50 protein-coding genes, 4 tRNA genes and 3 pseudogenes (2 of these 57 running past the window's edge) are annotated in these 57,671 nt (G+C 53.7%); 33 read left to right on the top strand and 24 right to left on the bottom strand.

Annotation, left to right across the window (positions count from 1 at the left end; all coding sequences use genetic code 11):
* The 3 genes in view from RVY89_RS17175 to fimA are tightly spaced (at most 52 nt apart) and all read right to left on the bottom strand, a layout consistent with a single transcriptional unit that may run on beyond the window.
* Positions 1 to 674, bottom strand: the 5' portion of a protein-coding gene (locus tag RVY89_RS17175) for a fimbria/pilus periplasmic chaperone (protein WP_484825974.1). Its footprint begins 34 nt before the window's first position; 674 of the gene's 708 nt are visible here — the first part of the coding sequence; it begins with the start codon at positions 672 to 674; its stop codon lies off the left edge, out of view.
* Between the two features lie 17 nt (positions 675 to 691).
* On the bottom strand, positions 692 to 1,267 hold the full coding sequence (locus RVY89_RS17170; protein ID WP_484825973.1) for a fimbrial protein: 576 nt from the start codon (positions 1,265 to 1,267) through the stop codon (positions 692 to 694).
* Between the two features lie 52 nt (positions 1,268 to 1,319).
* A complete protein-coding gene (gene fimA / locus RVY89_RS17165; protein WP_484827951.1) occupies positions 1,320 to 1,883 on the bottom strand; it encodes a type 1 fimbrial major subunit FimA in 564 nt (187 codons plus the stop codon).
* 342 nt (positions 1,884 to 2,225) lie between these two features.
* On the opposite strand from fimA, the pseudogene RVY89_RS17160 reads away from it, so the two are divergent.
* The 4 genes and pseudogenes from RVY89_RS17160 to RVY89_RS17145 form a co-directional block, all read left to right on the top strand.
* A pseudogene (locus RVY89_RS17160) lies at positions 2,226 to 3,416 on the top strand (reverse transcriptase domain-containing protein); the annotation flags it as partial.
* A 68-nt stretch (positions 3,417 to 3,484) separates the two neighbouring features.
* A pseudogene (locus tag RVY89_RS17155) lies at positions 3,485 to 3,733 on the top strand (DDE-type integrase/transposase/recombinase); the annotation flags it as partial.
* A 224-nt stretch (positions 3,734 to 3,957) separates the two neighbouring features.
* On the top strand, positions 3,958 to 5,034 hold the full coding sequence (locus RVY89_RS17150) for an IS110 family RNA-guided transposase (protein ID WP_484825972.1): 1,077 nt from the start codon (positions 3,958 to 3,960) through the stop codon (positions 5,032 to 5,034).
* 16 nt (positions 5,035 to 5,050) lie between these two features.
* A pseudogene (locus RVY89_RS17145) lies at positions 5,051 to 5,329 on the top strand (IS3 family transposase); the annotation flags it as partial.
* A gap of 164 nt (positions 5,330 to 5,493) precedes the next feature.
* Here the strand turns inward: RVY89_RS17145 and RVY89_RS17140 are convergent.
* From RVY89_RS17140 to RVY89_RS17130, 3 genes are all read right to left on the bottom strand, one after another.
* A complete protein-coding gene (locus tag RVY89_RS17140; RefSeq protein WP_484825971.1) occupies positions 5,494 to 7,011 on the bottom strand; it encodes an autotransporter outer membrane beta-barrel domain-containing protein in 1,518 nt (505 codons plus the stop codon).
* Positions 7,012 to 10,645: 3,634 nt separating this feature from the next.
* On the bottom strand, positions 10,646 to 11,902 hold the full coding sequence (locus tag RVY89_RS17135) for a tyrosine-type recombinase/integrase (RefSeq protein WP_484825970.1): 1,257 nt from the start codon (positions 11,900 to 11,902) through the stop codon (positions 10,646 to 10,648).
* A 195-nt stretch (positions 11,903 to 12,097) separates the two neighbouring features.
* Positions 12,098 to 12,173: transfer RNA gene (locus RVY89_RS17130), tRNA-Phe, on the bottom strand.
* Positions 12,174 to 12,342: 169 nt separating this feature from the next.
* Here RVY89_RS17130 and RVY89_RS17125 point away from each other — a divergent pair.
* Positions 12,343 to 13,188, top strand: coding sequence for an AraC family ligand binding domain-containing protein (locus RVY89_RS17125; protein ID WP_484825969.1), 846 nt, complete (start codon positions 12,343 to 12,345; stop codon positions 13,186 to 13,188).
* Positions 13,189 to 13,224: 36 nt separating this feature from the next.
* Complete coding sequence (locus tag RVY89_RS17120) at positions 13,225 to 13,815, top strand: LysE family translocator (protein ID WP_484825968.1); 591 nt, start codon at positions 13,225 to 13,227, stop codon at positions 13,813 to 13,815.
* Here RVY89_RS17120 and RVY89_RS17115 read toward each other — a convergent pair.
* The 5 genes from RVY89_RS17115 to aspA all read right to left on the bottom strand — a co-directional run bounded on the left by RVY89_RS17115 (position 13,812) and on the right by aspA (position 19,394).
* Positions 13,812 to 14,387 (bottom strand): transcriptional regulator, encoded by a 576-nt coding sequence (locus RVY89_RS17115; RefSeq protein ID WP_032641387.1) that lies wholly within the window; start codon positions 14,385 to 14,387, stop codon positions 13,812 to 13,814. The two genes, RVY89_RS17120 and RVY89_RS17115, sit on opposite strands and share 4 nt — an antisense overlap.
* Positions 14,388 to 14,436: 49 nt before the next feature.
* Complete coding sequence (locus tag RVY89_RS17110; protein ID WP_484825967.1) at positions 14,437 to 16,128, bottom strand: protein-disulfide reductase DsbD; 1,692 nt, start codon at positions 16,126 to 16,128, stop codon at positions 14,437 to 14,439.
* The gene (gene cutA / locus RVY89_RS17105; protein WP_484825966.1) at positions 16,104 to 16,427 is read right to left on the bottom strand and encodes a divalent cation tolerance protein CutA; all 324 of its coding nucleotides are present in this window, start codon (positions 16,425 to 16,427) and stop codon (positions 16,104 to 16,106) included. The genes RVY89_RS17110 and cutA overlap by 25 nt, the downstream gene beginning before the upstream one ends.
* Positions 16,428 to 16,540: 113 nt before the next feature.
* Entirely contained in the window at positions 16,541 to 17,842 is a 1,302-nt protein-coding gene (locus RVY89_RS17100; RefSeq protein WP_024907357.1) for an anaerobic C4-dicarboxylate transporter, read from the bottom strand.
* A gap of 115 nt (positions 17,843 to 17,957) precedes the next feature.
* The gene (gene aspA / locus RVY89_RS17095) at positions 17,958 to 19,394 is read right to left on the bottom strand and encodes an aspartate ammonia-lyase (protein ID WP_003855923.1); all 1,437 of its coding nucleotides are present in this window, start codon (positions 19,392 to 19,394) and stop codon (positions 17,958 to 17,960) included.
* A gap of 335 nt (positions 19,395 to 19,729) precedes the next feature.
* On the opposite strand from aspA, the gene RVY89_RS17090 reads away from it, so the two are divergent.
* Positions 19,730 to 20,194, top strand: coding sequence for an FxsA family protein (locus RVY89_RS17090; protein ID WP_484825965.1), 465 nt, complete (start codon positions 19,730 to 19,732; stop codon positions 20,192 to 20,194).
* Positions 20,195 to 20,228: 34 nt separating this feature from the next.
* Here the strand turns inward: RVY89_RS17090 and yjeH are convergent, their stop codons facing one another.
* On the bottom strand, positions 20,229 to 21,470 hold the full coding sequence (gene yjeH / locus RVY89_RS17085; protein WP_484825964.1) for an L-methionine/branched-chain amino acid transporter: 1,242 nt from the start codon (positions 21,468 to 21,470) through the stop codon (positions 20,229 to 20,231).
* A gap of 179 nt (positions 21,471 to 21,649) precedes the next feature.
* Between yjeH and RVY89_RS17080 the strand changes: the two genes are divergently transcribed.
* From RVY89_RS17080 to RVY89_RS17070, 3 genes are all read left to right on the top strand, one after another.
* A complete protein-coding gene (locus tag RVY89_RS17080) occupies positions 21,650 to 21,943 on the top strand; it encodes a co-chaperone GroES (RefSeq protein ID WP_003855929.1) in 294 nt (97 codons plus the stop codon).
* A gap of 31 nt (positions 21,944 to 21,974) precedes the next feature.
* A complete protein-coding gene (gene groL / locus RVY89_RS17075) occupies positions 21,975 to 23,618 on the top strand; it encodes a chaperonin GroEL (protein WP_014882201.1) in 1,644 nt (547 codons plus the stop codon).
* Positions 23,619 to 23,752: 134 nt separating this feature from the next.
* Positions 23,753 to 24,106 (top strand): DUF4156 domain-containing protein, encoded by a 354-nt coding sequence (locus RVY89_RS17070; RefSeq protein ID WP_023310115.1) that lies wholly within the window; start codon positions 23,753 to 23,755, stop codon positions 24,104 to 24,106.
* A 65-nt stretch (positions 24,107 to 24,171) separates the two neighbouring features.
* On the opposite strand, the gene epmB is transcribed toward RVY89_RS17070, so the two are convergent.
* Positions 24,172 to 25,200: an EF-P beta-lysylation protein EpmB gene (gene epmB, locus RVY89_RS17065; RefSeq protein WP_484825963.1), complete on the bottom strand. Its 1,029-nt coding sequence runs from the start codon at positions 25,198 to 25,200 to the stop codon at positions 24,172 to 24,174.
* 40 nt (positions 25,201 to 25,240) lie between these two features.
* Between epmB and efp the strand changes: the two genes are divergently transcribed.
* The 3 genes from efp (at position 25,241) to ecnB (ending at position 26,252) form a co-directional block, all read left to right on the top strand.
* A complete protein-coding gene (gene efp / locus RVY89_RS17060) occupies positions 25,241 to 25,807 on the top strand; it encodes an elongation factor P (RefSeq protein ID WP_010427766.1) in 567 nt (188 codons plus the stop codon).
* A 58-nt stretch (positions 25,808 to 25,865) separates the two neighbouring features.
* A complete protein-coding gene (locus RVY89_RS17055) occupies positions 25,866 to 25,997 on the top strand; it encodes an entericidin A/B family lipoprotein (protein WP_464283399.1) in 132 nt (43 codons plus the stop codon).
* A 108-nt stretch (positions 25,998 to 26,105) separates the two neighbouring features.
* Entirely contained in the window at positions 26,106 to 26,252 is a 147-nt protein-coding gene (ecnB, locus tag RVY89_RS17050; protein WP_003025482.1) for a lipoprotein toxin entericidin B, read from the top strand.
* Positions 26,253 to 26,289: 37 nt separating this feature from the next.
* Here ecnB and RVY89_RS17045 read toward each other — a convergent pair whose 3' ends face one another.
* Complete coding sequence (locus RVY89_RS17045) at positions 26,290 to 26,889, bottom strand: helix-turn-helix transcriptional regulator (RefSeq protein ID WP_371899623.1); 600 nt, start codon at positions 26,887 to 26,889, stop codon at positions 26,290 to 26,292.
* 261 nt (positions 26,890 to 27,150) lie between these two features.
* Here RVY89_RS17045 and sugE point away from each other — a divergent pair, with 261 nt between their 5' ends.
* Entirely contained in the window at positions 27,151 to 27,468 is a 318-nt protein-coding gene (gene sugE, locus RVY89_RS17040; protein WP_006178944.1) for a quaternary ammonium compound efflux SMR transporter SugE, read from the top strand.
* Here sugE and RVY89_RS17035 read toward each other — a convergent pair.
* Both RVY89_RS17035 and blaACT read right to left on the bottom strand, forming a co-directional pair.
* Entirely contained in the window at positions 27,465 to 27,995 is a 531-nt protein-coding gene (locus tag RVY89_RS17035; RefSeq protein WP_484825962.1) for a lipocalin family protein, read from the bottom strand. The two genes, sugE and RVY89_RS17035, sit on opposite strands and share 4 nt — an antisense overlap.
* A 137-nt stretch (positions 27,996 to 28,132) precedes the next feature.
* Positions 28,133 to 29,275: an ACT family cephalosporin-hydrolyzing class C beta-lactamase gene (gene blaACT / locus RVY89_RS17030; protein ID WP_484825961.1), complete on the bottom strand. Its 1,143-nt coding sequence runs from the start codon at positions 29,273 to 29,275 to the stop codon at positions 28,133 to 28,135.
* A 132-nt stretch (positions 29,276 to 29,407) separates the two neighbouring features.
* On the opposite strand from blaACT, the gene ampR reads away from it, so the two are divergent.
* Positions 29,408 to 30,283, top strand: a complete 876-nt coding sequence (ampR, locus tag RVY89_RS17025; RefSeq protein ID WP_484825960.1) for a LysR family transcriptional regulator AmpR — start codon at positions 29,408 to 29,410, stop codon at positions 30,281 to 30,283.
* A 29-nt stretch (positions 30,284 to 30,312) separates the two neighbouring features.
* On the opposite strand, the gene frdD is transcribed toward ampR, so the two are convergent.
* The 4 genes from frdD to frdA are packed head-to-tail and all read right to left on the bottom strand — an operon-like array spanning position 30,313 to position 33,606.
* Positions 30,313 to 30,672 (bottom strand): fumarate reductase subunit FrdD, encoded by a 360-nt coding sequence (gene frdD / locus RVY89_RS17020; protein ID WP_013095272.1) that lies wholly within the window; start codon positions 30,670 to 30,672, stop codon positions 30,313 to 30,315.
* Positions 30,673 to 30,682: 10 nt separating this feature from the next.
* A complete protein-coding gene (gene frdC / locus RVY89_RS17015; RefSeq protein WP_484827950.1) occupies positions 30,683 to 31,078 on the bottom strand; it encodes a fumarate reductase subunit FrdC in 396 nt (131 codons plus the stop codon).
* A gap of 10 nt (positions 31,079 to 31,088) precedes the next feature.
* Positions 31,089 to 31,823: a succinate dehydrogenase/fumarate reductase iron-sulfur subunit gene (locus tag RVY89_RS17010; RefSeq protein WP_023310124.1), complete on the bottom strand. Its 735-nt coding sequence runs from the start codon at positions 31,821 to 31,823 to the stop codon at positions 31,089 to 31,091.
* Complete coding sequence (gene frdA / locus RVY89_RS17005; protein ID WP_484825959.1) at positions 31,816 to 33,606, bottom strand: fumarate reductase (quinol) flavoprotein subunit; 1,791 nt, start codon at positions 33,604 to 33,606, stop codon at positions 31,816 to 31,818. Before frdA ends, RVY89_RS17010 begins: the two co-directional genes overlap by 8 nt.
* A 310-nt stretch (positions 33,607 to 33,916) precedes the next feature.
* On the opposite strand from frdA, the gene epmA reads away from it, so the two are divergent.
* Positions 33,917 to 34,894, top strand: a complete 978-nt coding sequence (gene epmA / locus RVY89_RS17000; protein WP_484825958.1) for an elongation factor P--(R)-beta-lysine ligase — start codon at positions 33,917 to 33,919, stop codon at positions 34,892 to 34,894.
* 44 nt (positions 34,895 to 34,938) lie between these two features.
* Here the strand turns inward: epmA and mscM are convergent, their stop codons facing one another.
* The 3 genes from mscM to rsgA form a co-directional block, all read right to left on the bottom strand.
* Positions 34,939 to 38,262 carry a miniconductance mechanosensitive channel MscM gene (gene mscM, locus RVY89_RS16995; RefSeq protein WP_484827949.1) on the bottom strand — a complete coding sequence of 1,108 codons (3,324 nt, stop codon included), beginning with the start codon at positions 38,260 to 38,262 and terminating at the stop codon, positions 34,939 to 34,941.
* Between the two features lie 19 nt (positions 38,263 to 38,281).
* The gene (gene asd, locus RVY89_RS16990; protein WP_484825957.1) at positions 38,282 to 39,250 is read right to left on the bottom strand and encodes an archaetidylserine decarboxylase; all 969 of its coding nucleotides are present in this window, start codon (positions 39,248 to 39,250) and stop codon (positions 38,282 to 38,284) included.
* Positions 39,251 to 39,347: 97 nt separating this feature from the next.
* Positions 39,348 to 40,400: a small ribosomal subunit biogenesis GTPase RsgA gene (gene rsgA, locus RVY89_RS16985; protein ID WP_023334242.1), complete on the bottom strand. Its 1,053-nt coding sequence runs from the start codon at positions 40,398 to 40,400 to the stop codon at positions 39,348 to 39,350.
* 107 nt (positions 40,401 to 40,507) lie between these two features.
* Here rsgA and orn point away from each other — a divergent pair, with 107 nt between their 5' ends.
* From orn to RVY89_RS16965, 4 genes are all read left to right on the top strand, one after another.
* A complete protein-coding gene (orn, locus tag RVY89_RS16980; RefSeq protein WP_484825956.1) occupies positions 40,508 to 41,053 on the top strand; it encodes an oligoribonuclease in 546 nt (181 codons plus the stop codon).
* Between the two features lie 196 nt (positions 41,054 to 41,249).
* A tRNA-Gly gene (locus RVY89_RS16975) sits at positions 41,250 to 41,325 on the top strand.
* Between the two features lie 37 nt (positions 41,326 to 41,362).
* Positions 41,363 to 41,438: transfer RNA gene (locus tag RVY89_RS16970), tRNA-Gly, on the top strand.
* A 36-nt stretch (positions 41,439 to 41,474) separates the two neighbouring features.
* A tRNA-Gly gene (locus RVY89_RS16965) sits at positions 41,475 to 41,550 on the top strand.
* Between the two features lie 270 nt (positions 41,551 to 41,820).
* Here the strand turns inward: RVY89_RS16965 and queG are convergent.
* The gene (queG, locus tag RVY89_RS16960) at positions 41,821 to 42,960 is read right to left on the bottom strand and encodes a tRNA epoxyqueuosine(34) reductase QueG (protein ID WP_484825955.1); all 1,140 of its coding nucleotides are present in this window, start codon (positions 42,958 to 42,960) and stop codon (positions 41,821 to 41,823) included.
* Here queG and nnr point away from each other — a divergent pair.
* From nnr to rnr, 13 genes are all read left to right on the top strand, one after another.
* Complete coding sequence (gene nnr / locus RVY89_RS16955; RefSeq protein ID WP_484825954.1) at positions 42,959 to 44,482, top strand: bifunctional ADP-dependent NAD(P)H-hydrate dehydratase/NAD(P)H-hydrate epimerase; 1,524 nt, start codon at positions 42,959 to 42,961, stop codon at positions 44,480 to 44,482. The genes queG and nnr overlap by 2 nt on opposite strands.
* Positions 44,475 to 44,936 (top strand): tRNA (adenosine(37)-N6)-threonylcarbamoyltransferase complex ATPase subunit type 1 TsaE, encoded by a 462-nt coding sequence (gene tsaE, locus RVY89_RS16950; RefSeq protein WP_013095283.1) that lies wholly within the window; start codon positions 44,475 to 44,477, stop codon positions 44,934 to 44,936. Before nnr ends, tsaE begins: the two co-directional genes overlap by 8 nt.
* A 16-nt stretch (positions 44,937 to 44,952) precedes the next feature.
* The gene (gene amiB, locus RVY89_RS16945; protein ID WP_484825953.1) at positions 44,953 to 46,293 is read left to right on the top strand and encodes an N-acetylmuramoyl-L-alanine amidase AmiB; all 1,341 of its coding nucleotides are present in this window, start codon (positions 44,953 to 44,955) and stop codon (positions 46,291 to 46,293) included.
* Between the two features lie 9 nt (positions 46,294 to 46,302).
* Complete coding sequence (gene mutL, locus RVY89_RS16940) at positions 46,303 to 48,147, top strand: DNA mismatch repair endonuclease MutL (protein ID WP_484825952.1); 1,845 nt, start codon at positions 46,303 to 46,305, stop codon at positions 48,145 to 48,147.
* Positions 48,140 to 49,090, top strand: a complete 951-nt coding sequence (gene miaA / locus RVY89_RS16935; RefSeq protein ID WP_371899611.1) for a tRNA (adenosine(37)-N6)-dimethylallyltransferase MiaA — start codon at positions 48,140 to 48,142, stop codon at positions 49,088 to 49,090. The genes mutL and miaA overlap by 8 nt, the downstream gene beginning before the upstream one ends.
* Positions 49,091 to 49,175: 85 nt before the next feature.
* Entirely contained in the window at positions 49,176 to 49,487 is a 312-nt protein-coding gene (hfq, locus tag RVY89_RS16930; protein WP_008502919.1) for an RNA chaperone Hfq, read from the top strand.
* Positions 49,488 to 49,561: 74 nt separating this feature from the next.
* A complete protein-coding gene (gene hflX / locus RVY89_RS16925) occupies positions 49,562 to 50,842 on the top strand; it encodes a ribosome rescue GTPase HflX (RefSeq protein WP_023310136.1) in 1,281 nt (426 codons plus the stop codon).
* Between the two features lie 56 nt (positions 50,843 to 50,898).
* On the top strand, positions 50,899 to 52,158 hold the full coding sequence (hflK, locus tag RVY89_RS16920) for an FtsH protease activity modulator HflK (protein ID WP_484825951.1): 1,260 nt from the start codon (positions 50,899 to 50,901) through the stop codon (positions 52,156 to 52,158).
* 2 nt (positions 52,159 to 52,160) lie between these two features.
* A complete protein-coding gene (gene hflC, locus RVY89_RS16915) occupies positions 52,161 to 53,165 on the top strand; it encodes a protease modulator HflC (RefSeq protein WP_023334250.1) in 1,005 nt (334 codons plus the stop codon).
* Between the two features lie 71 nt (positions 53,166 to 53,236).
* Positions 53,237 to 53,434: a DUF2065 domain-containing protein gene (locus tag RVY89_RS16910; RefSeq protein ID WP_003855996.1), complete on the top strand. Its 198-nt coding sequence runs from the start codon at positions 53,237 to 53,239 to the stop codon at positions 53,432 to 53,434.
* Positions 53,435 to 53,538: 104 nt separating this feature from the next.
* The gene (locus RVY89_RS16905; protein ID WP_006178975.1) at positions 53,539 to 54,837 is read left to right on the top strand and encodes an adenylosuccinate synthase; all 1,299 of its coding nucleotides are present in this window, start codon (positions 53,539 to 53,541) and stop codon (positions 54,835 to 54,837) included.
* A gap of 192 nt (positions 54,838 to 55,029) precedes the next feature.
* Positions 55,030 to 55,455, top strand: a complete 426-nt coding sequence (nsrR, locus tag RVY89_RS16900) for a nitric oxide-sensing transcriptional repressor NsrR (protein WP_014068620.1) — start codon at positions 55,030 to 55,032, stop codon at positions 55,453 to 55,455.
* 38 nt (positions 55,456 to 55,493) lie between these two features.
* On the top strand, positions 55,494 to 57,671 hold the 5' portion of the coding sequence (gene rnr, locus RVY89_RS16895; protein ID WP_484825950.1) for a ribonuclease R. Its footprint extends 267 nt past the window's final position; the window shows 2,178 of its 2,445 coding nt (coding positions 1–2,178); it begins with the start codon at positions 55,494 to 55,496; the stop codon falls past the right edge of the window.

Raw genomic sequence — 57,671 nt, 5'->3', positions numbered from 1 at the left:
GTACGTACTGTTGACAATGCTCCGTAATCATTAATTGTCTGAAATTTAACATCTCCATTGCCACTATGTAGTTCAATATTGGTTTCACTCATTGGTGAAACCATCGTGTTTGCTATTTTTTCTTTGTCAATGGATATATTCACTAAAGTTTGGTAGTATGGTGTCGGATTAATAATAGTTAATTTTTTATTCTTTATCTTGAAATCAAGGTGATTGATTGCATCTACTTCACTAATACTTAAATCCTGAGGTCTCATAAATAATTTAATACGAGATAAAATAGCTAGCTGAAGAGTGTTTTTGTTTTTTAACGCAACTGGGTCGATTGAAGGTATAGCTTTGACGTTAACCCAAAATACTTTTTCTCTGTCTTTTGGTAAAACTGGCCCCATATACAAAATTCTCAGTGTGTTTTCACTCAGTGGAGCTGATAAAAATAATGGTGGGGTAATGACAAAATCTTTTGTTTTTTTTCCTGAGTTGTCTTCAACCCATGCCTGAATAAGAAATTTTTCATGTGCATTAGTGTTTGTGATAGGTAGGGTTGCCTGTGAGGTTGACTCATCGTAAATAACACGAGTTGCATTTAATCCAATTCCACCTGCAATCGCAGAAATAGGGTTTATCGTATAGAAGGTAATAAGAGTAAATATAAGTTGTGTATGTGGTTTCATGTGTGTTTTTAATTAACTCAAACATATGCCATACGAAATAATACTTCAGTGTATAATGAGGTATTATTACCAGATTCAGAGTAAGTACGGTAAAATGCAGAAAACGAACAAGCAATGCTATTCTCGTGGGGAATAAGTATTGTGGTTAATGAGTTATTAGGTGAAACAAGTCTATTATTGTCATCAAATATGATTAAGCCGACGTTACTGATTGTACCGATGTTTTTACTTTCTAATTTCATGTGTTTTCTTGATGTTACCAAGAATGCTTCGGGATCTCTTGGATCAGAATGTCCATTGATATATATTTGCATATTTTTAGCAACAACTGCAGTGCAGTCTGTCAAATAAATTGAAAAAGGAATATGTAATGATGAAGTACTATCTTTATTCTTAAAAGTTTGCGTTATAGTTTTCTCCATATTAACGTGCATATCATCACTTCTGGATGAAACAATGCATCCATTTTCAGTTAAAGAACCTATGAATTTAATTTTCCCACTTGTAAATGAGTCTGGGCTGTTATTTGCCATTCCGTCAAAAACCATAAGATTAAAGCTAGCGGTATAAGCACGCAATAGCAGATGTGGCATCTCATGGCTAATCCTTAAGAAAGCGCCCGATAGGGCACTTTCTCGAATAATGTCATTGATATTGCATAATGAAAATAGCATCAGCATTTGCTTGACCAGCTGTTGGATTAGCCACTGTTGATACATATTGGGATTTGAAATTAAGTATATTTTCACCATTAATCAATGAATGCGGAGTAGAGAAGGTATTCCCATCTGGTGGTACTACAGAAGATTTTTCATCTAGAATCTGAATACCTACACCTGTTGCACTTTGGCCATTCCCACCGGCAGAGTCGACAGCCAGAAGTGATGGTTGTGTCTTATCAGCAACACCCGAGAATGCAACTGCAGCAGTACTGGCAGTTTCTGTGTCACAATCTTCAAGCTTAATGGTGAATGGATGAGCTTCAGATTTATCACCAACAGCTTTAAATAGATGTAAAGGGTGCTGACCCAAGTCGACAATTTGATCCGCACTATCTGTACTAACAGAGCAGGCCGCATCGACAAGACTTCCCTTAAAGTGGATAACCCCTCCATTGACTGTTACTGTAGAAGAAGGAGTCGTTTCCGCGCCATATGAATAACCGGCTGTAACTGCGATCATTGTAATTAAAAATTTATTGATTTTCATTTTAAAACCTATTGTATTAGATACAAAAAATCCAGCCATTTAATGTCAAAGCCGGAACTTGCCACTTTTAATAGCCAGCAGCAAAGACAAACATTACGAGTGCTTTCTTAGTATATTCATTTGTTGTCTGTTAACCAGATTATAATTGTAATAATGGATTCTACGAACACACAGTATATGAAAGTGGTACGAATAAAAATGCAATGCATCAGAGTGTAGTTTTGCGATAAAATCACAGTGCTAGCAATATCCAAAATGCGTATTTTGCTATTTGTCTAAAATATTGCAATTTGTGAAGCTGTTAAATTGCCAATTAAGTAGTAGAAATGTTAATTTGATTTTATGCCAGCCAGACGGGTTTATATTCCTAAAAGCAACTGCAAACTGCGACCTCTGGGTATCCCCACGTTGCGGGATCGTATTGTTCAGCGGGCCACGCTGATGGCAATGGAGCCCATCTGGGAGAGTGATTTTCATGCGCTCTCGTATGGCTTCCGGCCTGAACGCAGTGTCCATCATGCGATCCGCACGGTGAAGTTACAGCTCACCGACTGCTGATGAAAGCCCTCCGCCGCAGGGTCAGTGACGCCCGCTTTATGAGCCTGTTGTGGAAAACCATCAAGGCCGGGCATGTTGATGTCGGTCTCTTTCGGGCGGCCAGTGAAGGCGTGCCACAGGGCGGGGTGATCTCGCTGTTGCTATCGAACATCATGCTGAATGAGCTCGATCAGTATCTGCATAAACGCTACCTGAGTGGAAAAGCCCGAAAGGATCGCTGGTACTGAAATCACAGTATCCGGCGGGGCCGAAGTACTGCGGCCAGAGAAAACTGGCAATGGAAACCCGCGGTAGCGTACTGTCGGTATGCCGATGACTTCCTGCTTATCGTCAAAGGCACTAAAGCGCAGGCGGAAACCCTCAGAGAAGAATGCCGAAGCGTGCTCGAAGGCAGTCTGAAACTCAGGCTGAACATGGATAAGACTAAAATCACCCATGTTAATGACGGCTTCATCTTTTTGGGTCAACGGATCATCCGTAAACGCAGTCGTTACGGCGATATGCGGGTGGTATCGACGATCCCGAAGGAGAAAGCCAGAAACTTCGCCGCGTCACTAACGGCACTGTTATCAGGCAATTACAGTGAAAGCAAAATCGATATGGTTGAGATGCTCAACCGAAAATTGAAAGGCTGGGCTGCGTTCTGTCAGTTCGTTGATTTTAAGGCCAGCGTGTTCAGTTATATCGACCGTGTGGTGTTCTGGAAGCTGGCTCACTGGCTGGCCCGAAAATACCGTAAAGGTATCGCATACCTGATGAGGTGTTGGTGTAAACCACCGAAACCGGGTCAGAGTAAAACGTGGTTTATATTTCCACGGTAAGCTCAACGGTGAAATCCTGTACCGGCTGGTAGGGCAAGGCAAGAAGCTGTTCCGCTGGCGTCTGCCTGAAGGTAACCCTTACCTGAGGACCGAAGCCAGAAACACCTATACATCGCGCTACACTGAAGTGGCAATGGCGTTCGCCAGTGTTTAAATGGAGAGCCAGATGCACAGAAAGGCGCACGTCCGGTTCGGAGAGGAGAGGCAGGGAAATAGTCCGACTACGTCCTGCCTCTTACTCTACTCCGCACCTGGCAGGGCTGGCTGTATCTGGCGGTGGTCATCGATCTCTTTGCCCGTAATGTGGTGGGCTGGTCGATGAAACCAACACTGTCACGCGAGCTGGCACTGGATGCGTTGCTGATGGCGGTCTGGCGGCGTAAGCCTTCAGAAAACGTCATTGTGCACAGCGATAGTAATAATGCCGGTGTCAGTCTTTACCACCACTCAGTTTGCCGTTTAACCCGATTGGTGTGATTACTGATGCAGTGAAGACCTTCCCGTATCCTGACTCACACAGCGATCGACCTTTTGTGTCCTGCCCTGGACCCGTCGGTTGCCGGAAGCGCCTTCATGCAAGGCATCTCCTCACCGGTGCGCGTGACTCAAGAAGGGCCTGACGGCTTGTCTCGTTACTGTCCTGTCCGGGTTATCTGTCTGGAGATTCAACTCTGTTTCCTCACAGGAGCTCTGTCATGGCTGATAAAGTTACCGAAGCCGCCGTTGTGGGTGGCATGGATACACATAAAGATCTGCACGTTGCCGCTGTCGTTGATCAGAACAATAAAGTCCTGGGGACCCAGTATTTCGCCACAACACGACAAGGTTACCGGCAGATGCTGGCATGGATGACCTCATTTGGGGCATTAAAGCGAATTGGTGTTGAGTGTACAGGCACCTATGGGTCAGGTCTGCTTCGCTATTTGCAGAATGCTGGGTTAGAAGTCCTTGAAGTGACCGCACCTGACCGGATGGAACGACGCAAACGGGGTAAAAGTGACACGATTGATGCTGAGTGTGCTGCTCATGCCGCATTCTCCGGAATAAGAACCGTCACACCCAAAACGCGTAATGGCATGATTGAGTCTCTTCGGGTGTTAAAAACTTGCCGCAAAACAGCGATATCGGCCCGAAGAGTCGCTCTCCAGATTATCCATTCCAATATTATCTCTGCCCCGGATGAATTACGTGAACAGCTCAGAAATATGACGTGCATGCAGCTCATCAGGACTCTGGGATTCTGGAGACCAGATGCCAGTGAATACCGCAATGTTACCAACGGTTATCGCATTTCATTGAAGTCCCTCGCCCGACGCTATCTCGAATTACATGACGAAATCGCTGATCTGGATGTCATGATGGCGGCTATTGTCGATGAGCTGGCACCTGAACTGATTAAACGTAATGATATTGGATACGAAAGCGCTTCGCAGTTGCTGATCACTGCCGGAGACAATCCCCAACGGTTAAGATCCGAATCAGGTTTTGCGGCACTTTGTGGTGTCAGCCCGGTTCCTGTCTCTTCTGGAAAAACGAACCGTTATCGACTTAATCGGGGTGGAGATCGTGCTGCAAATAGTGCACTTCACATCATCGCTATCGGACGTTTACGAACTGATGCAAAAACAAAGGAATATGTTGCCAGACGAGTAGCCGAGGGGCATACAAAAATGGAAGCAATCCGATGCCTGAAGCGCTATATCTCACGTGAAGTATATTCGCTACTGCGTAATCAAAACAGGCTGGTCAACAGTATCCCGATAACGGCTTGACTCTTAGAAGGGCGTCCAGGGTAGTCAGTACGGCAGCGACGACTGGCAGCGCTTCTGCCGGGCCAATAACCTGGCCCCGAGCATGAGCCGGCGTGGCAACTGCTGGGATAATGTGGTGGCCGAATCGTTCTTCACTTCACTGAAAAAAGAACGCATCAGGAAGCGGATATATAAAACCCGGGACATGGCCCGGGCGGATATCTTCGATTATATTGAAGTGTTCTACAACCGTAACCGACGCCACAGCCATCTCGGTGGCGTCAGCCCGGAGGCCTTTGAACAGGCCTCGTCGTGAGGACAGAATTTGTCTACGGGCGTGGGGTCAGTCCAATCTTTACCTCCTGTTTCTTCTCCATTAGCTCACCGGAGCATACGGCCACAGCCGAACTTTATTTCCAGCAAAAAGGGCCCATGATAACCATGAGCCCGGATTTCACTTCACTGCAGCTAGGTCAGCGCTTACCAGGTATAGCTCAGCCCGGCATTCAGCTGCCACGGGTCTTCCTGATTGTGACCCTTCGCATAGTTCGCGCCCGCGTACACACCCAGCGACTTCGTCAGCTTCGCATCCACACCCGCCCCGACAATCCCGCGGGCACCACCCACGCTGTCATCAATACGCACACCGTTGATGTCCATGCTGTTGCTGTCCTTCAGCTCCTTCTCCGCAGCCAGATGGATGTACGGTTTCACCTGAGTGCCGTTGTTAAAGCTGAATGCGGTACCCACGTTCACGCCACCTTCAGCCCGAAGAGAGCTGTAGCCGCTGTCCTTTGCGTGCAGGCCATTAGACAGAGCGTAGTCCACCCCACTGTAGTGCTGGTAGGAGACTTTCGCATACGGCTCCACATACAGATGTTCGCTCTGTGCCCAGTGATAGCCCGCCTTCACTGAGCCGCCCACAGCATTCGTACGATAGTGGCCATTTGAGCGTCCACCGTCCACAGAGGTGACGTCCACGCTGTTCTTCAGACGGGAGGCCTTCACTGTGGTATCCACAAAGAGGCCGTTGTTCATGCGATATGACGCATAGGCAGAGGCCCCGTAGCTGTCGAGTCTGCCGCCCACATCACCGACATCATGCACGTTCATGTCAGAGGTACCGCGCATCAGGGCACCGCCGAAGAGCCAGTTACCGCTGTCAGTGGTGATACGGGTGTCGGCACCCAGCATAGCCCCGTGGGTGGTCTGGTCATAGGCAGAGCTTGCACCGTCCATCAGCTGGCGGTGGCTGCCGCCGTAGTAACTGCCCCAGACACCGGCGATGTCCTGTGCGATGCCGGTGCGGCGTTCGTTGTCCATACGCAGGTTAAGGGCATCATCCTCATCGCGCCACAGGTTGGTGGCCGCGGCACGGGAATCCACAACGGCCTGGGCGCCGGTAGAAAGGGTTGGATGAGATGGCTTGCCCGGGTTACCCGGGTTGTCAGGATTGCCCGGAGTCACCGGGTCCTTGCCGTGTCCCGGGTCGGTCGGGTCAGCAGGAACGTTCGGGTTATCAGGGTTGTCAGGATTACCCGGAGTCACCGGGTCTTTATCGTGCCCCGGGCTGTCCGGGTCAGTAACCATGGCATCAGCATCACCAAGGATAACATCGGTGGAGCCGTCATCATTTTTAACTTCAGTGGCCCGATAGCGGTAGACACCGACATCAGACAGAAGACCATGGAAGGTTGCACCGGTACCGTTATCCACATGAATAATGGTATTACCGTGCATGTCACCGGCCTCACCACTGGTGGAGGAGGCCAGACCGGCATTAAAGCTGCCTGTTGCTGTTTTGGCGGTCAGGATATAGGCCTTACCGGCATCCGCATTCCAGTTAGAGAGAATGGTGCCGTCGAGGTCTGCGATGCCGGAGCCGGCATTACGGCTGCTGCCGTCAGTGGAAGGGATGGAGTCATACAGGGTATCCGTGGAGATATCCCCACCCGTCATGTTGATGGTGCTGCCACCCGCGAGGCCCAGGTCGCCCACAAAAGAGGAACCTGTATTATCCCAGACACTGAAATGGTCTAAGTTTACTGCTAATGATGATATACCTTGATATGGGTTATTAATACTGCCAGTCACACTTGAGTCATCAATAATGATTTCATTATTACGGCCTTGAGTTATATCGCCTAAAATAATATCACCAAAAATCTGTGAGTGATTATTGATGCTTATATTGATATCGTGATTAGTGGCGCTAATAGCAGTACCTGGTGAGTCGACAATAGAACCATCAATGATGATTGATTTGTCGCCATCAGTGCCCTCTATCGTAGATGGATCGCCATCAAGGCTTATGCACGCACTGTTTAGATCTCCATTCGCACACGTGATTCTAGAGTTATTTTCAATAATTAGTTTGTTGTTTATTCCGAAGAGCAAAACTGCCTGCAAACTGCTGCTGATAGTTGAATCATCAATAGTCATTTGAGCATTGTCACCAACAATTTTTATTCCATAGATTTTATTTGTATTAGAAAAGCTGGAAACTTTACTGTCTTTGATTAGAACTTGAGAGTCTATCCCATCAACGTAAATTGCGTAGCTGTTTGAAGATATTGTTGAGTTGCTGATAGATAATTTACTATTATCGCCATTAATTTTTATAGCTGTAGAAGGGAAATCATCGGAGAAACTATTGCCACCATTACCATCAGCAGTAATAGTACTCCCATCCTTAATATCAATGCTGCTATTGTCACCCTCCAAATAAAGACCTCCTCTTCCTGAAACTGAAGAGTGCTCAATATATATTTTTGAATCGGTGCCGTTAATATCAATGGTTTTTCCTTTATTATAAACCGCATTCTCCCTACCATTGATATTACTATTATTAGTAATAACTAGTGAAGTGTTATTACCGGATACGGTAATGGCTGAGCCATCATCATTGTTGCCTGCATTGATGGTGGAGCCATCGATAGTCAGTGAATCATCACCTGACAGGGTGATTCCATTGTCAACTGTCTGGCCTGAGATGGTATCAAGTACAGTCAGTGGATTAACGGGTGTTGCTGACACCGACGAAAGGGCATAGCCGGGATAAATCACACCGCAGACAAGGACTGAAATCGCGCTTTTTTTAAGGTAGTGCATGAAATAACTCTCGGAGATAAAAAGAAAGATAGGCAGGAATGTAATATTCGTTGCCATTGTGGGCGAATTATAATCAGAAGCGTAGAGTGGTCGAAGTATGTGGATTGGTGATTTTAGTTATTTAACTCAACATCATGCGCTCGGGAAGGGGGGCGTAAGTGGCAGGGGGGGGGGGAAGAGGCTGAATTTATTGTGCTATTTTTTTTAATTTTCATTTTCACGCAAGTGAAAAAAATGGATTTGTAGAAAATGATTCAATTTGTGTTTATTTACATTTTTATTTCATTTTAATAAAAATTAATCACAAAATGGATTCGGATGCATCATTTGCTGAAAATATTGCCGATGATATTTGTCGTTTTTGCCGCGTCAGTACGTGGCTTTCAGGTGTATTTCTGCGGGCTAATAAGCAGCGTTAAGCTGCCAACGTAGCTGGCGCTTTCCGTGCTACTATGTAATGCATACGACCCAAATCGAACATTGATTCCGATTTGTTCTGGCCAAATCTAGCCATCTGTCGGAGTCCATGATCCTATCGTCGGAATTCCGCGCAAAACAGGGATGATACTTTCTCGTGATAACCCATCCTCCGGAGACGTATCGCCATGGCAAGACAGAGAACGTGGATGAGTAAAATTAAAGAACTGCTGCGCCTTAAACTTCGACTGTCACCTGACCAACAGGGGCTGAAACGTTAAGGTATGACCAAAACTCTGCTCTGGCATCAACAGGATGCCGGAGAAAACAGACCTGCATGGGACAGCTTAATCTCAGCCGGAAATATGACGATGTACGATTTTTCGATATCCAAACTGACCCATGCTCACTGAGGTATACTAAAAAAGCCCCGAAGGGCTTTTAGAAAATAATCCCTAAATGAGCCTATTTTTCACGGAAGTGATGATTGTTTTTGCTTGGTGGGAATTTATCATCCTTGCTCACGTGGCGATCATACTCAGAACCGGCGTATGTGTTGTCGGTATCATGATATTGACCATATGTGCCCGCTTTGGGGCATTCTTGGGCAGACCAATATTTTGCAATCTGTCTTTCCTTTTATTCATTCGAGGGGGGGATTCCCAGCAGCACGGAATTGTACCGCTTGCCATAAATATAAGCGCTTAAATCGAAGTTTTAATATATCGCGAATTATTTTTAAGGTTATATGCTTATTTTCAGATATCTATCAAACAAAACAACTCAGCTCGCTGAAGGCACTGGATAAATCTACGTAGGGTCCGCTTAGAAAGCGGGAAATATCGTTCCTGCACCAGCGAGTTGTCTGTTTTTGCTGCCATTTTCTGAAAAGTTAGTTTGTCGCCTGTAACCCCTGACTTTATGAGGTCTGCTATCAGCTCGTTGTTGCTAATATCAAACGGAAACTATTGATATTAAAGATATGATAATACAATGTGAGGGTTATACCAATAAATATGATTGTAAATGTGTAACGTGGGGGCGTGGTTCTTTTATTCCTATTCCAGTCATATTGTTTGAAGATGAACGATGGCATTTTGTGCATAAGAATGCATGTATAACCCGCAATAAATCACTGGTGGCCATTAGTATGATTGGCGGATTGGTCAGAATGTGTGGCCAGTGGCGCGATTATGGTCACGATTGGCGCAGTCACTTTGCTGGTGGTGGAGAGGGTGCTACCGATTCGTAAATATCGGGAACTAATAAGCGCATTCTTCTCGGGTGTGTTTGAGGAACTTAAAGTGATCTTTGAGCCATCGCCGAAATATTTTCCCCGCTCGCACCGAGGTTTACTTCAATCGTCGAGATATTACGAGGGGTCTGGTAATGGTTCACAACCTGATTGCACCGGTTAAAGCAATGCAGGAAGCCTTCGACCGCTGCAAAATTTGGCAAAGCGCTGGCTGATGTGCTTAAGGTTATCGAGTTAATGGTCGACGAGGGGAGAAGATAGCCGCTTTTTACGCTTTGGAGTATGCGTAGCAAGATCACCTCATGGCTGAAGTTCCTTGTGCCACTTTGCTTAAAAATAATCGTCAGGCTTCAGGAACGATTGTCGGCCCGGGTTGATTATTCTCCTGTGTGAATTGCGCTGGTAGTATATGTTGATGAAGTTTTTTCTTGGCTGTGTAGAGAAAACAAAAGTTCTGAAGGCATTTAAACCATACATTCATCTTCGATGACCAATATGTGCATTTGGTTACTGCCGCAAAGGTTGTTCCTCCTGGTAAAGTATCTTATGCCAGCAATTCAGCGCATTTTGAAAAACAAAGCATCATGAACCTTAAAAATAGCAATCCTCACTGTTGGATGGCTATTTTTTTGATTTATACCGTATTCCTTAATGCCCCCTCTATCACACCTCCACCGTTCACCTGCACGCCAATATAACCCGAATACCACTACATCATGTCCCTCCTCCCATCCAGATACTGAGCGTGGTTATATGCCCTACTAATACTTTTTTATCCACATGAGCCAGATGCCTTCGAACCATGTATTTTGAATCCCGTATTTTCTTGGTTGGTTTTGATGCGGGTTGCTATCGAGACTGAAGTTTTGCAAAGTCAAATGGGCTAACTGATCTCTTTTTATTTGCATCCAGAAAATCAGCCCACCATTGCAGCATTAACCTGCGTTCATCCAGAAACTCCGCTTTATGGATATAAGCCGCACGTACGCCATTTCGCTCCTGATGGCTCATCTGGCGCTCCACAGCATCTCTTGACCATAATCCTGACTCAATCAATGAACTACAGGCCATTGCCCGGAAACCGTGACCACAGACATCGACCTTTGTATCGTAGCCCATCAGGCGTAATGCGTTATTCACCGTATTTTCACTCATGGGTTTCCACGGATTGTGATCGCCAGTGAAAATCAGTTCATGTTCTCCGCTGATGGTGTGGATCTGCTGCAGTATATTCAGCGCCTGAGTAGAGAGTGGCACAAGATGCTCTGTTCGCATTTTTGAGCCACGATGGGAATACTTGACCCCTTCAATAGGTTTTCGCTCAGGAGGAATGGTCCACATGGCTTTCTTAAAGTCGATCTCAGACCACCTGGCAAAGCGTAGTTCACTGGAACGGATGAAGATAAGCAGGGTGAGTTTAGTTGCCAGCCGGGTGAGAGGTTGACCTCTGTATTCATCCAGTCGTTCAAGAAGCTCTGAAATACGATTTAAGGCGAGGGCAGGGCGGTGCTGGCGTTTCACCGTGGTTAACGCGCCAGCCATATCCACGGCAGGGTTATAGGTGATAATACCTGACTGGGCAGCATAACGCATGATTGCAGTGATACGCTGCTGAAGGCGCGCTGCAATTTCATAGATCTCTTTGGCTTCGGCTGCCTTTACTGGAACAAGTAAATCGGGAGTTCTGAGGGTGGTAATGTCACGTGAGCCAATAAAGGGAAACACATGAGTTTCGAGGCTTTTCAGTATCTTCTCACTGTGTGAGGCTGACCATTTTTTGTTGCTCTTATGCCACTGTCTTGCGATGCCTTCAAATGTCTGAGCTGTTTCGGGTACCGATTTTTTGATCCGTTTTTGTTCGCACGGGTCAGTGCCCTCAGCTATCAGCTTCCTCGCCGTATCGCGCTTTTCCCTTGCTTCTGATAACGAGACTTCAGGATAGACACCCAAGGCTAGCATTTTCTCTTTGCCCAGAAACCGGTAGCGGAGCCGCCAGTAGCGCGAGCCATTAGGGTGAACGAGCAAAAACATGTTGCCGCTGTCGGCAAGTTTATAAGGTTTTTCATCCGGTTTAGCTGCACGGATTTTAGCGTCAGTGAGCGCCATTGGCGGTATCTCCTGATAGTAAAAGGGGTATAAATTTTATCGAATCAGACTATACCCTCAGTTGTACCCTCGCAAGGGACTTGATGCGGGTTGAAGTTGATTGAGTTGGGTGGAGTTAAGGGATTGTAGAAATGTTGATTTTTGCGGGCTCAGAATGCAAAAACGGACCTCTGTGGAGGTCCGTTGATATGAATTTGGTGCCCGGACTCGGAATCGAACCAAGGACACGGGGATTTTCAATCCCCTGCTCTACCGACTGAGCTATCCGGGCAACGGAGCGCATTAAACCGCAATCACGCTCGATCGTCAACATTATTTCGGGAAAAGCTGTTCAACTGCTTAAGTTTGCGGCAATCTGTCCGCTTTCGCCGTGAAAATGCACAAATCTTCCAGACAGTACCTGTGTGATACGGCAATGCTGAGAGTAATAGGAGGGCAGTATGACGAATGACTGGCTCGAACTGCGTCAGCATGCAGATACGGGTATTGAGACGATTAAAGCGCATTTCGAAGGGCATGCCTTTGATCCGCACTGGCATGATAGCTATCTGGTAGGGATAACCCTCTCCGGCACGCAGCAGTTTCACTGTCGCCGTGAGCGTCATCGTAGCCAGCCGGGCGACGCATTTCTCCTCGAGCCTGGAGAAATTCACGACGGAGATGCGCCTGTAGAGGGCGGTTTTACCTATCTGACCTTCTATCTTGATGAGCGCTGGCTTACCGGTGCGCTACAGGGGCTTTACGAATCGACTCCCGGGAGTTATTCACTCCACTTTGCCCAAACGCTGACGCGGGAGCCGCAGCTGGTGCGTGCTATCGGTGAGACATTCTCTACCCTGCATAATGACGAGATGAAAATCGTTCAGCAGAGCACAATGGACAATCTGCTCTCCCGGATCACCGCCCATTGTCACTGGCGTAAGAAACTGCCGTCGCAGTTACAAAGCGCTGCCGTGGCGCATCGTGCGCGGGACTATCTCTATGCCCATATCGGCGAGAACGTGGGGCTGTCAGACCTTGCGCGCGAGACGGGCACGGATCGCTTTACCCTGACGCGCTGTTTCAAGCGCGAGTTCAACCTGGCGCCCCACGCATGGCTTATTCAGCTGCGTCTGGCAAAGGCCCGACAGCTGCTGGCGCGCGGTGACCAGCCCGTTGATGTGGCTGCCGCAGTGGGTTTTGCCGATCAAAGCCATCTGGGGCGATGGTTTCAGCGTGCTTACCGTATCTCTCCTGCACACTACCGCCGGTTGTGCACAAACCTTCCAGACGTTTCCAAAAAATAACGGCACATTCATGGCTCTAATAAAAAGGAGCTACCTGTGAGTTTGATACCCTTTCTGTTGTTCGCATTTGTCGCCTCCATTACGCCGGGGCCAACCAATATTCTGGTGCTGACGAACAGCCAGCACTTTGGCGTAAAAAATACCGTACCTGCGATTCTGGGCGGGTGTATAGCGGCCAGTGCGATCGTGCTGGTATCAGGCGCGGGCGCAGGAGAAGTGCTGCGTCAGTATCCTCTGATACGTCAGATAATGAGCTGGGCAGGCGTGCTGTGGCTAAGCTGGATGAGCTGGCAGCTGTTTCGCGCCCCGGCCACACGTCTTTCCGCCGAGAACCGTATCCGATTCACCGCTCAGGCGGCGGCGCTGCTGCAGATCGTGAATCCCAAAACCTGGATGATGGCGCTGGCAGTCGTCAGTCTGTTTACCCCTGCTGGCGACCATGCATTGCGGGATATTGCGTTAATGGCGCTATGGTTTCTGCTTATCTCAATAGCCTGTTTGATGTGCTGGGCGTGGCTGGGTAAAGCGGTGAACCGAATTTTTCGCACCACCGTGGCGATGGTGCGGTTTCAGCGCCTGATGGCGCTGTGTCTGCTCGTCTCCGCCTGGGCGGGCATGCTGGCTTAGGTCAGTGCTCCGCCCATACGGCACTGGGCAAAGCGCAGAATATCTTCCGCCAGGCGGTGCGCCGTATCCACATCGGCCTGGCTACGGTTCACCAGCATGCGGCTGAGGCAACCTTCCAGCACCAGCTCCATCTGTTTAGCCACCATCGCAGGGTCATCGACTTCCAGCGTGGTCAGCAGTTCGTGGGTGAAGTCATGCGCTGCCCGTTTTTGCTGATCCGCAAGCTGATGGATAGGATGCCCAGGGTCAGGAAAATAGGTGCAGGCGGCGATGAACAGACAACCCGGATAGCGGTTGTTGCTGACACATTCCGTCAGGGCGGTATAGCGCGCCAGCAGCTTTTGCTCCGCGGTCAGTTCTTCATTCAGCATCAGTTGTCTACGCCAGACATCAACCTGCTGGCTGAGATAGCGCAGGGCATCATAGAGTAGCGCCTCTTTATCTGGCCAGAAGCGCTTAAGTTCATCCAGGGGGTAATCGATACGGTCGGCTACCATCTCAAGCGTGGTGCTGGCGATCCCTTGAATCTCAAGTAATTGCAGGGCTTGTCCCAGTACGTCTTCACGTTGCACGGTTATCTCCTCCGCTATTCCCAACGGTTTGTCCCGTTTAAAGTGTTGTTTACGGTTGGCGATTGCGCAAATGCGCGCTAAATGCCGCTGCATCCATAAACCCTGTTACACGCTGCCCTGGCTGCTCCTGGCCCTGCTTATCGAAGAACAGAATGGTGGGCAGCCCGAGCACGTTAAGCTGTTTCAGCAGAGCCTTATCCTGCGCATTATTGGCTGTTACGTTCGCCTGGAGCAGAACAGTCTCTTTCAGGACGTTTTGCACCTGTGGATCGCTAAAGGTGTATTTTTCAAATTCTTTGCAGGCGACGCACCAGTCAGCATAAAGATCGAGCATCACCGGTTTGCCTTTTGCCTGTGCGAGCGCGCTGTTGAGCTCATCAACGTTCTTAATCTGGATGAAGTTCAAATGCGCCTGCGTCTGGCCTACCGGCGAGCCGAACGCCCAGTCCTGAAGAGGACGCACGCTCACCAGCGCGGCGGCGAGCAGGAGGATTTGCACCAGGCGCATCCACGCTTTTTTTGCCCCCAGACTGACGATAAACGCCCAGGAGAAGAATGCTACGCCGAGCATCGCCCAGAGGCGAGTGCCCCACACGTCACCCGTAATGCGTTCCAGCAGGAACACAGGCAGCGCGAGAATCACAAAGCCAAACGCGGTTTTCACCGTCTCCATCCACGGGCCGCTCTTCGGAAGAAGTCGATTACCGAAAACTGTGACCAGAATCAGCGGCAGGCCCATGCCCAGCGCGTAGAGGTACAGCGTACCCCCGCCAAGCCACAAATTGCCGCTCTGGGCAATATAGAGCAGGATGGCGCTCAACGGTGCGGTGGTGCAAGGGGAGCAAATCAGTCCGGCGATGGCCCCCATTACAAACACGCCGCCTGCCGAGCCTCCCTGCTGACGGTTACTCATCAGCGTTAAGCGAGTCTGCAAAACCGACGGTAACTGCAGGGTAAACAGGCCGAACATTGACAGTGCCAGCAGGATGAAGACCAACGACAAGCCAATAAGGACGTAAGGATGCTGCAGTGCCGCCTGGAACTGTAACCCGGCAGCGGCGACCACAAGGCCGAGTGCCGTGTAGGTCAGGGCCATACCCTGCACGTAAAAAAAGGCCAACAGCAGGGCGCGTGCGGTGGAAAGCCGTTGCTTACCGCCCAGCACGATGCCAGAGATGAGCGGATACATCGGCAGCACGCAGGGGGTAAAGGCAATGCCAATGCCAATCAGTAAGGCCCACAGCGCGGAGAACGGAAGGTCAGCGGGAGCTTCACGCTTCTCGCCCGAAGGAAGAGGAAGAACCGTGGCTGACGCTTTCACTTCACTAAGCGGAACCACCTTTGTTTCAGGTGGATAGCAGAATCCGGCATCCGCGCACCCTTGATAGGTGACGGTCAGCGTCGCGCCTTTATCCGCCTGATTCACCGTGACCGGGACGCTTAAGCGCTGGCGGTAGATTTCACTCTTGCCGTAGAACTCGTCCTCGTGCCATTCGCCAGCGGGCAGCAGTAATGCGTCCACGTTTGCCTGGGCAGGGGTAATGCTCACCTGCTTGCGATAGAGGTAATAGCCCTCTTTCACCTGCCAGGTAAGATTAAGATCATGCTGGTTTTGCTGAAAGTCGAAAACGAACGCCTGGTCGGCAGGAATAAAGTTCGAGCGGCCGGGCGCGTCAAACAACCCGGCAAAAGCTGACGTGCTGCACAGCAGCAGGATCAGCGTAAAGAAGCGTTGAGCCATGAGAGATAGTCGTTATTGCCATGAACTACTGGCAGGACCAGCAGCTCCGGGGTTTGGTAAGGATGATGAGATTTGAGGCAGTCCAGGAGAGCCTGCTGATTCGCCAGATTAGTTTTGAGCAACATCTGAACTTCGTACTCTTGCTCCAGCTTGCCTTCCCAGTAATAAAGGGAGGTTGCGCCGGGTAAAAGCGTGACGCAGGCAGCCAGTTTTTCGGCCAGCACTTTGGCGGCGAGGTCCTGGGCAGAGGCTTCATCAGGGGCGGTACACAGTACGACAACGGCATCAGGCGTGTTCACAAGTCGACCTCCTCATCACGAAAGTCTTCACTATATCACGCAAGGCGATTGCTCATTAATGAAACGGGCCGCAGAGCGGCCCGATTTTAACTATTTTTACAACCACTCACCGTTTACAGCACCACACCGCCGATGATAAAGCCGAGGATCACGCAAAGTGAAATGGCGACCACGCCCGGGATCAGGAACGCGTGGTTAAACACGTACTTGCCGATACGGGTTGAGCCGGTATCGTCCATCTCCACCGCCGCCAGCAGCGTTGGGTAGGTTGGCAGAACGAACAGTGCAGAAACGGCAGCAAACGAGGCGATAGCGGTTAACGGGGTCACGCCCAGCATCAGAGCCGCAGGCATCAGCGCTTTGGTGGTCGCGGCCTGAGAGTAAAGCAGGGTCGCCGCAAAGAACAGCACGACCGCCAGCAGCCACGGGTAGTTATGCAGCAGGTCGCCAGCTACGGTCTGGATGTCGCTAATGTGTGCTTTCACGAAGGTATCACCGAGCCACGCCACGCCCAGCACGCACACGCAGGCGCTCATACCGGATTTGAAGGTGCTGGCGTTCAGCACTTCGCTGGTATCAATTTTACAGGTGATGCTAATCAGCGTTGCGATGGTCAGCATGAACACCACAATCGCTTCGTTACGCGGCAGGACAGGGTTTTGGATCAGCCCCACGGTATCGCTGATGGCTGTCGCATAGAACATGACGGCGACAATCCCAATCAGGAACAGCAGCACGGAGCGTTTCGCATGTGGCTTCAGTTCGAAGACCTGGCTGCCGCGCAGGCTCACTTCACCTTTTGCCAGACGCTCCTGATAAACCGGATCGTCCTTCAGTTCAGCGCCGAGGAAGTTGCACAGCACGGCGGTAATCATCACCGCAATCAGCGTCACCGGGATACAGATCGCCAGCAGCGTCAGGTAGCTCACGCCCATCGGCTCCAGAATACCGGCGAAGAAGACCACCGCAGCGGAAATCGGCGAGGCGGTAATGGCGATCTGGGACGCGACGACGGCAATAGAGAGCGGACGCGACGGACGGATACCCTGTTCTTTCGCCACTTCGGTAATCACCGGCAGCGTAGAGAAGGCGGTGTGGCCAGTACCGGCGAGAATGGTCATAAACCAGGTCACCAGCGGAGCAAGGAAGGTAATGTATTTTGGATGGCGGCGCAGCATACGCTCCGCCAGGCTCACCAGGTAGTCCATACCGCCTGCCACCTGCATGGCGGCGATAGCGGCAATAACTGCCATGATGATTTCGATAACGTCGAACGGGATAGCGCCGGGTTTAATCTGAAAGATAAGGGTAAGAACGAGCACCCCGAGACCACCAGCAAAACCGATGCCGATACCCCCGAGTCTTGCTCCCAAATAAATCGCCAACAAGACGATGACGAGTTCTGCTCCAAACATAAGGACCTTCCTTGCTTATTAACAAGTTGATATTGAATTGTTGTATTTCGGTAACGCCTAAAAAGAAAAAAGGCACGTCACAAGTGACGTGCCTTAAGAAGCCTAGCCTGAACGGTTACTGTTCGCTTTCATCGGTATATCGTTTTGCTTTATATGCCGGGTGCATCAGGTTCTGGGCCGAGAAGATATCGTCCAGCTCAGCTTCGGTCAACAGCCCGCGCTCCAGCACCACTTCACGCACGCTCTTACCGGTTTCGGCGCAAATCTTACCGACGATATCGCCGTTGTGGTGACCGATGAACGGGTTGAGGTAGGTAACGATCCCGATGGAGTTATAGACATAACCTTCACAGACTTCTTTATTCGCTGTGATGCCGTTAATGCATTTTTCCAGCAGGTTGTAGCAGGCGTTGGTCAGGATGTGGATAGATTCAAACATCGCCTGGCCAATCACTGGCTCCATCACGTTCAGCTGCAGCTGACCCGCTTCAGAGGCCATGGTCACGGTTGTATCGTTACCGATGACTTTGAAGCAAACCTGATTCACCACTTCTGGCACAACCGGGTTCACCTTGGCCGGCATGATGGATGAACCCGCCTGCAGTTCTGGCAGGTTGATTTCGTTCAGACCAGCGCGCGGACCGGAAGAGAGCAGGCGCAGGTCGTTACAGATTTTGGACAGTTTCACTGCCAGACGTTTCAGGGCGCTGTGTACCATGACGTAAGCGCCGCAGTCGGAGGTCGCTTCAATGAGGTCTTCTGCAGGCACAACCGGCAGGTTGGACACTTCAGCCAGCTTCTGTACCGCCAGCTGCTGATAGCCATCCGGGGTGTTCAGACGCGTACCGATGGCGGTGGCGCCCAGGTTCACTTCCAGCAGCAGCTCGGAGGTGCGCAGCAGGTTTTTGGTCTCTTCGTTCAGCAGAACGTTAAACGCGTGGAATTCCTGTCCGAGAGTCATCGGCACCGCATCCTGCAGCTGGGTACGACCCATTTTCAGGATGTCCTGGAACTCAACCGCTTTACGCTGGAAGCCGTCACCAAGCTGGTTGATTGCATCCACCAGTTTCACCACGGAAGCATACACCGCGATACGGAAGCCGGTTGGGTAGGCGTCGTTGGTGGACTGGCATTTGTTAACGTGGTCGTTCGGGTTCAGGTACTGGTATTCACCTTTCTGGTGACCCATCAGCTCCAGGCCAATGTTTGCCAGTACTTCGTTAGTATTCATGTTGACGGAGGTGCCCGCGCCGCCCTGATAGACGTCAACCGGGAACTGGTCCATGCATTTGCCGTTGTTCAGCACTTCATCGCAGGCCGCGATAATCGCATTTGCCGCGCTTTTAGGAATGGTTTGCAGCTCTTTGTTGGCCAGTGCTGCGGCTTTCTTCACCATCACCATGCCACGAACAAACTCAGGGATGTCGCTGATTTTGCTGTTGCTGATGTAGAAGTTTTCAATCGCTCTCAGAGTGTGAACACCGTAGTAGGCATCCGCTGGAACTTCCCTGGTACCCAACAAGTCTTCTTCGATACGAATGTTGTTTAACATGTGAACCTTCTTTTCAAGCTGCCGATGGATTGTACTAAACACACAGTATATATGTGGTTTTGAATATTTTCTGGCCGACGATTATTCCCTCAATCAGCCAGATGCTCGAGATCATATGCTGATGATAGCGAATTGCCGTAAGCTGGATCACTTATTATCGAGCCGATTCCATGATAATTATTAATCTGTGAAATGGGTCACCGCTTTAATATTTCCAAAAAAAATATCCGTGCAAACTGATTGAATTTTCGCTAACCGTCACCATCTCATACAAACGCGCGTCGCGAACACATTCAGACAGGGGCCCGATGGCCTCTGCCACACAGGAGATGCCAGTGCGCTGGATACCATTTATTGCTTTCTTTCTCTATGTTTACATTGAGATTTCCATTTTCATCCAGGTTGCCCATGTGCTGGGCGTCCTGCTGACGCTGATTCTGGTGATTTTCACCTCCGTCATCGGCATGTCGCTGGTGCGTAATCAGGGTTTCAAAAATTTCCTGATAATGCAGCAGAAGATGGCCGCAGGCGAAAGCCCGGCGGCGGAGATGATCAAAAGCGTATCGCTGATTATTGCGGGGCTGCTGCTGATTCTGCCGGGGTTCTTCACCGATTTCCTCGGCCTTCTGCTGCTTCTGCCGCTGGTGCAAAAGCACCTGACCATGAAGCTGCTGCCGCATCTGCGCTTTAGCCGTATGCCCGGCGGTGGGTTTAGCACCGGGCCAGGCGACACGTTTGAAGGGGAATATCAGCGCAAGGATGAACAGCACGACCGTTTAGACCATAAAGACGATCGGTGATTGATTTGCCCGGTGGCGCTTCGCTTACCGGGCACTACAGGCGCGTATTGCGCTTCGGTAAAAATACCCACAACACCGTCAGCATGACGATGGCATACAAACTCTTCCATCCCACCATCGCCAGCAACAGCAGGCACAGCAGTCCCCCAACAACCGCCAGTGCTTTATAACGGCCTTTCAGCAAACGGCATCCCGCCAGCATGCACAGCAGGTAGATCATAATAAAAATGCCGTTGGCGTAGACCAGTAGCGTATCCAGATTGATCTTCAGGGCGTAAATGCACAGCGTACTCAGCACGCAGCAGCCCAGTACGGCATTCAGGGCATTCAGCGGCAGCTGGCGTTTAGACAGGCGCGCGAGGCGGTTATCAGGTTTATCCAGCGCCTGCGACCACACCAGACGGGCAAAGCTCTGGATATAAATGTTGAGGCTGGCAAAACAGGCCAGATAGCCGATGACGCAGGCGATCCACAGCGCCTTCACACCAAACAGTTCAACCACGATACCCGGTAGCGATGCCGCGGCGGCGAGATCCACTCCGAACGCGTGGAAGTGCAACACCAGCACGGTACACGCCCAGTAGACCGTACCCGCCAGCAGCAGGCCGATCATCAGCGCACGGGGGAAATCACGTTCAGGCTGCTTAAATTCCGACGCCAGATGGGCAAAGGCTTCCAGGCCGACAAAACACCAGAACATGACGGAGAGTGCGGCAAAAAGTTGCGAGCGGTCGACGTCAGTTACCGCCGGGAAGGGAATCTCCTTTACGGTGATATCGCCCGCCCACCAGATAGCGGCCACAAGCGCGACAATCAGCACCGCAACCAGCGTCTGCAGGTTGGCGCTGGAGCTGGCGCCGCGTGAACCCACCCACCAGACGATAGCCAGCGTCCCCAGCTCGGCCAGCAACAGCTGCTCGTGATGCCAGCCAAACAGCGCCTGCCCAAAACCTGTCGCAATATGCAGCGCCGCCGGGAGGCCAACCGGAATGACGGAGAGAAACAGCCAGCCGGTCACACGCTCCAGCCGTGCGCCAAAGGCCAGACCGACGAAGTGCGCCACGCCGCCCGCGCTGGGGAAATGCCGCCCCAGAATGGCAAACACAATGGCTATCGGGAAAACCAGCACAATCAATACCGGCCACGCCCACAGGCTGTTATTTCCTGCCACCAGCGCCGCCAGCGCGGGTACGGCAAACACGCCCGTACCTAACAAGGAGGTTGAGAGCAGGCCAACGCCCTGCGCCAGCCCCAACTCCTGCTTGAGTCCACTCATTGACATCGCCCTTCCAGTACCAAAAGAGAGGCGATGGTAACACTTTCGCAAATTTTTTTTTCAACTCCCCCTTGAAGGGGTAAAAAGCTATCCCCATCTCTCAGGGCACTAGTCGGAAAACCGCATGCGGGCCGGCGTCATCCATAACTGATAATGACTTTCTCAAAGGAGAGCTATCAATGAGTATTCGTCCGTTACATGATCGTGTGATCGTCAAACGTAAAGAAGTTGAAACCAAGTCTGCTGGCGGCATCGTTCTGACCGGTTCTGCAGCAGCCAAATCAACGCGTGGCGAAATCATCGCTGTCGGTAAGGGCCGCATCCTGGAAAACGGAACTGTGCAGCCGCTGGACGTTAAAGTTGGTGACATCGTAATTTTCAACGATGGCTACGGCGTGAAATCCGAGAAGATCGACAATGAAGAAGTGTTGATCATGTCCGAGAGCGACATTCTGGCAATTGTTGAAGCGTAATTTACGCACGAGAATTTGAGGAAATAAGAACATGGCAGCTAAAGACGTAAAATTCGGTAACGACGCTCGTGTAAAAATGCTCCGCGGCGTAAACGTACTGGCAGATGCAGTTAAAGTGACCCTGGGCCCGAAAGGCCGTAACGTAGTGCTGGATAAATCCTTCGGCGCGCCAACCATCACCAAAGATGGTGTTTCTGTAGCACGTGAAATCGAGCTGGAAGACAAGTTCGAAAACATGGGCGCGCAGATGGTAAAAGAAGTTGCCTCTAAAGCGAACGACGCTGCAGGCGACGGTACCACCACCGCGACCGTTCTGGCGCAGGCGATTATCACCGAAGGTCTGAAAGCCGTTGCGGCGGGCATGAACCCAATGGATCTGAAACGTGGTATCGACAAAGCTGTCGCCTCCGCTGTTGAAGAACTGAAAGCGCTGTCCGTACCGTGCTCTGACTCTAAAGCCATTGCTCAGGTTGGTACTATCTCCGCTAACTCCGACGAAACCGTAGGTAAACTGATCGCTGAAGCGATGGACAAAGTCGGTAAAGAAGGCGTGATCACCGTTGAAGACGGTACCGGTCTGGAAGACGAACTGGACGTGGTTGAAGGTATGCAGTTCGACCGCGGTTACCTGTCCCCATACTTCATCAACAAGCCAGAAACTGGTGCTGTTGAGCTGGAAAGCCCGTTCATTCTGCTGGCTGACAAGAAAATCTCCAACATCCGCGAAATGCTGCCAGTACTGGAAGCCGTTGCTAAAGCAGGCAAACCGCTGGTTATCATCGCTGAAGACGTTGAAGGCGAAGCGTTGGCAACGCTGGTGGTTAACACCATGCGCGGCATCGTGAAAGTGGCTGCGGTTAAAGCACCTGGCTTCGGCGATCGCCGTAAAGCGATGCTGCAGGATATCGCTACCCTGACCGGCGGTACCGTCATCTCCGAAGAGATCGGTATGGAGCTGGAAAAAGCGACCCTGGAAGACCTGGGCCAGGCGAAACGCGTTGTGATCAACAAAGACACCACCACCATCATCGACGGCGTGGGTGAAGAAGCCGCTATTCAGGGCCGCGTGGGTCAGATCCGTAAGCAGATCGAAGAAGCGACTTCCGACTACGACCGTGAAAAACTGCAGGAGCGCGTAGCGAAACTGGCGGGCGGCGTTGCGGTAATCAAAGTCGGTGCCGCGACCGAAGTTGAAATGAAAGAGAAAAAAGCACGCGTTGACGATGCCCTGCACGCGACCCGTGCTGCGGTAGAAGAAGGCGTGGTTGCTGGTGGTGGTGTCGCGCTGGTGCGTGTTGCCGCTAAACTGGCTGGCCTGACCGCTCAGAACGAAGACCAGAATGTGGGTATTAAAGTTGCGCTGCGCGCAATGGAAGCCCCACTGCGTCAGATCGTTTCTAACGCTGGTGAAGAGCCATCTGTAGTTGCGAACAACGTGAAAGCGGGCGAAGGTAACTACGGTTACAACGCAGCAACTGAAGAATACGGCAACATGATCGACTTCGGTATCCTGGATCCAACGAAAGTAACCCGTTCTGCTCTGCAGTACGCGGCATCTGTCGCTGGCCTGATGATCACCACCGAGTGCATGGTAACCGATATGCCTAAAGGCGATGCACCGGACTTAGGTGCTGCTGGCATGGGCGGCATGGGCGGTATGGGCGGCATGATGTAATCATGCGTTCTACGTCGTAGAATGTGAAAAACCCCCGGGCAGAGATGCTCGGGGGTTTTTCTTTTGGTCATCTTTTAGGTATAAGATTTACACACGGACAACTACTGTCCAGCTTATTGAAAACGAGGAATAACATGCGCGTAAAAGTCTGTGCAGGGATTGTAGGGGCAGCATTGCTGCTGGCGGGTTGTAGCTCCAGCAATGAGCTGTCGGCAGCGGGCCAGGGCGTTCGCTTTGTGGAAGATAAGCCTGGCAGTGAATGCCAGCTGTTAGGCACGGCAACCGGTGAGCAAAGCAACTGGATGTCAGGTCAGCATGGCGAAGAAGGTGGCTCAATGCGCGGTGCGGCGAATGCCCTGCGTAACCAGGCTGCGGCAATGGGCGGGAACGTGATTTACGGCGTGAGCAGCCCAACGCAGAGTATGCTGTCCAGCTTCGTGCCGACCGCCAGCCAGATGAACGGCCAGGTCTACAAGTGCCCAAATTGAGTTAACTTGCTGATGGCGCTGCGCCCGGACCCTGTAGGGCAGGTAAGCGTAGCGCCACCTGCCTTTTAGTGTTGCCGCAGCTGCAAATCCAGCGGCGTCTTGCTCGGCTCTCCGCCAATCTCGCGTGCCAGCTTCGGCACCATATAGCCTGAAACCAGCGTTAACAGTTCGCGCATAATCTGCCGGGCTTCTTCATCCGTCACCATGAAATGGGCCGCGCCCTGAACGCGATCCAGCACGTGCAGGTAATAGGGCATCACGCCCGCATCAAACAGGGCATTGCTCAGATCGGCCAGCACGCGGGCGCTATCATTGACGCCTCGCAGCAGCACGCTCTGGTTCAGCAGCGTTACGCCTGCTTTACGCAGACGCGCCATTGCCGAGCGAAACGCATCGTCAATTTCGTTCGCGTGGTTGATATGGTTCACCAGCAGCACCTGCAAGCGAGACTGCTCCAGGCGTGAGACCAGCCCATCGGTGATCCGCGCCGGAATAACAATCGGTAAACGGCTGTGAATGCGCAGGCGCTTGATGTGCGGGATGGCTTCAAGCTCGGTCAGCAGCCAGTCCAGCTCATGATCTTTCGCCATCAGCGGGTCGCCGCCGGAAAAAATAATCTCATCCAGCTCCGGATGGTCGGCGATATAGTCCAGCGCGACCTGCCAGTTGCGTTTATTGCCCTGATTTTCGGCGTAAGGGAAGTGCCGACGGAAGCAATAACGACAATTTACCGCACAGCCGCCTTTTACCAGCAGCAGGGCGCGGTTGAGATACTTGTGCAGCAAACCCGGCACCACGCTGTTCTGCTCTTCCAGCGGATCGGTGCTATAACCCGGCGCGGTGATAAACTCATCCTGCGAAGTAAGCGTTTGTTTCAAAAGTGGATCGTCGGGGTTGCCTTTCTCCATCCGCGCCACAAACGCACGGGGAACGCGCAGGGCGAATAGGCGCTTTGCCTCGCGGCCTGCAAGCAACTCTGGGTGCTGATCGAGGTCTAAAAGACGCAGCAATTCATCAGGACTGGTGATTACATCGGCAAGTTGCGATAACCAATCTTCTCTGGACGGGGTGTTTAGGGTTACAATATGCGCCATTTTGTGGCTTAGCTACCAGTTAACAAATTTAGAGGGCCTTATGGCAACGTACTATAGCAACGATTTTCGTGCTGGTCTTAAAATCATGATGGACGGCGAACCGTACGCGGTTGAAGCCAGCGAATTCGTTAAACCAGGTAAAGGCCAGGCATTCGCACGCGTTAAGCTGCGCCGTCTGCTGACCGGTACCCGTGTTGAGAAAACCTTCAAGTCTACTGACTCCGCTGAAGGCGCTGATGTTGTTGATATGAACCTGACCTATCTGTACAACGACGGTGAGTTCTATCATTTCATGAACAACTCCACTTTCGAACAGCTGTCTGCTGATGAGAAAGCGGTAGGTGACAGCGCTAAATGGCTGCTGGATCAGGCTGAGTGCATCGTGACCCTGTGGAACGGCCAGCCTATCGCTGTGACCCCACCAAACTTCGTAGAACTGGAAATCGTTGAAACCGATCCAGGTCTGAAAGGTGATACCGCAGGTACCGGCGGTAAACCAGCCAAACTGTCTACCGGCGCCGTGGTTAAAGTGCCACTGTTCGTACAGACTGGCGAAGTGATCAAAGTGGATACCCGCTCCGGCGAATACGTATCCCGCGTGAAGTAATTTACGTCATGATTGAAGGCGCAGCGCCCGCTGCGCCTGATTTTTGCAGGCAGGGATGATGAAACGGACCGTTAAAATTCTGCTTCTGTTAGCGCTTTCCAGTGCATTGCTTTCCGGCTGTAACACCACGCGTGGAATGGGGCAAGATATCCAGGAACTCGGTCATATCATTTCTCACGCCGCCAGTTAAGCTCTTCTAATTTTCCTAAAAATGCTTCCTTTTCCGTCAATCGGCGGGATCTTGTCTATTCTTAAGTTGCTATACACAAAATAACTTTGGCTATAAAAGGAAGATATTATGGTTAAGAAGACAATTGCAGCGATCTTTTCAGTCCTGGTACTTTCTTCAGTATTAACGGCCTGTAATACCACGCGTGGCGTTGGTCAGGATATTTCTGAAGGTGGTAGCGCAATCTCTGGTGCGGCCACAAAAGCGCAGCAGTAATTAACATACGGTACGAGACCTGCCGGGTTTCGTACCGTCAGCTTTCTGATTCCTGCAGGGATAAGAACGGAGAAAAACGTGTATCCATATGCAGTTTCATGCGGATATTGCGTTTGTAGGTATAAACCGTTTTTCCATTGATACTCAGGTGAGCGGCAATTTTTTGATTGCTTGCACCGTCCATCCACAATGTCAGTACCTTCTCTTCCTGTCGGGTCAGCAAGGGGGCAGCCGCCGTTGGCCTGTCAGCGCTGGCGCGCGAGATTAATGCGTCGTTGATAGTCGTTGCCACTTCTTCGAGACTGGCGTTTTTCAACAGCGACGACCACACCGGGAACTGTCCGAGCCAGTCGGTCATGCCGCGCTCCTCTCCCGATTGCAGCAAAATAAACGGTAAACGTTCACTGGCGTTCAGCAACGACGAGAGCTGCTGAAAATGGTGAATATCCTGCCTGAAGCCGTAAAGATCGGCGATAACCAGCGTGGGTTTCCATTGCAGAATGTGTTCCCTGGCAAGAAACAGATTATTCAGCCCGGTCACAACGTAATGTCCCGGGAACAAACCGGAATGATTGAGCCATGCTTCAAACCCCGTGCGGGTGAAGTGACAACGGTCAATCAAGAGAATTTTGAACATATTTTATTCGCAGTCGGCTAGTGGTTTGGCTTCCTGCCATCAGAAAGCACATCATCATAGAGAAGTCGGATGAGTGCTAAATGCCGGAACTACGCGCCATACTGCGGCTATTTCTTGCCTTAACGTGTTCAGCAAAAAATGATTGAAAAAAAATAGCACGCTAACCACAATATGGGGCGTAATCTCTGCCTTACGGGACGACCCGTAAGCGTTTCTTTCACCGGGGACGGCCCCAACTTGAATTAAGTTAAGGAGCCTGAAATGTCCTGGATCATTCTTTTTATTGCTGGCCTGCTCGAAGTGGTATGGGCGATTGGTCTCAAATACACCCACGGATTTACCCGTCTGACGCCCAGCGTCATTACCGTCACCGCAATGATCGTGAGTATTGTGCTGTTATCCTGGGCAATGCGCTCGCTGCCTGTGGGAACGGCTTATGCCGTCTGGACGGGCATTGGTGCGGTGGGGGCCGCCATCACCGGCATTCTGCTGCTGGGAGAGTCAGCGAGTCTGGCGCGTATCGCCAGCCTCGCCTTGATTGTGGCCGGGATTATTGGGCTGAAGCTCAGCACCCATTAATGGGGCTGTTTTACCCAGATGAGTTTTGACACATCAAACCCTTGCCGGGTCGCGACGTCCAGCATCTGCTGTTTCATTTCTGACGAAATAGCTGGCGTGCGGGAAAGTATCCACAGATAGTCGCGATCCGGACCGCAGACCAGCGCGTGACGGTACTCTTTGTCGAGTGCGATCACGTTATAGCCGCCATAAAACGGGCCAAAGAAAGAGACTTTGAGCGCGGCCCGTCGCGGGTCGCCCGTGAAGTACGCTTTCCCAATCGACTGCTGCCACATCTCGCGATCGGGATTATAGCCCCGGTTGATCACCTGAATACCGCCATCATCCATCGGGCTGTAATTCGCAGTGACCTTCTCTAAGCCCTGCTCAAACCGATGGTCGAGGCGCGCGATTTCATACCATGTTCCAAGGAAGCGTTGTGCATCGAAAGGCGTGACGACGGTAACGCCAGGCGGTGGGGTAGGGGAACTGCAGGCAACCACTAAAAACGCGGCTGTCACCGCGGCGATAACAGGCAGAATGCGCATAGGAGTTTCCTTACTGTTTTTTGTTAAGTGTAGATGACGGCAAGGAAAATGTGGTTTTTATGCGGTGCGTTTCTCCGGGTGGCCACCCCTGGGATTTTGTTGGCCGGGTAAGCGTTAGCGCCACCCGGCAATGTTTACTACAGCGCGCTCAAAATACGGTATGCCGCATCAACGCGTGCCGGGTTCGGATAGCTTTTATTCGCCAGCATCACAATGCCGAGCTGCTTTTCAGGAATAAAGGCCACGTAGCTGCCAAATCCGCCGGTAGATCCTGTTTTGTGGACCCAGGACGCGTTGACCGGGGGCGCCGGTGGATTCACTTCTCTCGCAGGCAGCGGTGCCAGCGCCACCTTATTGTCGCTGCCTTCAACCACGGTTTTGGCATCGACCGGCCAGTTAAGCATTTCCCAGCCTAACCCCTGATACATGGCCCCCACGCGCCAGTAGCGAGACTGCGCCAGGGCAATGCCTTTCCTGAGTGAACTATCCTGAAGCGAGTCCGGCTTCATGTTGACCATCACCCAGCTTGCCATATCCTGCACGTTGGTTTTTACGCCATAGGCTTCTGCATCCAGCATTCCTGGCGAAACGTGGACCGCTTTACCGTCGCGGTATCCCCAGGCGTAATGCGCCTCTTCCGTTTTCGGAACGTTAATCCAGGTATGGTTCAGCTTGAGTGGCTTAAAGACCCGCGTCGTTATGGCCTGCTCATAGCTCATGCCGGAAGGTTTGACCGCCAGCGCGCCAAAAAGACCGATGCTGGCATTGGCGTAAAGACGCGTGGTGCCCGGCTTCCACTGCGGCTGCCAGTTTTGATAAAAGCGCAGCAGAGCGGCATTATCCGTGACCTCATCCGGTATCTGTAACGGCAGACCGCCTGCGGTATAGGTTGCCAGATCCAGCATGCGAATACCCTGCCACTGTTTGCCCGTCAGTTCAGGCCAGTATTTTGTCACCGGATCGCCCAGCGATATTTCACCGCGAGAAATGGCATCGCCACCCAATACGCCGGTAAAGGTTTTACTTATAGAGCCCAGCTCGAACAAGGTTTGTGGGGTAACAGGTTTGTTTGCTGCAACATCGGCTTTACCGAAGGTAAAGTAGTGCGGCTGACCCTGATAAATCACCGCCACCGCCATACCCGGGATGGCCTGCGCTTTCATCAGCGGCGTAACGGTACGTTCCACCACCTCAGCCAGCTGTTTTTCGGACATCGGTGCGGCGAATGCAGAGCTGGCAACGCTGAGCAGCAGGGCACAGCTTAGGGATTTTGTCATCATCAGTTATCTTCCGTAATAGCAGTTCAAGGGAGTGTCCGGGCCCGTCAGACCGCTGTAGTCTGTTGGATTTGACTATGGCTGACAAACGGTTAAATTTAGCATTAGCTGTTAATTTTTCTAACGGACGAGACCATGACGCGCAGCTATCTTCCTCTTAATTCCCTGCGGGCGTTCGAAGCTGCTGCCAGGCACCTCAGTTTTACTCATGCCGCTATCGAGCTGAATGTCACCCATTCCGCGATTAGCCAGCACGTAAAGGCGCTTGAGCAGCACCTTAACTGCCAGCTGTTTGTCCGCGTTTCGCGAGGGCTGATGTTGACCACCGAAGGCGAGAATTTGCTGCCGGTGCTGAATGACTCGTTCGATCGTATCGCCGGAATGCTGGATCGCTTTGCCAGCCAGCGCGCTCAGGAGAAGCTCAAAATAGGTGTGGTAGGGACTTTTGCCACGGGTGTTTTATTCTCGCTGCTCGCGGACTTTCGCCGCTGCTATCCGCATATTGATCTTCAGCTTTCCACCCATAACAATCGCGTCGATCCTGCGGCTGAAGGGCTTGATTACGCCATTCGCTACGGTGGCGGCGCGTGGCATGGAACCGATGCTGAATTCCTTTGCCCTGCGCCGCTGTCTCCGCTCTGTACACCTGACATAGCTTCAGTTCTTAAAAGCCCGGCAGATATCCTGAAGTTTACCCTGCTGCGTTCTTACCGGCGCGACGAGTGGGCTGCGTGGATGCAGGCAGCGGGTGAACATCCTCCCTCGCCGACGCACCGGGTGATGGTGTTTGATTCGTCCGTGACCATGCTGGAAGCGGCCCAGGCAGGCGTCGGGATTGCCATTGCGCCTGTCGACATGTTTACCCATTTACTCAGCAGCGAGCGCATCGTGCAGCCGTTTGCAACGCAGATTGACCTCGGCAGCTACTGGCTCACAAGACTACAGTCACGAACAGAAACGCCCGCAATGCGCGAGTTTGCCCAGTGGCTGGTGGGAAAGATGCAGAATTAAAAGGCCCGCCGGATGGCGGGCCAGAAGCGTCAGATGGTGACCACGGCTATCAGCGTCACCACGGTCAGGATGGTCGCCAGACCGTAGAACACCCATTTACCGCTCGGGACATGGATCTTCAGGTCATGCATCGCATGGTGAATACGGTGCAGACCACACCACAGCGGCAGGACGATCATCAGGAAGATGAACACGCGACCGATAAAGCTGCCCGCGAACGCCAGTACGCGCTCGTAGCTCAGCGCATCGCCCGGGAACAGCCCCAGCGGCAGCATAATGCCGACCAGCAGGATGATGACGGGGGCGATGATGGCACTCCACATGCCGCCTGCGCCAAACAGGCCCCAGAAGACCGGCTCGTCAGAACGTTTTGGATTTGGATTGATCACAGGTGTCTCCTTACCAGAACAGTGCGACAAACAGAATGACCACAGTGACCAGAATCGTCACCGCCCAGAGCCCTTTAATCACCGGCTCTGGCCCCATTTTCTCGCCTTTTACAATGATGTTCGCCGCTTTTGGCGCCAGTTCAAACCAGGTTTTGGTATGAAGCAGCGCGGCCGCGAGCACGATCAGGTTCAGAACCACAATGATCGGGTTTTGCAGGAAACCGACAAAGCTGGTCCAGGTTTCCGGGCCGTGCTTGAGGGCAAAAACGCCGTACATCAGCTCAAGGCTGAACCAGACCGCCGGTACCGCCGTGCCTTCACGCAGCATATAGAAGCGATAAAACGGCAGGTTTTTCCACCAGGTGGACGGCATTGGCCGCACATAGGCTTTGCGTTTAGTCGTCATCATGCACTCCTTAGCGTGGTTTCAGGGTAGCGATAAGAAAGTCTTTCGAGCTTTCCACTTTACCCTGCTGAATAGCGGCGGCCGGGTCGACGTGCTTCGGACACACTTCGGAGCAGTAGCCCACAAAGGTACAGCTCCAGACGCCGTTCTGGCTGTTTAGCTGCGCCATACGTTCTTTTTTGCCGTGGTCGCGGCTGTCCTCGTTATAGCGGTGCGCCAGGGTAATGGCGGCCGGGCCGATGAACTCCTTGTTCAGGCCAAACTGTGGACAGGCGGCGTAGCAAAGGCCGCAGTTGATGCAGCCGGAGAACTGATGGTATTTCGCCATCTGCGCCGGGGTCTGGGTGTTTGGCCCCTGATCCGGCGTGCGTGGGTTACCAATGATGTACGGCTTAATCGCTTCCAGGCTTTCGATAAAGTGGGTCATATCGACCACCAGATCGCGTTCAATCGGGAAGTTGCCCAGCGCTTCGACCTTAATGCCTTTGGTGTACTCGCGCAGGAAGGTCTTACAGGCCAGCTTCGGCACCTTGTTGACCATCATGCCGCAGGAGCCGCAGATCGCCATGCGGCAGGACCAGCGGTAGCTCAGGTCTGGCGCCAGGTTGTCTTTGATATAGCCGAGCGCGTCCAGCAGGGAGGTTTGCTCGTCATAAGGCACTTCATAGAAAGCGCTGTGCGGTGCGGCGTCCACTTCCGGATTGTAGCGCACCACTTCAACCTTCATTTTTTGCATCTCAGCCATTCGCCTTCTCCTTCTTCTCGGCGGCTTCTGCTTCTGCACCGTACACGCGTTTAGCCGGCGGCAGCGTGGTGATTTTCACGTCGCTGTAGTCCAGACGTGTGGTGCCATCCGCATCGCGCCAGGCGAGAGTGTGTTTCAGGAAATTGACGTCGTCACGTTCGGTACAGCCTTCGTCCAGACGCTGGTGGGCCCCACGCGACTCTTTGCGCGCCAGCGCAGAGTGCGCCATACATTCCGCGACGTTCAGACCGTGGCCCAGCTCGATGGTGTAGAGCAGGTCGGTGTTGAATACGCTGGAGGTATCGGTGATGCGCACACGCTTGAAGCGCTCCTGCAGCTCAGCCAGCTTGTCGACGGTTTTTTGCATTAGCTCTGGCGTACGGTAAATACCGCAGCCTTCTTCCATCGACAGGCCCATCTCGTCGCGGATCTTAGACCAGTTCTCGTTACCCTCCTGGTTCACCAGGTCTTTCAGGCGTTTTTCAACGTCTGCGACCTGCGCATCCAGCGCGGAACCGTTGGCTTCGCCTGCTGTAGCCGCCCGCTCCATCGCGCGCTCGCCCGCCATGCGGCCAAAGACGACCAGCTCTGCCAGCGAGTTAGACCCGAGACGGTTGGCGCCGTGCAGACCCACGGAGGAACACTCGCCGACGGCGAACAGGCCTTTAATGCGGGTTTCGCACTGCTGGTCGGTTTCGATCCCGCCCATGGTATAGTGCGCCGTTGGGCGTACCGGAATCGGCTCTTTCACCGGGTCGACACCGACGTAGGCTTTTGCCAGCTCGCAGATGAACGGCAGACGTTCCAGCAGTTTCTTCTCGCCCAGATGACGCAGGTCGAGATAGACCACATCGCCGCGCGGCGTGGAGATGGTATTGCCCTTGCGCCACTCGTGCCAGAAGGCCTGAGAGACTTTGTCGCGCGGGCCGAGTTCCATGTATTTGTTCTTCGGCTCGCCGAGAGGGGTTTCCGGGCCCATGCCGTAATCCTGCAGATAGCGGTAGCCGTTTTTATTGACCAGAATACCGCCTTCACCGCGACAGCCTTCCGTCATCAGAATGCCGGAGCCCGGCAGGCCGGTTGGGTGATACTGCACAAACTCCATATCGCGCAGCGGCACGCCGTGGCTCAGCGCCATGCCCATGCCGTCGCCGGTGACGATGCCGCCGTTGGTGTTATAACGATAAACGCGGCCCGCACCGCCCGTTGCCATTACCACCGCATTGGCGCGGATCTGGACAAGCGTGCCTTCCATCATGTTCATCGCCACCAGGCCGCGCGCGTGTCCGTCATCGACCAGTATGTCGAGGACGAAATGTTCATCGAAGCGCTGAATTTGTGGGAACTGAAGGGAGGTCTGGAACAGGGTATGGAGCATGTGGAAGCCGGTTTTATCGGCGGCGAACCAGGTGCGTTCAATCTTCATTCCGCCAAAGCGGCGAACGTTGACGCTGCCGTCCGGACGGCGGCTCCACGGACATCCCCACTGTTCAAGCTGGGTCATTTCCGTTGGACAATGATGAACAAAGTAGTCAACGACATCCTGTTCGCAAAGCCAGTCGCCCCCTGCAACCGTGTCGTGGAAATGGTATTCAAAGCTGTCATGATCCTGCGCAACGGCGGCGGACCCTCCTTCTGCGGCCACCGTGTGGCTGCGCATTGGATAGACTTTTGAAATCAATGCGATTTTAGCGTTGGGATTAGCTTGCGCTGCAGCAATCGCAGCACGTAATCCAGCCCCGCCAGCGCCTATTACGGCAAGATCGGCCTGAAAAGTTTGCACGACATTCCTCCAGATTTTTGTTATTTCGCAACGCGACAAACTAAAGGTAGTTCACCCGTCCAAAAGGACGATTGCGAAAGCGTTTCCACTGCTCCTTTATGGGTAAAACAGTATAACCGTGTAGAAGTCAGGGAAATTTGACGTGTTCGATTTTTTTGCTGTTCTGTCCGGCGATTTATCATTGAGATTGATGAATTGCATCACGCAATTGTTCACCTAAGTGAAATGCGCTTTTTTACTGCGCAAAATTTGTCTCTGTCCGTGCTAACGAGTAGACTTCGTGCCCTTGTCTGAAATCGGAGAACAACTCATGAGCGAAACGGCCACCTGGCAGCCGAGCGCATCCATCCCTAATCTGTTAAAACGCGCTGCAATTATGACGGAGATCCGCCGTTTCTTTGCCGACCGCGGCGTCCTGGAGGTGGAAACCCCGTGCATGAGTCAGGCAACGGTAACGGATATTCATCTGGTCCCGTTTGAAACCCGTTTTGTTGGCCCCGGCCACTCTCAGGGCATGAATTTGTATCTGATGACCAGCCCGGAATACCACATGAAGCGTCTGCTGGCGGCGGGGTGTGGTCCGGTCTATCAGCTGTGCCGTAGTTTCCGTAATGAAGAGATGGGTCGTCACCACAACCCGGAATTCACCATGCTGGAGTGGTACCGCCCGCATTATGATATGTACCGCCTGATGAACGAGGTGGACGATCTGCTGCAGCAGGTCCTGGAGTGCCCAGAAGCTGAAACGCTCTCTTATCAGCAGGCCTTCCAGCGCTATCTGGAAATCGATCCGCTGTCGGCGGACAAAACCCAGCTGCGCGAAGTGGCGGCAAAACTGGATCTGAGCAACGTGGCGGATACCGAAGAAGATCGCGACACGCTGCTGCAGCTGCTGTTCACTTTCGGCGTTGAACCGCAGATTGGCAAAGACCGTCCGACGTTTGTCTATCACTTCCCGGCAAGCCAGGCCTCACTGGCGCAGATCAGTACCGAAGATCATCGTGTCGCAGAGCGTTTCGAGGTTTATTACAAAGGTATCGAGCTGGCGAACGGCTTCCATGAACTGACTGATGCCCGCGAGCAGCAGCAGCGCTTCGAGCAGGATAACCGCAAGCGCGCCGCGCGCGGTCTGCCGCAGCAGCCTATTGATGTTAATCTGCTTGAAGCATTAAAAGCAGGTCTGCCGGATTGCTCCGGCGTGGCGCTGGGTGTTGACCGTCTGGTGATGCTGGCCCTGGGCGCAGAGCAGCTTGGCGATGTGATTGCGTTTACCGTAGATCGAGCCTGACGCCAGTTAACCCTCTCCCGTGGGAGAGGGTAGCCCCGCTTACCTTACAAACTCCCCGCCGGGCGCGTACGCGCCGCTGACGTCAGCGTTCTTCCCGTTTTACGCCCGTCCAGGCTTTCCAGACGCATCTGGAACGGTGGGAACGGCATATCAATACCGTGCTCGCGGAAGCCCGCCAGAATCAGCTGGTGGATCTCATGGCGTAGCGGCATACGGTGTCCCATTTCGGCGGCGTAGATACGCAGCTCGAAAATCTGGATCCCCTGCTGTAAATCCACAAGGAAGACTTCAGGTGCCGGGTTGTCGATCACCAGCGAGCAGCGCTCAGCAGCGGTGTAGAGGATCTGGGTGACCTCTTCGCTGTTAGCGTCCGACGGTGCTGGTACCGTCAGCACCACACGGGTAACGGAGTCTGACAATGACCAGTTGATGAACTGCTCGGTAATAAACGCCTTGTTTGGCACGATGATCTCTTTCCGATCCCAGTCGCTGATCGTCGTCGCACGAGTGTTGATCTTCGTGATGCTGCCGGTCAGATCGCGGATCGTGACGGTATCGCCAATACGGATCGGTTTTTCGAACAGAATAATCAGGCCAGAGATGAAGTTGGCGAAGATCTCCTGTAAGCCAAAGCCTAACCCGACGCCGAGCGCTGCGACGAGCCACTGGAGCTTCGACCACTCAATGCCGATCATCGAGAAGCCAACCAGCCCGCCAAACAGCATGATCAGATACTTGGTAATGGTCGTGATCGCATAGCCCGTACCCGGCGTCAAATCCAGATGCTGCAGCAGCGCCAGCTCCAGCAGCGCCGGGAAGTTGCGCACCAGCTGCGTGGTGATGATCAGCACCAGAATGGCAATCAGCACCGCCCCTAAGGTAATCGGCTCCAGGCTTTCAACGCCCTGCACCGTGGACGTCACGTCCCAGAGAGAGATGTTTTCCAGGAAGCCAAACGCGGAGTGGATCTCTGACCACAGGAAGATCACCGACAGGAGGGCAATCAGCATCAGGATAGAACGGACCAGGCGCAGGGACTGGGTACTGATGGCATCCAGATCCAGTTCGACTTCGTCCGCTTCCGTTGTGCCTTCCGTACTGTTGACGTGGTTTGGCTCTTCTTCACCCCGCGCACGCTGGGCGAGGATCTCCGCCCGACGATGCTTGGCTCGGTCAAAGGCCAGACGGCGGCGCTGGATCAGCATCCAGCGGCGGATCACGTGGTATACGACCAGCAGCAGGAACCAGATGGCCACCGAGGTTTCCAGCCTCGCCAGCAGCGCCTGCGCGGTTGCCAGATAGCCCACCGCGGCTGCCAGCATCGCAAACAGCGGCGCGCTAAGCAGCAGGTTCCAGAGCAGCCGGTTGAACATATTGTCGCCGCTGCCGGTTTTATCCAGATAGAGCGGAATACCCGCGCGCTTCAGGCTGAGCGTGACGATGGCCAGCGCTCCACATATCAGCATAAAGCAGAGGCGGCCCAGCGAGCCTGAGAATTCGCGGTCGTTAAGATTATCGAACATGATCAGCGCCATAATCAGCGGCACAATCAGCCCGATGCTCATCAGATAATAACGCATGGCGCGCGCCACGCGATTACGCGGCCAGCCAAAGTGGGCGATGAACAGGCCATTGGGACGTGCGAAGGTGGCGCAAATCATCACCACCCACAGCAGCGGCACCGTGGCGGTGACGCCATCGCCAATCGCTACCGCGAGCGGATAGGGCCAGGCTTCACGCAGTCCGTAGCCCAGCGTCATCCACAGCACCGGCAGCGGGGAGGCGACGAGAATCGACCAGAATACGGTGCGCAGCGTCAGCCAGAAGTGATCCTGGGTAACCTTCCCCACCCGGGAGCTGGAACGCTCGAGGAAGCGGGTGAAATGTCTGCGCGAGTAAATGCTGAAGCCCACCAGAATCAACGCCCCCAGCAGCGGGAAAATGGTCTCTTTGCTGGTGAGCATCATCACGCTGGCCTGTCCCAGCTGGCTGAAGGTATCCAGCGAAATCAGACGGCGCAGATCCTGGACAATCTCAATTGGCCACGAGAAGGTCATCGGACGCACGTCTGACGTCCAGAAGAGATAACGGTGCGTCGCCTCGTTTACCTCTTTCAGCGCATCTTCCAGCTGGCTGTTGGAAACTTTTAGCTTGGTCAGCTCCAGAATCAGCGTATCCCCGCCCTGAAGCAGAGAGTTCAGCAGTTCACGCTGGGTACGCATCTGGGCTTCAAGAATGCGGTTTTGCTCGCTGGTCAGAGGCTGTCCGTCAGCCTGACGGATCTGGCGGATTTGCGGCTGCTTATTGAGAAGATCTTCAAAATGCAGCCGCTGAACGCGCAGCTGGGCCATTTCGGTATCCAGCTGCTGCGGCTTGGGCATTTCCGGCAGCCGCGCGACCTGGGCGCGCAGCGCTTCGCCCAGCAGGTTTGACGATCCGAGCCACTGGGACTGCTCGCGCAGGGTGTTAAGCGCCTGACGAACCTGAAGGGTTTGATTGGTGGCCTGACGCTGCTGAGACGCCACCAGATCCATACGCTGCGCCTGTTGGTTCAGCGCGGCCGAAAGCTCACGGTTGACCTTAAACTGCTGGACGATGCCGGCAGGCAGGTTATCGCTGTTTTCTGCCAGCAGCTCGGTACTTTCCAGCGCGCGCTCCGCTTCACGCTGGCGCTGGCTGTTGAGCTGGTTGCGCAGGGCCTGAAGGTATGCGTCCAGCTGCTCGCTCTGCTTCTGAGCGAGTTCTGAGCGCATCCGCGACAGCTCCTGGCGGTTATTGGCGGAAAGCTGCGCCAGCTCCAGCTCATCGACAAGAGCCTTCAGGCGAGCCGATTCTGCCTGCAGGCCCAGATTTTGGGCCTGAGCCTGTGGCGTATTGCCGCTTTGCGTACCCACGCGGCGCTCAACTTCATTAAGCTGGCGACGGGCGTCGGTTTGCTGCTGCGGAAGCTGGCTGAGGGAGTCGGCAATTTCGCGCGCTCGCTCCTGCTCCTGCTGAGCAAGGCGGCTCTTTTCCAGAAGCTGGCTGCTGACCTGCAGGATCTCCTGATTCAGCGCGTCGGAGGTCATCCCTGCGGGCACATCGCGCGGTTCGTCACGCAAATTATTGAGCTGCGCGCGCAGCGTCTGCGAGAGTTTGGGGAAGTTGTCGATAACCTGCTGATACTGCTGAGCTCGTTCAAGCGAGCCTTTCCGCTCCTCAAGCGCGTTCAGGGCAGCCTGGAGCGACTCGACGGTCTCTGGCTGAGCGGGTTTGGCCGCTTTGGCCTGCTCCAGTTCCTGGGTTATCTGTTTGGCGTCGGGGGCTGTCGCTGCGTACGCCCCCATGCTGAGGCACCAGGCCATCAGTAGAACGATAATCGGGCGCACGTCAGCGATCCTTCTGTTGTTAGCCTTCGTCTTTTTTGTCGTCAACCAGCGGGCTGGCGTCATGCTCGGCATTGATCTCTTCCTGTGACAGCGGCGCTGGTTCTGCATCCGGCGTCACGACAGTTTCGGTAGAGATTGCCAGAGGCTGGCCCAGTTTGGTGACCGACAGGCTTTCGAGCTGTTCAGCCAGCTTCACTTTGCCCGGCGCAAACAGGTTGATTACGGTAGAGCCCAGCTTGAAGCGACCCATCTCCTGACCCTTCAGCAGGGCCACCGAGCCTTCCGCTTCACCGGCAGGCCAGGTCCAGCGTTTGATCACGCCTTCGCGCGGTGGGGTGATGGTGCCAGCCCAGACGGTTTCGATGCTGCCAACGATGGTCGCACCCACCAGAATCTGTGCCATAGGGCCAAATTCAGTATCGAACAGACAGATGACGCGTTCGTTACGGGCAAACAGGTTCGGCACGTTCTGCGCGGTCAGGTGGTTTACGGAGAACAGATCGCCCGGTACGTAAATCATTTCACGCAGGATGCCGTTACACGGCATATGCACGCGGTGGTAGTCGCGCGGTGACAGATAGGTGGTGGCAAAGGTACCATTGCGGAACAGATCCGCCATCAGGTAGTTACCCGCCAGCAGCGCTTCCAGGCTGTAGTTATGGCCCTTCGCCTGCAGAATTTTGTCGCCTTCGATGTTACCCAGCTGGCTGATCACGCCGTCTGCCGGCATCACCAGGACGTTAGGGTCGGTGTTCAGCGGGCGCACGTCGTCACGCAGCGGGCGCACGAAGAATTCGTTGAAGGTGCGATAGCTGGCGGTGTCCGGTTTTTGCGCCTCTTTCATGTCGACCTTGTAATATTTTACGAAAAGGTCGATGACCAGTTTGGTCAGCCAGCCCGCGCGTTTGCTTGCGCCCCAGCCCGCCAGGCGAGTGAGCCACAGTTTTGGCAGAATGTATTGAAGCGAAAGTTTAAATGCGTTTAACAAGGTAGCCTCCAGGCCATTGTTTTGTCGTTCCTGATCCGGCGTTAAGCCGCCGGAACCTGAAAAAAGGGGACGATTTTAGCGATGCTTAGCTTAGTTGTCAGTTATCAGAATCAGAAAAGTTTTTACGCGTTTTTACGTCTTCCATGCTCTCAAGAATGCGGTGGTAATTCTCGAAGCGGGTTTCCGCGATCTCGCCTTTCTCAACCGCTTCACGGATAGCGCAGCCTGGGTCGTTATCGTGTTTACAGTCGCGATATTTACAAGCGCCTAAATAATCATGGAATTCGACAAATCCGTTAAAGATTTGTTCCGGCTCAAGATGCCATAAACCGAACTCACGGACCCCTGGGGAGTCAATTACGTCGCCGCCATGCGGGAAATGATACAGACGCGAGGCGGTGGTGGTGTGCTGGCCCAGACCCGAGACGTTGGACACATCGTTAGTCAGGATCTCTTGCTGGAGGCCAAGCAGGTTGTTCAGCAGGCTCGATTTGCCCACGCCGGACTGACCCGCAAAGATGCTGATACGGTCGGTCAGCGCCTCTTCCAGCGGTTTCAGGCCATCTTTAGTGTGGCTGGAGACCATCAGCACGCGATAACCGATCTTACGGTAGATATCCATCTGCTCATTGACGAAGGCCATCCCGTCGTCATCCAGCAGATCGATTTTGTTCAGCACGATAATCGGTTCAACCTGCAGCGTTTCGCAGGCGACGAGGTATCGGTCGATAATATTGAGCGAAAGTTCGGGCAAAATCGCCGAAACAATGACGATCTGGTTAATATTGGCGGCAATCGGTTTGACCCCGTCGTAGAAATCGGGACGGGTTAACACTGACGTGCGCTCATGAACCGCTTCAACGATACCTTTTACCGTAACGCCTTCCGCCGCCTCTTTACCTGGTCGCCAGACCACGCGATCGCCGGTAACCAGTGAACGGATGGTGCGACGGATATTGCAACGGTGAATATCCCCGTCGGCGGATTCGACATCGGCATGCATACCGAAACGGCTGATGACTACGCCTTCTGTCGCTTCGCCAAACAGGTTGTCGTCATAATCCGGCTTCTCCGAAGTGGTTTTAAGACGGCGCTGGTGATTGGCGTTTACGCGGCGCTGCTGCCCTTTGGAGAGTTTATTTTTACTCAATCGCGCTGGCTCCTGGTCGCCCATGATGGGCAAAACCTCTATGATACACTCTAATTAATACTAGTTAACCTGCTACTGCTGGTTATGCGAGAAGGGTGGAAAATAACATGAGCGCGGATGAAAACAACCTGATTTGGATCGATCTCGAAATGACCGGGCTGGATCCCGAGCGCGATCGCATTATTGAAATTGCAACGCTGGTCACTGATGCCAACCTGAGTATTCTGGCGGAAGGACCGACCATTGCGGTGCATCAGTCAGACGATCAGCTTGCCCTGATGGATGAGTGGAACGTGCGCACCCACACCGGCAGTGGCCTGGTGGAGCGCGTGAAGGCAAGCACGATGGGTGACCGCGAGGCGGAGCTTGCAACGCTTGAATTCCTGAAACAATGGGTTCCGGCAGGCAAATCACCTATCTGCGGCAATAGCATCGGCCAGGATCGCCGTTTCCTGTTTAAGTATATGCCGGAGCTGGAGTCTTACTTCCATTACCGTTATCTGGATGTCAGCACCCTGAAAGAGCTGGCGCGTCGCTGGAAACCTGAAATCCTCGACGGCTTTAAAAAGCAGGGGACGCACCAGGCGATGGACGATATCCGAGAGTCCGTGGCGGAGCTTTCTTACTACCGCGAAAACTTTATTAAGCTGTGATTTTGCGATCCGGCGCCTTGCGTGGCCGGGTTTTTGTCGTTAAATTGTTCAGCTTGCCGATTAATTAAGCATTTGAACTTAATTTCGAAAAAATCGCTTTGAGGGGGGTTGCAGCTAAAAGGATTTCTCGTATAATGCGCCTCCCGTAACGACAGAGAATTACACGTTACGACAGCAACAAAAGCAGTGCAAATTTGCGGGAATAGCTCAGTTGGTAGAGCACGACCTTGCCAAGGTCGGGGTCGCGAGTTCGAGTCTCGTTTCCCGCTCCAAAATTTGAAAAGTGCTTCCAAAGCACGGACCACCCAAGCGGGAATAGCTCAGTTGGTAGAGCACGACCTTGCCAAGGTCGGGGTCGCGAGTTCGAGTCTCGTTTCCCGCTCCAAAATTTGAAAGTGCTTCCACAGCACGGACCACCCAAGCGGGAATAGCTCAGTTGGTAGAGCACGACCTTGCCAAGGTCGGGGTCGCGAGTTCGAGTCTCGTTTCCCGCTCCAAATTCTTCTTAATTTCTACAATATCCACAGCGAAAAAACTCGTTGGGGACGTTTTCTATTGTCTCTGAAATACTCTTGTGAACAGAGTTATCCACAGAAACTACGCTTAACCGTAACAGGGTTAAAACTTAGCAGGGTGAATAATATCCTTGTAATGTACTGTATTTATTAAATAAATTTTGATTTCAAAATGTTATTGAGATCACTTGACCTCTTCTCCAGCCCAGATGGCGCTTGAGTTTGTAATTTTATTCACAGGCTGTGAATAGTTCAGGCATCCCGCGTAAGCCCTTTTTCAATCACCCTCACCAGACGCTGCTTCTTCGGTAGCTGTACCTCGATCACGCAGGCATTACGCTTCTCTATTTGCTGCGCAATCGCCCATTCTATGTGTTCATCAAGAAGTGGGTGCTCACCTCTACGGCTTTCAAGCGCCCGAATATTGGCTTCATCCCACGGGGCATTACCCAGCGCGACGGCTACATTACGCAGCCAGCGCAGATGACCGATACGGCGAATGGCCGAACCTTCCGTCACCTTCAGGAACCAGGCTTCGGTCCAGGCGAATAACTCAATGAGCTGCGGCGCATGCAGCGCCTTACGCGGGCTGAAATCCTCTTCGTCCGTGAGCTGCGAATAGCGGTTCCACGGGCAGATGAGCTGGCAGTCGTCGCAGCCGTAGATGCGGTTGCCGATAAGCGGTCGAAATTCCTCTGGAATGGCCCCTTCCAGTTCGATAGTGAGGTAGGAGATGCAGCGGCGTGCATCAACGGTGTAAGGCTCGACGATGGCACTCGTCGGGCAGATGGTCATGCAGGCCACGCAGCGCCCGCAGCCTTCCTCTACCGGGCCGTCTACCGGCAGCGGTAAATCAATCAGCAGTTCGCCCAGGAAGAAGAACGATCCGGCATCGCGGCTAAGAATAAGTGAGTGCTTACCTGTCCAGCCAAGCCCGGCTTTTTCGGCGATTGGGCGTTCAAGAATAGGCGCAGAATCGACAAAGGGTCTAAAATTCAGCGAAACACAGTGCTGCTGAATAGTTTCCCCGAGCTTTTTTAAACGGTTACGCAGAAGCTTATGGTAATCACGTCCCAGGGCGTACCGGCTGACGTAACCCAAAGAGGGATTTTTTAGCGTGCGCGCAAAGGCCGCGTTGGCGGGCAGATAGTTCATGCGCACGCTGATGACGCGTAATGTGCCCGGCAAAAGCTCGTGAGGGCGGGCGCGCATCATGCCATGACGCGCCATCCACTCCATTTCGCCGTGGTATTGTTTGTCCAGCCAGGCCTGCAGTTTTGGCTCGCTGGCGGAAAGGTCGGTATCGGTAATGCCCACCTTCTGGAAGCCAAGCTCAGCACCCCACTGTTTTATTTTTTGCGCTAATTCATTGAGATCGAGGGGCTGTGACATGACGGACCATACGGTGAAGAAAAACCCCGCAAGTATACCACATTCCATCTGGCATGCGGATGACCTCCGACGCGCCGAAAAAGAGGCCGCAGACAGCCTCGGAATTACCCTTTATGAACTGATGCTGCGCGCGGGTGAGGCGGCGTTTAACGTTGCCCGCAGCGCTTACCCGCAGGCCGCCCGCTGGCTGATTCTGTGCGGCCACGGTAATAACGGCGGCGACGGCTACGTCGTCGCCCGTTTGGCGGTTGCGGCAGGTATCCGCGTCACGTTGCTGGCCCTGGATAGTGATAAACCTCTGCCGGAAGAGGCCGACGCGGCGCGGGAGGCGTGGCTTAACGCAGGCGGTGTGATTCATGCGCCTGATATCGTCTGGCCGGAAGAGGTAGATCTGATTGTTGATGGTCTGCTGGGTACCGGTCTACGCAGTGCGCCTCGTGAGAACATTGCCGCGCTTATTGAACACGCTAACAGACATTCCGCCCCGGTAGTCGCCCTGGATATTCCCTCTGGCCTGATTGCTCAAACCGGCACGACGCCGGGGGCGGTGATTCAGGCTGCACATACGGTGACCTTCATCGCCCTCAAGCCGGGGTTATTGACCGGTAAAGCACGAGACGTCGTTGGCGTGCTGCACCACCGTGCGCTGGGGCTGGAGAGCTGGCTGGGCGGGCAGGAAACGCACCTCGCGCGCATTGATGCGTCGCAGCTTGCATCGTGGCTCCCGCCGCGCCGAGCAACGTCCCATAAGGGCGATCACGGCAGGCTGGTGATTGTGGGTGGAGACCACGGTACGGCAGGTGCGATTCGCATGACCGGCGAAGCGGCTCTGCGCTGCGGTGCAGGATTAGTGCGAGTACTCACTCGCATTGAGAATATTGCGCCAATCGTTACAGCCCGACCGGAGCTGATGGTCCATGAGCTTACGCCCCTGTCACTTGAAGAAAGCCTGGAATGGGCGGATGTGGTGGTGATTGGCCCCGGGCTTGGGCAGCAGGCGTGGGGTAAACAGGCCCTGCAAAAGGTCGAGAATTTTCGTAAGCCGATGCTGTGGGATGCCGACGCGCTTAACCTTCTGGCAATAAACCCGGATAAGCGTCACAATCGCATTCTGACGCCACACCCCGGCGAAGCCGCGCGGCTGCTCAACTGCAGCGTGGCAGAAATTGAAAGCGATCGCTTACTTTCTGCTCAGCGTCTGGTAAAACGTTACGGAGGTGTTGCTGTTTTGAAAGGGGCAGGAACCGTTGTCGCCAGTGACGAGACGCAGGGCATTATCGATGCTGGAAATGCGGGCATGGCAAGCGGCGGCATGGGCGATGTGCTTTCCGGCATCATTGGCGCATTGCTTGGACAGAAACTTCCCCTTTATCATGCAGCCTGCGCGGGCTGCGTGGCCCACGGTGTCGCGGCAGATAAACTGGCCGCGCGTTACGGTACACGCGGTATGCTGGCCACCGATCTTTTTTGCACGCTGCGGCGTGTTGTTAACCCGGATGTGATTGACGTAGAAAATGACTAATCGAGCGATTCCTTTACCTGATGAACAAGCCACTTTAGAACTCGGCAAGCGCGTGGCGCAGGCCTGTCAGGGGGCAACCGTCATTTATCTGTATGGTGATTTAGGTGCGGGTAAAACCACCTTTAGCCGGGGTTTTTTGCAGGCGTTAGGGCATAACGGGAACGTGAAAAGCCCAACCTACACGCTGGTAGAACCGTACACCCTTGAAAATCTCATGGTGTACCACTTCGATTTATACCGCCTTGCGGATCCTGAGGAGCTTGAATTTATGGGGATCCGTGATTATTTTGCCAACGACGCCATTTGCCTGGTGGAGTGGCCGCAACAAGGTGCGGGTGTGCTGCCTGACCCGGATGTCGAAATTCACTTAGATTACCAGGCACAAGGGCGTGAGGCACGCATCAGTGCTGTTTCCTCATCAGGCAGTTCCTTACTGGCGCGACTGGCCGGTTAAGCGTAGGGATGACGGGATGATAAATCGCGTTAAAGGTTGGTTGTTGGCTGCCACCGTGCTGCTGTGCGCGCAGGCCGGGGCGGCAAACCTCTCAGATATTCAGGTATCTAACGGCGAAAGCCAGGCCCGGATCACGTTCAGCTTTATGGGCGACCCTGAATATGCGTTTTCACAGCCAGACAGCCACAGCGTGGCGCTGGATATCAAACAGACTGGCGTGATCCAGGGGCTACCGCTGCGGTTCAGCGGTAACAACCTGGTGAAAAGTATCCGTTCGGGTACGCCGCAGGATAGCCAGTCGTTACGCCTGGTGGTCGATCTGACCGAAAAGGGCAAAACGAAAGCGGTGAAGCAGCAAAACGGAGCGAATTATACGGTGGTGTTTACCATTAACGCTGACGCACCGCCACCGCCTCCACCGCCGCCAGTCGTAGCGAAGCGCGTGGAAGAACCGGTATATACGCCGCGTCCTTCTGAACCTGCGCGCAATCCGTTTAAATCGCAGAACGATCGCATTACTGCGGCAACCAGCAGCAATACGGTGACGCGTCCGGCGGCCAGCGCGCGACGCGCGACGGTTAGCGGGGACAAAGTGATTATTGCCATCGATGCGGGTCACGGTGGGCAGGACCCTGGTGCGATTGGCCCGGGGGGAACGCAAGAGAAAAATGTCACCATCGCCATTGCCCGTAAGCTGCGTGCGCTGCTCAACGACGACCCAATGTTCAAAGGCGTGTTGACCCGCGACGGGGATTACTTTATCTCCGTAATGGGGCGCTCGGATGTGGCGCGTAAGCAAAACGCGAACTTCCTGGTCTCCATTCATGCGGACGCAGCACCTAATCGTAGCGCGACCGGCGCCTCGGTTTGGGTGCTGTCGAACCGTCGCGCTAACAGCGAAATGGCCAACTGGCTGGAAGAGCACGAGAAGCAGTCTGAACTGTTAGGCGGCGCGGGCGATGTACTGGCAAACAGCCAGTCAGACCCGTACCTCAGCCAGGCGGTGCTGGATTTACAATTCGGTCATTCTCAGCGCGTCGGGTATGATGTGGCCACTAACGTATTGAACCAGCTGCAAAGCATTGGCGTGCTGCATAAGCGTCGTCCTGAACATGCCAGCCTCGGCGTTCTGCGCTCGCCAGATATCCCGTCCATCCTTGTAGAGACGGGCTTTATCAGTAACAACGGCGAAGAGCGCCTGCTGGGAAGCGACGGCTATCAGCAGCAAATTGCCGAAGCGATTTATAACGGTCTGCGTAAATACTTTGATGCCCATCCGCTGCAGTCTGCGCCACAGAGTGGCACAGGCCAGACGGCCAGCGCAGCGCTGCCGGGTGAGATGACCGCGACCAACTAAGGAGAATTCATGCCGATTCAGGTTCTGCCGCCGCAGCTTGCGAACCAAATCGCCGCCGGTGAGGTGGTGGAACGCCCTGCGTCGGTAGTGAAGGAGCTGGTGGAAAACAGCCTCGATGCGGGCGCGACCCGTATTGATATTGATATCGAACGCGGTGGCGCGAAGCTTATCCGCATTCGTGATAACGGCTGTGGCATTAAAAAAGAGGAGCTGGCGCTGGCGCTGGCCCGGCACGCCACCAGTAAAATTGCTTCTCTGGACGATCTGGAAGCGATCATTAGCCTCGGCTTTCGCGGTGAAGCGCTGGCGAGTATCAGCTCGGTTTCGCGTTTAACGCTGACCTCCCGTACCGCTGAACAGCAGGAAGCCTGGCAGGCCTACGCCGAAGGGCGCGATATGGATGTCACGGTCAAACCCGCGGCGCATCCTGTCGGCACGACGCTTGAAGTATTAGATCTCTTCTACAACACCCCCGCCCGACGCAAGTTCATGCGTACCGAGAAGACCGAATTCGGACACATCGACGAGATCATTCGTCGTATCGCGCTGGCGCGCTTCGATGTCACCATTAACCTCAGCCACAACGGCAAGGTAATGCGACAGTACCGCGCGGTGGCGGAAGGTGGACAGAAAGAGCGTCGGCTGGGCGCCATTTGCGGGACCCCGTTTCTGGAACAGGCGCTGGCCATTGAGTGGCAGCACGGCGATCTGGCGCTGCGCGGCTGGGTTGCCGATCCGAACGCGAGCAGCGCTGCGTTTGCGGAGATCCAGTATTGCTACGTCAACGGCCGCATGATGCGCGACCGTCTCATCAACCACGCCATTCGCCAGGCCTGCGAAGACAAACTCGGGGCCGATCAGCAGCCCGCTTTTGTGCTTTATCTGGAAATCGACCCCCATCAGGTGGATGTGAACGTCCATCCTGCCAAGCATGAAGTGCGGTTCCACCAGTCGCGTCTGGTTCACGACTTTATTTATCAGGGCGTGGCCACCGTGTTGCAGCAGCAGGCAGAGCCAACGCTGCCGCTGGAGAACGACGCTCCTGCACCGCGTCCGCTGCCAGAAAACCGTGTAGCGGCAGGCCGCAACCATTTTGCGGAGCCCGCCGTCGCGCGTGAACCGGAAGCTCCGCGCTTTTCTTCCGCCGGGGGCGCACCGCGTCCAACGGGTGCCAACTACCCGAATGTCCAGCCTGGCTATCAAAAGCAGCAGGGCGCGTTGTACCGCAAACTGCTGGAAACGCCGGCCGTCGAGCGTAAAGAGCACATCCCGACCGCTCAGCCTTCTCTGGACGGCCATAGCCAGAGTTTTGGCCGAGTGCTGACGATTATCGCGTCCGATATGGCGCTGCTTGAGCGTGACGGCAAACTCATGCTTCTGGCACTGCCGGTCGCCGAACGCTGGCTCAAGCAGGTGCAGCTCACGCCAGGCGAAAATGCAGCCTGCGCGCAGCCGCTCTTAATTCCTGTTCGCCTGAAAATATCCCCTGAAGAAACAAGGGTGTTGCAGCGTGCAGAGCCGCAGCTGGCGCAAATGGGTATTGAAACTGTGCTCGAACCACAACATGTGACAATTCGTGCAGTGCCTTTACCCTTACGCCAACAAAATTTACAAAACTTGATTCCTGAACTGATAGGCTACCTGGCGCAGCAAACACAGTTTGATGCCGCCAACACCGCGCAGTGGATCGCCCGCCATCTGGCAAGCGAACACTCGCCGTGGAGTATGGCGCAGGCCATTAGCGTGCTGGCGGAGGTGGAACGCCTCTGTCCGCATCTGGTGAAAACGCCGCCGGGTGGATTATTACAACCTGTTGATTTACAAACGGCGATGAACGCCCTGAAACATGATTGACGTAAGTAAGGCGAGCCTGCCTAAGGCAATTTTTTTAATGGGCCCAACGGCCTCCGGCAAAACGGCGCTAGCCATTGAGTTGCGTAAAGTTTTGCCTGTAGAGTTGATTAGCGTCGACTCCGCCCTCATCTACCGAGGGATGGACATCGGCACGGCGAAGCCTGACGCAGAAGAGCTGCGTGCGGCACCGCACCGTTTGCTGGATATTCTCGACCCGGCTCAGGCGTACTCCGCAGCGGATTTTCGCCGGGATGCCTTAGCCGAGATGGCCGAGATAACGGCGGCGGGACGTATACCGCTGTTGGTTGGCGGAACCATGCTTTATTTCAAGGCGTTGCTGGAGGGGTTGTCACCTCTGCCATCCGCGGATCCGGAAATAAGAGCGAAAATTGAGCAGCAGGCGGCAGAGCAGGGTTGGGAGGTTTTGCATCAGCAACTGGCGGAGATTGACCCGGTTGCTGCAGCACGAATCCATCCAAATGATCCGCAAAGGCTTTCCCGGGCACTGGAAGTTTTTTTCATTTCGGGTAAAACTTTAACGGAACTGACGCAAACGTCAGGAGACGCTCTGCCGTATCAGGTGCATCAGTTCGCCATCGCCCCGGCGAGCCGTGAACTGCTCCATCAGCGAATTGAGCAGCGTTTTCATCAGATGTTAGCTTCAGATTTTGAAGCAGAAGTGCGGGCGCTTTTTGCCCGTGGAGATTTGCATACGGACATGCCTTCCATTCGTTGTGTGGGATATCGCCAGATGTGGTCGTATCTTGAAGGTGAAATTTCATACGATGAAATGGTTTATAGAGGTGTTTGCGCCACGAGACAGTTAGCGAAGCGCCAGATCACCTGGTTGCGCGGTTGGGAGGGTGTTCACTGGTTAGACAGTGAAAAACCGCAACAGGCGTTAAACGAAGTGATTGAGGTTGTTGGTGATATCGCTCACTGAATGTGTACAATTGAGACGTATCGTGCGCAATTTTTCAGAATCGCAAGGTTCTAAGTACAAAACAAGCATATAAGGAAAAGATAGAATGGCTAAGGGGCAATCTTTACAAGATCCGTTCCTGAACGCATTGCGTCGGGAACGTGTTCCAGTTTCTATTTATTTGGTGAATGGTATTAAGCTGCAAGGTCAGATTGAGTCTTTCGATCAGTTTGTGATTCTGTTGAAAAACACGGTCAGTCAGATGGTCTACAAGCACGCTATTTCTACTGTTGTTCCGTCCCGTCCGGTATCTCATCACAGCAATAACGCTGGCGGCGGCACAGGTAGTAACTACCATCATGGCAGCAACGCGCAGGGTTCTTCAACGCCAGCGCAGGACAGCGACGAAACCGAATAAGGTTTCGCACTGTTATCCACACGGGGAGCCAGGGATCCTGCGTTCCCCGCTGATCTTTTTAGAGAGGTTTACGCTTGTTTGACCGTTATGATGCCGGTGAGCAGGCGGTGCTGGTACACATCTATTTTTCGCAAGACAAAGATATGGAAGACCTCCAGGAGTTTGAATCTCTGGTCTCTTCCGCCGGTGTCGAAGCAATGCAGGTGATTACCGGTAGCCGTAAAGCGCCGCACCCAAAGTATTTTGTTGGTGAAGGTAAAGCAGTCGAAATTGCGGATGCCGTAAAAGCAACCGGCGCGTCAGTCGTGTTGTTTGATCATGCGCTGTCTCCAGCCCAGGAGCGCAACCTGGAAGCTCTTTGCGAATGCCGTGTTATCGATCGCACGGGTTTGATTTTAGATATTTTTGCTCAGCGTGCACGTACCCACGAAGGGAAACTGCAGGTTGAGCTGGCGCAGCTGCGCCATCTGGCAACGCGTCTGGTGCGTGGCTGGACACACCTTGAAAGACAAAAAGGCGGGATTGGTTTGCGCGGCCCGGGTGAAACCCAGCTCGAAACCGACCGTCGTTTGCTGCGTGGCCGAATTACCCAGATCCTTTCACGTCTGGAACGTGTAGAGAAACAGCGTGAACAGGGACGTCGGGCGCGAACCAAAGCCGACATCCCGACGGTGTCGCTGGTGGGTTATACCAACGCCGGTAAATCCACCCTGTTTAACCAGATAACCGAGGCCCAGGTTTATGCCGCAGACCAGTTGTTTGCGACCCTGGACCCTACGCTGCGCCGTATTGACGTTGCAGACGTCGGTGAAACGGTGCTGGCGGATACCGTAGGGTTTATCCGCCACCTGCCGCATGACCTGGTGGCGGCGTTTAAAGCCACCTTGCAGGAGACGCGACAGGCGACTCTGCTGCTGCACGTGATTGATGCAGCAGACGTGCGCGTGCAGGAGAACATCGACGCGGTAAACGTGGTGCTCGAAGAGATCGACGCCCATGAGATCCCAACGCTGTTGGTCATGAATAAGATCGATATGCTGGACGATTTCGAACCGCGTATCGACAGAGATGAAGAAAACAAACCGATTCGGGTCTGGCTTTCTGCCCAGACCGGTATTGGTGTGCCACTGCTTTTCCAGGCTTTGACAGAACGTCTTTCCGGTGAGGTAGCTCAGCACACGCTGCGACTGCCACCACAGGAAGGCAGGCTGCGCAGCCGGTTTTATCAGCTTCAGGCGATAGAAAAAGAGTGGATGGAGGATGACGGCAGCGTGGGGATGCAGGTGCGTATGCCGATCGTTGACTGGCGTCGCCTCTGTAAACAAGAACCTGCGCTGGTCGACTATATCGTCTGATCAGAAAGGGGATGCCTGAATAATTCGCCCTTGCATAACAAATATGGAGCATATACATGGCGTGGAATCAGCCCGGTAATAACGGACAAGACCGCGACCCGTGGGGAAGCAGCAAACCTGGCGGCAACTCTGAGGGAAATGGCAACAAAGGTGGTCGCGAGCAGGGGCCGCCGGATCTGGATGATATCTTCCGCAAACTGAGCAAGAAGCTTGGTGGCCTTGGCGGAGGAAAAGGTTCTGGCTCGGGTGGCAATTCCACTCAGAGCTCGCGTCCGCCAATGGGTGGCCGCGTAGTGGGCATCGTGGCCGCTGCGGTGGTCATCATCTGGGCAGCCAGCGGATTCTACACCATTAAAGAAGCAGAACGCGGCGTAGTTACCCGTTTCGGTAAGTTCAGCCATCTGGTTGAGCCGGGTCTGAACTGGAAGCCGACCTTCATTGACGACGTGACCGCGGTTAACGTGGAATCCGTCCGTGAACTGGCCGCTTCTGGCGTGATGCTGACCTCTGACGAAAACGTGGTGCGCGTTGAGATGAACGTGCAGTACCGCGTGACCGATCCTGAGCGTTATCTGTTTAGCGTGACAAGCGCCGATGACAGCCTGCGCCAGGCAACCGACAGCGCTCTGCGCGGCGTGATCGGTAAATACACCATGGACCGTATCCTGACCGAGGGTCGTACCGTTATTCGTAGCGATACCCAGCGCGAGCTGGAAGAGACCATTCGTCCGTACAACATGGGTATCACCCTGCTGGACGTCAACTTCCAGGCTGCGCGTCCGCCGGAAGAGGTGAAAGCCGCATTTGACGATGCGATTGCTGCCCGTGAAAACGAACAGCAGTACATCCGTGAAGCGGAAGCGTACACCAACGAAGTGCAGCCGCGTGCTAACGGTCAGGCACAGCGTATTCTGGAAGAAGCGCGCGCGTATAAGACCCAGACCATCCTGGAAGCTCAGGGTGAAGTGGCTCGCTTTGCGAAGATCCTGCCGGAATATAAAGCGGCACCGGAAATTACCCGTGAGCGTCTCTATATCGAGACCATGGAAAAAGTGCTGAGCCACACCCGCAAAGTGTTGGTTAACGACAGTAAAGGCGGAAACCTGATGGTTCTGCCTCTGGACCAGATGCTGAAAGGCGGTTCTGCACCAGCAGCGAAAAGCGACACCAGCGGAGCGAATAACCTGCTGCGTCTGCCGCCAGCCGCAACAGGCAGCGCCAGCACGAACACAACGCCTTCTTCGAACGATGGTGACATTATGGACCAACGCCGTGCCAACGCGCAGCGTAACGACTACCAGCGTCAGGGGGAATAAGGATGCGTAAGTCAGTTATTGCGATTATCGTCATCGTACTGGTCGCGCTTTATACCTCGATCTTTGTGGTGAAAGAAGGCGAGCGTGGGATTAAGTTCCAGTTCAGCAGCGTCGTGCGTGACGGCGACAAACGCCCGGTAATTTACGAGCCGGGCCTGCACTTCAAGGTGCCTTTCATTCAGTCAGTGAAAACGCTTGATGCACGTATCCAGACCATGGATAACCAGGCCGATCGTTTCGTGACCAAAGAGAAGAAAGACCTGATCGTTGATTCCTATATCAAATGGCGCATCAGCGATTTCAGCCGTTACTTCCTGGCAACGGGCGGTGGTGACGTTTCTCAGGCAGAAGTGCTGCTGAAACGTAAGTTCTCTGACCGTCTGCGTTCCGAGATTGGTCGTCTGGACGTGAAAGACATCGTGACCGACTCCCGTGGTCGTTTGACTCTGGAAGTTCGCGATGCGCTGAACTCCGGTACAGCGGGCACTGAAGATGAAGTTTCAACCCCTGCAGCGGATGATGCAATTGCTAAAGCGGCTGAACGCGTTCAGGCGGAGACCAACGGTAAAGTGCCGGTGATCAACCCGAACAGTATGGCTGCGCTGGGTATCGAAGTGGTTGACGTGCGTATCAAGCAGATCAACCTGCCAGTAGAAGTGTCCGAGGCGATTTACAACCGTATGCGCGCCGAGCGTGAAGCGGTAGCTCGTCGTCACCGTTCACAGGGCCAGGAAGAGGCTGAGAAGCTGCGTGCAGCAGCGGACTATGAAGTCACCAAGACGCTGGCAGAATCTGAACGTCAGGGCCGTATCCTGCGCGGTGAAGGTGATGCGGAAGCCGCGAAACTGTTTGCTGATGCCTTCAGCCAGGATCCTGACTTCTACGCCTTTATCCGTAGCCTGCGCGCTTACGAGAATAGCTTCCAGAGCAACCAGGATGTGATGGTGCTCAGCCCGGACAGCGATTTCTTCCGTTATATGAAGACGCCGACTAACGCAACGCGATAAACTCAGGCTCGTTTGAGTATTCAAACCACCGCTCTCAACGGAGCGGTGGTTTTCTTTTATAAGGAACAAAAATGAATTCAACGATCTGGCTCGCACTGGCCCTGGTCCTGGTGCTGGAAGGTCTTGGACCGATGCTTTATCCGCGCGCCTGGCGTCGAATGATCGCCACCATGAGCCAACTGCCGGATAATATTTTGCGTCGTTTTGGCGGTGGACTTGTGGTTGCGGGCATCGTGATCTACTACATGTTGAGGAAAACGATTGGCTGATCAAAAAGTATGCGCAATCGGCGTATTTTGAGGTCAAAAAGTGCTGTATATCTGAAAAAGCGATGGTAGAATCCATTTTTAAGCAAACGGTGATTTTGAAAAAAATGGGTAACAACGTCGTCGTACTGGGCACCCAATGGGGTGACGAAGGTAAAGGGAAGATTGTTGATCTTCTGACTGAACGGGCTAAATATGTTGTACGCTACCAGGGCGGTCACAACGCAGGCCATACTCTCGTAATCAACGGTGAAAAAACCGTCCTCCATCTTATTCCATCAGGCATTCTTCGCGAAAACGTCACCAGCATCATCGGTAACGGCGTTGTGCTGTCTCCTGCTGCGCTGATGAAAGAGATGAAAGGTCTGGAAGACCGTGGTATCCCTGTTCGTGAGCGTCTGCTGCTCTCCGAAGCCTGCCCGCTGATCCTGGATTATCACGTGGCGCTGGACGTAGCGCGTGAGAAAGCGCGCGGCGCGAAAGCGATCGGCACCACCGGTCGTGGTATCGGCCCGGCTTACGAAGATAAAGTTGCACGTCGCGGTCTGCGCGTGGGCGACCTCTTCGACAAAGCAACCTTCGCTGAAAAACTGAAAGAAGTGATGGAATATCACAACTTCCAGCTGGTGAACTTCTACAAAGCTGACGCTGTTGACTACCAGAAAGTGCTGGATGACGTCATGGCGATTGCAGACATTCTGACCGGTATGGTTGTTGATGTATCCGATCTGCTGGACCAGGCGCGCAAGCGTGGCGATTTCGTCATGTTCGAAGGTGCGCAGGGTACGCTGCTGGATATCGACCACGGTACCTATCCGTACGTAACCTCTTCCAACACCACCGCGGGTGGCGTGGCGACCGGCTCTGGCCTGGGTCCACGTTATGTGGATTACGTTCTGGGCATCATCAAAGCGTACTCCACTCGCGTGGGTGCGGGTCCATTCCCGACCGAACTGTTTGATGAAACCGGCGAGTTCCTGTGTAAGCAGGGTAACGAGTTTGGCGCGACCACCGGTCGTCGTCGTCGTACCGGCTGGCTGGATGCGGTTGCAGTGCGTCGCGCAGTGCAGATCAACTCCCTGTCTGGCTTCTGCCTGACCAAGCTGGACGTACTGGACGGCCTGAAAGAAGTGAAAATCTGCGTCGGCTACCGTATGCCAGATGGCCGCGAAGTGACTACCACGCCGCTGGCTGCTGACGACTGGGAAGGCATTGAGCCAATCTACGAAACCATGCCGGGCTGGTCTGAGACCACTTTCGGTGTGAAAGAGCGTAGCGGCCTGCCGCAGGCGGCGCTGGACTACATCAAGCGCATTGAAGAACTGACCGAAGTGCCGATCGATATTATTTCTACCGGCCCGGATCGTACTGAAACGATGATCCTGCGCGACCCGTTCGACGCATAATCTTCGTGACTGCTGGCCTGCGGGGTGACCCGTAGGCCGGATAAGCGTAGCGCCATCCGGCGACCGCTCCTGGATCTCCGCTTTTTCGCCCCGTCTGTCAAATAAATTAGCCGCTAACTATCTGGCTGGTTTATCATCATTAATGAATATCTCTGCGGTTTATCCGCGATTTCCCTTTTTCCTGAGGTTGATGTGCAGTTAACAAGTTTCACCGATTACGGCTTACGTGCGCTGATCTATATGGCGTCGTTACCCGATGGGAAGATGACCAGTATCTCTGAAGTTACAGAGGTCTACGGCGTATCCCGTAATCATATGGTCAAAATAATCAATCAACTTAGTCGTGCCGGGTACGTTGCTGCCGTCCGCGGGAAGAATGGTGGGATCCGTCTCGGTAAACCGGCGCAGAGTATTCGTGTTGGCGATGTGGTACGTGAACTGGAACCGCTGTCTCTTGTGAACTGCAGCAGTGAGTTCTGCCACATTACGCCCGCCTGCCGCCTGAAACAGGCGCTTTCTAAGGCCGTGCAAAGTTTTCTCAAGGAACTGGATAACTACACGCTGGCCGATTTGGTTGAAGAGAATCAACCGCTTTATAAATTATTGCTGGTGGAATGAAGAAAATTTCCACCGGAGCTGACAACGGAGGAACCGACATGTCACATGATCCTTTCCAGGAACGCGAAGCCGAAAAATACGCGAATCCTATTCCCAGCCGCGAGTTCATCATTGAACACTTAACAAAACGCGAAAAACCCGCCAATCGTGAAGAACTTGCCGTTGAATTAAACATTGAAGGTGAAGAGCAAATTGAAGCCCTTCGCCGCCGCCTGCGCGCGATGGAGCGCGACGGGCAACTGGTCTTTACGCGCCGCCAGTGCTACGCGCTGCCAGAACGCCTCGATCTGCTGAAAGGGACCGTCATTGGTCACCGCGATGGCTTCGGCTTCCTGCGCGTGGAAGGCCGCAAAGACGATCTGTACCTCTCATCTGAACAGATGAAAATGTGCATCCACGGCGACCAAATTCTGGCGCAGCCGCTGGGCGCTGACCGTAAAGGTCGCCGCGAAGCGCGCGTCGTGCGCGTTCTGGTGCCAAAAACCAGCCAGATCGTTGGCCGCTACTTTACCGACGCGGGCGTGGGCTTTGTGGTGCCGGACGACAGCCGTCTGAGCTTCGACATTCTGATCCCACCTGAAGAGGTGATGGGCGCCCGCATGGGCTTTGTGGTGGTGGTGGAACTCACCCAGCGCCCAACCCGCCGCACCAAAGCGGTAGGTAAAATCGTCGAAGTGCTGGGCGATAACATGGGCACCACGATGGCCGTTGATATGGCGCTGCGCACCCATGAAATTCCGTACATCTGGCCGAAAGCGGTTGAAGAGCAGATCGAAAGCCTGCGTGAAGAAGTTCCGGAAGAGTCCAAAGTGGGCCGCGTGGATCTCCGCTCCCTGCCGCTGGTCACGATCGACGGTGAAGATGCCCGCGACTTCGATGACGCCGTCTACTGCGAGAAAAAACGCGGCGGCGGCTGGCGTCTGTGGGTAGCGATTGCTGACGTAAGCTACTATGTCCGTCCGCATACCCCGCTGGATAACGAAGCGCGCAGCCGCGGTACCTCGGTCTACTTCCCGTCTCAGGTTGTACCGATGCTGCCGGAAGTGCTGTCTAACGGCCTGTGCTCCCTGAACCCGCAGGTTGACCGCCTCTGTATGGTGTGCGAGATGACCATCTCCACCAAAGGGCGTTTAACCGGCTACAAGTTCTACGAAGCGGTGATGAGCTCGCACGCGCGTCTGACCTATACCAAGGTCTGGCATATGCTGCAGGGCGACCAGGAGTTGCGCGAGCAGTACGCGCCGCTGGTCAAACACATCGAAGAGCTGCATAACCTCTACAAAACGCTGGATCAGGCGCGCGAAGAGCGCGGCGGGATTTCGTTTGAGAGTGAAGAAGCGAAATTCATTTTCAACGCCGAGCGCCGCATTGAGCGTATCGAACAGACCCAGCGTAACGATGCGCACAAGCTGATCGAAGAGTGTATGATTCTGGCGAATATCTCGGCGGCACGCTTCGTCGAAAAAGCCAAAGAACCGGCACTGTTCCGTATTCACGATAAGCCGACCACGGAAGCTATTACGTCGTTCCGCTCCGTGCTGGCCGAACTCGGTCTGGAGCTGCCGGGCGGCAACAAGCCAGAGCCGCGCGATTACGCCGAGCTGCTGGAATCCATTAGCGATCGTCCTGATGCAGAAATGCTGCAGACGATGCTGCTGCGCTCAATGAAGCAGGCGATTTACGATCCGGAAAACCGCGGGCACTTCGGCCTGGCGCTGCAGTCTTACGCCCACTTTACGTCGCCGATCCGTCGTTATCCTGACCTCTCTCTGCACCGTGCGATCAAGTATCTGCTGGCGCAGGAGCAGGGCCATAAAGGGAACACCACCGAAACCGGTGGCTACCACTATTCGATGGAAGAGATGCTGCAGCTGGGTCAGCACTGCTCCATGGCCGAACGTCGTGCCGATGAAGCCACTCGTGACGTGGCGGACTGGCTGAAGTGTGACTTTATGCTGGACCAGGTGGGCAACGTCTTTAAAGGCGTGATTGCCAGCGTGACTGGCTTTGGTTTCTTCGTTCGTCTGGACGAGCTGTTCATCGACGGTCTGGTGCATGTCTCCAGCCTGGATAACGACTACTACCGCTTCGACCAGGTCGGCCAGCGTCTGATCGGCGAATCTGGCGGTCAGACCTATCGTCTGGGCGACCGTGTGGAAGTGAAGGTCGAAGCCGTGAATATGGACGACCGTAAGATCGACTTCAGCCTGATTTCC

This window comes from Enterobacter sp. 3U4 (assembly GCF_057224565.1).
Note: the sequence above shows the minus strand (reverse complement) of the source record. Positions and strands in the feature narration are given on the sequence as shown.

Coding starts and splice junctions, on each gene's coding strand:
- RVY89_RS17170 (WP_484825973.1), bottom strand. CDS start 1,267: ATGCCACATCTGCTATTGCGTGCTTATACCGCTAGCTTTAATCTTATG.
- fimA (WP_484827951.1), bottom strand. CDS start 1,883: ATGAAAATCAATAAATTTTTAATTACAATGATCGCAGTTACAGCCGGT.
- RVY89_RS17150 (WP_484825972.1), top strand. CDS start 3,958: ATGGCTGATAAAGTTACCGAAGCCGCCGTTGTGGGTGGCATGGATACA.
- RVY89_RS17135 (WP_484825970.1), bottom strand. CDS start 11,902: ATGGCGCTCACTGACGCTAAAATCCGTGCAGCTAAACCGGATGAAAAA.
- RVY89_RS17125 (WP_484825969.1), top strand. CDS start 12,343: ATGACGAATGACTGGCTCGAACTGCGTCAGCATGCAGATACGGGTATT.
- RVY89_RS17110 (WP_484825967.1), bottom strand. CDS start 16,128: ATGGCTCAACGCTTCTTTACGCTGATCCTGCTGCTGTGCAGCACGTCA.
- RVY89_RS17100 (WP_024907357.1), bottom strand. CDS start 17,842: ATGTTTGGAGCAGAACTCGTCATCGTCTTGTTGGCGATTTATTTGGGA.
- aspA (WP_003855923.1), bottom strand. CDS start 19,394: ATGTTAAACAACATTCGTATCGAAGAAGACTTGTTGGGTACCAGGGAA.
- yjeH (WP_484825964.1), bottom strand. CDS start 21,470: ATGAGTGGACTCAAGCAGGAGTTGGGGCTGGCGCAGGGCGTTGGCCTG.
- RVY89_RS17080 (WP_003855929.1), top strand. CDS start 21,650: ATGAGTATTCGTCCGTTACATGATCGTGTGATCGTCAAACGTAAAGAA.
- groL (WP_014882201.1), top strand. CDS start 21,975: ATGGCAGCTAAAGACGTAAAATTCGGTAACGACGCTCGTGTAAAAATG.
- RVY89_RS17070 (WP_023310115.1), top strand. CDS start 23,753: ATGCGCGTAAAAGTCTGTGCAGGGATTGTAGGGGCAGCATTGCTGCTG.
- epmB (WP_484825963.1), bottom strand. CDS start 25,200: ATGGCGCATATTGTAACCCTAAACACCCCGTCCAGAGAAGATTGGTTA.
- efp (WP_010427766.1), top strand. CDS start 25,241: ATGGCAACGTACTATAGCAACGATTTTCGTGCTGGTCTTAAAATCATG.
- RVY89_RS17055 (WP_464283399.1), top strand. CDS start 25,866: ATGAAACGGACCGTTAAAATTCTGCTTCTGTTAGCGCTTTCCAGTGCA.
- ecnB (WP_003025482.1), top strand. CDS start 26,106: ATGGTTAAGAAGACAATTGCAGCGATCTTTTCAGTCCTGGTACTTTCT.
- RVY89_RS17045 (WP_371899623.1), bottom strand. CDS start 26,889: ATGTTCAAAATTCTCTTGATTGACCGTTGTCACTTCACCCGCACGGGG.
- sugE (WP_006178944.1), top strand. CDS start 27,151: ATGTCCTGGATCATTCTTTTTATTGCTGGCCTGCTCGAAGTGGTATGG.
- RVY89_RS17035 (WP_484825962.1), bottom strand. CDS start 27,995: ATGCGCATTCTGCCTGTTATCGCCGCGGTGACAGCCGCGTTTTTAGTG.
- blaACT (WP_484825961.1), bottom strand. CDS start 29,275: ATGATGACAAAATCCCTAAGCTGTGCCCTGCTGCTCAGCGTTGCCAGC.
- ampR (WP_484825960.1), top strand. CDS start 29,408: ATGACGCGCAGCTATCTTCCTCTTAATTCCCTGCGGGCGTTCGAAGCT.
- frdC (WP_484827950.1), bottom strand. CDS start 31,078: ATGACGACTAAACGCAAAGCCTATGTGCGGCCAATGCCGTCCACCTGG.
- RVY89_RS17010 (WP_023310124.1), bottom strand. CDS start 31,823: ATGGCTGAGATGCAAAAAATGAAGGTTGAAGTGGTGCGCTACAATCCG.
- epmA (WP_484825958.1), top strand. CDS start 33,917: ATGAGCGAAACGGCCACCTGGCAGCCGAGCGCATCCATCCCTAATCTG.
- orn (WP_484825956.1), top strand. CDS start 40,508: ATGAGCGCGGATGAAAACAACCTGATTTGGATCGATCTCGAAATGACC.
- nnr (WP_484825954.1), top strand. CDS start 42,959: ATGACGGACCATACGGTGAAGAAAAACCCCGCAAGTATACCACATTCC.
- queG (WP_484825955.1), bottom strand. CDS start 42,960: ATGTCACAGCCCCTCGATCTCAATGAATTAGCGCAAAAAATAAAACAG.
- tsaE (WP_013095283.1), top strand. CDS start 44,475: ATGACTAATCGAGCGATTCCTTTACCTGATGAACAAGCCACTTTAGAA.
- amiB (WP_484825953.1), top strand. CDS start 44,953: ATGATAAATCGCGTTAAAGGTTGGTTGTTGGCTGCCACCGTGCTGCTG.
- mutL (WP_484825952.1), top strand. CDS start 46,303: ATGCCGATTCAGGTTCTGCCGCCGCAGCTTGCGAACCAAATCGCCGCC.
- miaA (WP_371899611.1), top strand. CDS start 48,140: ATGATTGACGTAAGTAAGGCGAGCCTGCCTAAGGCAATTTTTTTAATG.
- hfq (WP_008502919.1), top strand. CDS start 49,176: ATGGCTAAGGGGCAATCTTTACAAGATCCGTTCCTGAACGCATTGCGT.
- hflK (WP_484825951.1), top strand. CDS start 50,899: ATGGCGTGGAATCAGCCCGGTAATAACGGACAAGACCGCGACCCGTGG.
- hflC (WP_023334250.1), top strand. CDS start 52,161: ATGCGTAAGTCAGTTATTGCGATTATCGTCATCGTACTGGTCGCGCTT.
- RVY89_RS16910 (WP_003855996.1), top strand. CDS start 53,237: ATGAATTCAACGATCTGGCTCGCACTGGCCCTGGTCCTGGTGCTGGAA.
- RVY89_RS16905 (WP_006178975.1), top strand. CDS start 53,539: ATGGGTAACAACGTCGTCGTACTGGGCACCCAATGGGGTGACGAAGGT.